Source organism: Pseudomonas rustica (assembly GCF_049959085.1).
In the GTDB taxonomy this organism is placed as follows: domain Bacteria; phylum Pseudomonadota; class Gammaproteobacteria; order Pseudomonadales; family Pseudomonadaceae; genus Aquipseudomonas; species Aquipseudomonas rustica.
Genome location: NZ_CP188200.1, coordinates 3580753 through 3638423 on the forward strand (window position 1 = coordinate 3580753; position 57671 = coordinate 3638423).

At 58.8% G+C, this 57671-nt stretch carries 49 protein-coding genes and 1 tRNA gene (2 of these 50 only partly in view); 24 read left to right on the forward strand and 26 right to left on the reverse strand.

Translation table 11 applies throughout. The features are described 5' to 3' along the window. Positions 1-758, reverse strand: the start of a protein-coding gene (gene rlmKL / locus ACP3TY_RS16160; protein WP_159815720.1) for a bifunctional 23S rRNA (guanine(2069)-N(7))-methyltransferase RlmK/23S rRNA (guanine(2445)-N(2))-methyltransferase RlmL. The gene continues 1513 nt to the left of window position 1, outside the view; 758 of the gene's 2271 nt are visible here — the first part of the coding sequence; it begins with the start codon at positions 756-758; the stop codon falls past the left edge of the window. Positions 759-1290: 532 nt separating this feature from the next. Here rlmKL and rmf point away from each other — a divergent pair. Further along, the gene (rmf, locus tag ACP3TY_RS16165; RefSeq protein ID WP_003223300.1) at positions 1291-1506 is read left to right on the forward strand and encodes a ribosome modulation factor; all 216 of its coding nucleotides are present in this window, start codon (positions 1291-1293) and stop codon (positions 1504-1506) included. 264 nt (positions 1507-1770) lie between these two features. Here the strand turns inward: rmf and ACP3TY_RS16170 are convergent, their stop codons facing one another. Beyond that, complete coding sequence (locus ACP3TY_RS16170) at positions 1771-2793, reverse strand: quinone-dependent dihydroorotate dehydrogenase (protein ID WP_212550392.1); 1023 nt, start codon at positions 2791-2793, stop codon at positions 1771-1773. A 223-nt stretch (positions 2794-3016) separates the two neighbouring features. Between ACP3TY_RS16170 and ACP3TY_RS16175 the strand changes: the two genes are divergently transcribed. The 8 genes from ACP3TY_RS16175 (at position 3017) to cobA (ending at position 14688) form a co-directional block, all read left to right on the forward strand. Then, entirely contained in the window at positions 3017-4228 is a 1212-nt protein-coding gene (locus ACP3TY_RS16175; RefSeq protein ID WP_426617984.1) for a CmpA/NrtA family ABC transporter substrate-binding protein, read from the forward strand. A 14-nt stretch (positions 4229-4242) separates the two neighbouring features. Then, positions 4243-4818 (forward strand): ANTAR domain-containing response regulator, encoded by a 576-nt coding sequence (locus ACP3TY_RS16180; protein WP_007916390.1) that lies wholly within the window; start codon positions 4243-4245, stop codon positions 4816-4818. A gap of 306 nt (positions 4819-5124) precedes the next feature. Further along, on the forward strand, positions 5125-6336 hold the full coding sequence (locus ACP3TY_RS16185; protein ID WP_053118728.1) for a nitrate/nitrite transporter: 1212 nt from the start codon (positions 5125-5127) through the stop codon (positions 6334-6336). Between the two features lie 7 nt (positions 6337-6343). Beyond that, positions 6344-8014 carry a protein kinase domain-containing protein gene (locus ACP3TY_RS16190; protein ID WP_426617985.1) on the forward strand — a complete coding sequence of 557 codons (1671 nt, stop codon included), beginning with the start codon at positions 6344-6346 and terminating at the stop codon, positions 8012-8014. A 422-nt stretch (positions 8015-8436) separates the two neighbouring features. Continuing rightward, a complete protein-coding gene (nirB, locus tag ACP3TY_RS16195; RefSeq protein ID WP_426617986.1) occupies positions 8437-10890 on the forward strand; it encodes a nitrite reductase large subunit NirB in 2454 nt (817 codons plus the stop codon). After that, on the forward strand, positions 10887-11204 hold the full coding sequence (gene nirD, locus ACP3TY_RS16200) for a nitrite reductase small subunit NirD (protein WP_053118721.1): 318 nt from the start codon (positions 10887-10889) through the stop codon (positions 11202-11204). Before nirB ends, nirD begins: the two co-directional genes overlap by 4 nt. Next, positions 11204-13918 carry a molybdopterin-dependent oxidoreductase gene (locus tag ACP3TY_RS16205; protein WP_426617987.1) on the forward strand — a complete coding sequence of 905 codons (2715 nt, stop codon included), beginning with the start codon at positions 11204-11206 and terminating at the stop codon, positions 13916-13918. Before nirD ends, ACP3TY_RS16205 begins: the two co-directional genes overlap by 1 nt. Before the next feature lie 14 nt (positions 13919-13932). Continuing rightward, positions 13933-14688 (forward strand): uroporphyrinogen-III C-methyltransferase, encoded by a 756-nt coding sequence (cobA, locus tag ACP3TY_RS16210; RefSeq protein ID WP_426617988.1) that lies wholly within the window; start codon positions 13933-13935, stop codon positions 14686-14688. A gap of 96 nt (positions 14689-14784) precedes the next feature. On the opposite strand, the gene ACP3TY_RS16215 is transcribed toward cobA, so the two are convergent. From ACP3TY_RS16215 to ppsA, 8 genes are all read right to left on the reverse strand, one after another. Beyond that, positions 14785-15819, reverse strand: coding sequence for an OmpA family protein (locus ACP3TY_RS16215; protein WP_212544334.1), 1035 nt, complete (start codon positions 15817-15819; stop codon positions 14785-14787). Positions 15820-15926: 107 nt separating this feature from the next. Next, positions 15927-16517, reverse strand: a complete 591-nt coding sequence (gene sigX, locus ACP3TY_RS16220; RefSeq protein ID WP_053118714.1) for an RNA polymerase sigma factor SigX — start codon at positions 16515-16517, stop codon at positions 15927-15929. Between the two features lie 90 nt (positions 16518-16607). After that, complete coding sequence (locus ACP3TY_RS16225; protein WP_007916401.1) at positions 16608-17432, reverse strand: mechanosensitive ion channel family protein; 825 nt, start codon at positions 17430-17432, stop codon at positions 16608-16610. Positions 17433-17434: 2 nt separating this feature from the next. Then, positions 17435-17683, reverse strand: coding sequence for a hypothetical protein (locus ACP3TY_RS16230; RefSeq protein WP_053118712.1), 249 nt, complete (start codon positions 17681-17683; stop codon positions 17435-17437). 63 nt (positions 17684-17746) lie between these two features. Beyond that, the gene (locus ACP3TY_RS16235) at positions 17747-18742 is read right to left on the reverse strand and encodes a zinc transporter ZntB (protein ID WP_053118710.1); all 996 of its coding nucleotides are present in this window, start codon (positions 18740-18742) and stop codon (positions 17747-17749) included. A 21-nt stretch (positions 18743-18763) separates the two neighbouring features. Next, positions 18764-19255 (reverse strand): ribonuclease E activity regulator RraA, encoded by a 492-nt coding sequence (rraA, locus tag ACP3TY_RS16240; protein ID WP_053118708.1) that lies wholly within the window; start codon positions 19253-19255, stop codon positions 18764-18766. A 226-nt stretch (positions 19256-19481) separates the two neighbouring features. Then, entirely contained in the window at positions 19482-20471 is a 990-nt protein-coding gene (locus ACP3TY_RS16245; RefSeq protein WP_212544333.1) for an alpha/beta fold hydrolase, read from the reverse strand. Positions 20472-20658: 187 nt separating this feature from the next. Beyond that, positions 20659-23034, reverse strand: a complete 2376-nt coding sequence (gene ppsA, locus ACP3TY_RS16250) for a phosphoenolpyruvate synthase (protein WP_159815422.1) — start codon at positions 23032-23034, stop codon at positions 20659-20661. 174 nt (positions 23035-23208) lie between these two features. Between ppsA and ppsR the strand changes: the two genes are divergently transcribed. Further along, a complete protein-coding gene (ppsR, locus tag ACP3TY_RS16255; protein WP_053118702.1) occupies positions 23209-24027 on the forward strand; it encodes a posphoenolpyruvate synthetase regulatory kinase/phosphorylase PpsR in 819 nt (272 codons plus the stop codon). Between the two features lie 94 nt (positions 24028-24121). Here the strand turns inward: ppsR and ACP3TY_RS16260 are convergent, their stop codons facing one another. Continuing rightward, entirely contained in the window at positions 24122-25537 is a 1416-nt protein-coding gene (locus tag ACP3TY_RS16260; RefSeq protein ID WP_426617989.1) for a PLP-dependent aminotransferase family protein, read from the reverse strand. A 90-nt stretch (positions 25538-25627) separates the two neighbouring features. On the opposite strand from ACP3TY_RS16260, the gene ACP3TY_RS16265 reads away from it, so the two are divergent. Then, positions 25628-26566, forward strand: coding sequence for a DMT family transporter (locus ACP3TY_RS16265; protein ID WP_426617990.1), 939 nt, complete (start codon positions 25628-25630; stop codon positions 26564-26566). A 98-nt stretch (positions 26567-26664) separates the two neighbouring features. Here ACP3TY_RS16265 and prpD read toward each other — a convergent pair whose 3' ends face one another. After that, positions 26665-28149, reverse strand: a complete 1485-nt coding sequence (gene prpD / locus ACP3TY_RS16270) for a 2-methylcitrate dehydratase (protein WP_426617991.1) — start codon at positions 28147-28149, stop codon at positions 26665-26667. A gap of 431 nt (positions 28150-28580) precedes the next feature. Here prpD and ACP3TY_RS16275 point away from each other — a divergent pair, with 431 nt between their 5' ends. Next, the gene (locus ACP3TY_RS16275) at positions 28581-29576 is read left to right on the forward strand and encodes an IS110 family transposase (protein WP_426617800.1); all 996 of its coding nucleotides are present in this window, start codon (positions 28581-28583) and stop codon (positions 29574-29576) included. Positions 29577-29631: 55 nt separating this feature from the next. Here ACP3TY_RS16275 and prpF read toward each other — a convergent pair whose 3' ends face one another. The 5 genes from prpF to ACP3TY_RS16300 form a co-directional block, all read right to left on the reverse strand. Continuing rightward, positions 29632-30822 carry a 2-methylaconitate cis-trans isomerase PrpF gene (prpF, locus tag ACP3TY_RS16280; protein ID WP_426617992.1) on the reverse strand — a complete coding sequence of 397 codons (1191 nt, stop codon included), beginning with the start codon at positions 30820-30822 and terminating at the stop codon, positions 29632-29634. A gap of 54 nt (positions 30823-30876) precedes the next feature. Continuing rightward, complete coding sequence (acnD, locus tag ACP3TY_RS16285; RefSeq protein WP_212550383.1) at positions 30877-33471, reverse strand: Fe/S-dependent 2-methylisocitrate dehydratase AcnD; 2595 nt, start codon at positions 33469-33471, stop codon at positions 30877-30879. Positions 33472-33646: 175 nt separating this feature from the next. After that, positions 33647-34774, reverse strand: coding sequence for a bifunctional 2-methylcitrate synthase/citrate synthase (prpC, locus tag ACP3TY_RS16290; protein WP_426617993.1), 1128 nt, complete (start codon positions 34772-34774; stop codon positions 33647-33649). A 96-nt stretch (positions 34775-34870) separates the two neighbouring features. Then, on the reverse strand, positions 34871-35761 hold the full coding sequence (prpB, locus tag ACP3TY_RS16295) for a methylisocitrate lyase (RefSeq protein ID WP_007916432.1): 891 nt from the start codon (positions 35759-35761) through the stop codon (positions 34871-34873). Next, positions 35758-36480, reverse strand: coding sequence for a GntR family transcriptional regulator (locus tag ACP3TY_RS16300; protein WP_172680069.1), 723 nt, complete (start codon positions 36478-36480; stop codon positions 35758-35760). The genes prpB and ACP3TY_RS16300 overlap by 4 nt, the downstream gene beginning before the upstream one ends. 347 nt (positions 36481-36827) lie before the next feature. Here ACP3TY_RS16300 and ACP3TY_RS16305 point away from each other — a divergent pair, with 347 nt between their 5' ends. The 4 genes from ACP3TY_RS16305 to pabB all read left to right on the forward strand — a co-directional run bounded on the left by ACP3TY_RS16305 (position 36828) and on the right by pabB (position 41504). Continuing rightward, entirely contained in the window at positions 36828-37364 is a 537-nt protein-coding gene (locus ACP3TY_RS16305) for an ATP-dependent zinc protease family protein (RefSeq protein WP_053116866.1), read from the forward strand. Between the two features lie 5 nt (positions 37365-37369). Next, positions 37370-38905: an inactive transglutaminase family protein gene (locus ACP3TY_RS16310; RefSeq protein ID WP_159815415.1), complete on the forward strand. Its 1536-nt coding sequence runs from the start codon at positions 37370-37372 to the stop codon at positions 38903-38905. Further along, complete coding sequence (locus ACP3TY_RS16315) at positions 38905-39891, forward strand: alpha-L-glutamate ligase-like protein (protein WP_053116864.1); 987 nt, start codon at positions 38905-38907, stop codon at positions 39889-39891. Before ACP3TY_RS16310 ends, ACP3TY_RS16315 begins: the two co-directional genes overlap by 1 nt. Before the next feature lie 269 nt (positions 39892-40160). Continuing rightward, positions 40161-41504 carry an aminodeoxychorismate synthase component I gene (gene pabB, locus ACP3TY_RS16320; protein ID WP_426617994.1) on the forward strand — a complete coding sequence of 448 codons (1344 nt, stop codon included), beginning with the start codon at positions 40161-40163 and terminating at the stop codon, positions 41502-41504. A 206-nt stretch (positions 41505-41710) separates the two neighbouring features. Here the strand turns inward: pabB and thrH are convergent, their stop codons facing one another. Then, complete coding sequence (gene thrH / locus ACP3TY_RS16325) at positions 41711-42328, reverse strand: bifunctional phosphoserine phosphatase/homoserine phosphotransferase ThrH (protein WP_016986256.1); 618 nt, start codon at positions 42326-42328, stop codon at positions 41711-41713. Between the two features lie 164 nt (positions 42329-42492). Here thrH and ACP3TY_RS16330 point away from each other — a divergent pair, with 164 nt between their 5' ends. From ACP3TY_RS16330 to ACP3TY_RS16340, 3 genes are all read left to right on the forward strand, one after another. Further along, positions 42493-43233, forward strand: coding sequence for a phosphoadenylyl-sulfate reductase (locus ACP3TY_RS16330; protein ID WP_129391383.1), 741 nt, complete (start codon positions 42493-42495; stop codon positions 43231-43233). A gap of 527 nt (positions 43234-43760) precedes the next feature. After that, positions 43761-45299 (forward strand): NCS1 family nucleobase:cation symporter-1, encoded by a 1539-nt coding sequence (locus ACP3TY_RS16335; RefSeq protein ID WP_400648593.1) that lies wholly within the window; start codon positions 43761-43763, stop codon positions 45297-45299. Positions 45300-45354: 55 nt separating this feature from the next. Beyond that, positions 45355-46083 carry an aspartate/glutamate racemase family protein gene (locus ACP3TY_RS16340; protein ID WP_159815281.1) on the forward strand — a complete coding sequence of 243 codons (729 nt, stop codon included), beginning with the start codon at positions 45355-45357 and terminating at the stop codon, positions 46081-46083. Between the two features lie 132 nt (positions 46084-46215). Here the strand turns inward: ACP3TY_RS16340 and ACP3TY_RS16345 are convergent, their stop codons facing one another. Beyond that, the gene (locus tag ACP3TY_RS16345) at positions 46216-47142 is read right to left on the reverse strand and encodes a LysR family transcriptional regulator (protein ID WP_426617995.1); all 927 of its coding nucleotides are present in this window, start codon (positions 47140-47142) and stop codon (positions 46216-46218) included. Positions 47143-47269: 127 nt separating this feature from the next. Here ACP3TY_RS16345 and ACP3TY_RS16350 point away from each other — a divergent pair, with 127 nt between their 5' ends. Continuing rightward, a complete protein-coding gene (locus ACP3TY_RS16350) occupies positions 47270-48016 on the forward strand; it encodes a 3-oxoacyl-ACP reductase family protein (protein ID WP_426617996.1) in 747 nt (248 codons plus the stop codon). Between the two features lie 74 nt (positions 48017-48090). On the opposite strand, the gene ACP3TY_RS16355 is transcribed toward ACP3TY_RS16350, so the two are convergent. Further along, a complete protein-coding gene (locus ACP3TY_RS16355; protein ID WP_212550377.1) occupies positions 48091-48786 on the reverse strand; it encodes an HAD-IA family hydrolase in 696 nt (231 codons plus the stop codon). A gap of 243 nt (positions 48787-49029) precedes the next feature. On the opposite strand from ACP3TY_RS16355, the gene ACP3TY_RS16360 reads away from it, so the two are divergent. Together ACP3TY_RS16360 and ACP3TY_RS16365 are read left to right on the forward strand one after the other, a co-directional pair. Then, complete coding sequence (locus ACP3TY_RS16360; protein ID WP_426617997.1) at positions 49030-53808, forward strand: RHS repeat-associated core domain-containing protein; 4779 nt, start codon at positions 49030-49032, stop codon at positions 53806-53808. Beyond that, complete coding sequence (locus ACP3TY_RS16365) at positions 53805-54239, forward strand: DUF6896 domain-containing protein (protein WP_053116855.1); 435 nt, start codon at positions 53805-53807, stop codon at positions 54237-54239. The genes ACP3TY_RS16360 and ACP3TY_RS16365 overlap by 4 nt, the downstream gene beginning before the upstream one ends. 147 nt (positions 54240-54386) lie before the next feature. Here ACP3TY_RS16365 and ACP3TY_RS16370 read toward each other — a convergent pair whose 3' ends face one another. The 4 genes from ACP3TY_RS16370 to ACP3TY_RS16385 form a co-directional block, all read right to left on the reverse strand. Continuing rightward, the gene (locus ACP3TY_RS16370; RefSeq protein ID WP_007914082.1) at positions 54387-54554 is read right to left on the reverse strand and encodes a hypothetical protein; all 168 of its coding nucleotides are present in this window, start codon (positions 54552-54554) and stop codon (positions 54387-54389) included. 127 nt (positions 54555-54681) lie between these two features. Further along, a complete protein-coding gene (locus ACP3TY_RS16375; RefSeq protein WP_053116853.1) occupies positions 54682-55101 on the reverse strand; it encodes a YMGG-like glycine zipper-containing protein in 420 nt (139 codons plus the stop codon). 136 nt (positions 55102-55237) lie between these two features. After that, complete coding sequence (locus ACP3TY_RS16380) at positions 55238-55609, reverse strand: bacteriocin (RefSeq protein ID WP_426617998.1); 372 nt, start codon at positions 55607-55609, stop codon at positions 55238-55240. 326 nt (positions 55610-55935) lie between these two features. After that, complete coding sequence (locus tag ACP3TY_RS16385) at positions 55936-56124, reverse strand: hypothetical protein (protein WP_053116851.1); 189 nt, start codon at positions 56122-56124, stop codon at positions 55936-55938. 192 nt (positions 56125-56316) lie between these two features. On the opposite strand from ACP3TY_RS16385, the gene ACP3TY_RS16390 reads away from it, so the two are divergent. After that, the gene (locus ACP3TY_RS16390) at positions 56317-56667 is read left to right on the forward strand and encodes a YceK/YidQ family lipoprotein (protein ID WP_426617999.1); all 351 of its coding nucleotides are present in this window, start codon (positions 56317-56319) and stop codon (positions 56665-56667) included. A 133-nt stretch (positions 56668-56800) separates the two neighbouring features. Here the strand turns inward: ACP3TY_RS16390 and ACP3TY_RS16395 are convergent. Then, positions 56801-56890 (reverse strand) — tRNA-Ser (locus ACP3TY_RS16395). Positions 56891-56974: 84 nt separating this feature from the next. Further along, a complete protein-coding gene (locus ACP3TY_RS16400; protein ID WP_426618000.1) occupies positions 56975-57121 on the reverse strand; it encodes a hypothetical protein in 147 nt (48 codons plus the stop codon). A gap of 64 nt (positions 57122-57185) precedes the next feature. Here ACP3TY_RS16400 and ACP3TY_RS16405 point away from each other — a divergent pair, with 64 nt between their 5' ends. Beyond that, positions 57186-57671 carry the 5' portion of a crotonase/enoyl-CoA hydratase family protein gene (locus ACP3TY_RS16405; protein WP_053116849.1) on the forward strand. It continues 204 nt past the right edge of the window, so the window shows 486 of its 690 coding nt (coding positions 1-486); it begins with the start codon at positions 57186-57188; the stop codon falls past the right edge of the window.

The following is a 57671-nucleotide window of genomic DNA, read 5'->3' on the forward strand; positions in this document are numbered from 1 at the left end:
CGTTCAGCAGCTTCTTCATGCAGTTTTTTCCACAGCGCTGGCACGTGACCGAGCCAGGCAGTGAAACCCCACTGCTCACGACGCAGGTTCGGCGCCATATCGGCGGCGATCATCCCCGCTTCGACGAGGAACGTACCGACACCGCACATCGGGTCAGCCAGCGCGCCGCCTTCGGCCGCAATGCGTGGCCAGCCGGAACGGATCAGGATCGCTGCCGCGAGGTTTTCCTTCAGCGGCGCCGCGCCCTGCTGCAAGCGATAGCCGCGCTGGTGCAGGCTGTGGCCGGAGAGGTCGAGGGAGAGAATCGCTTCGCCGCGATCCAGACGCAGGTGAATGCGCAGATCCGGATTGAGCTTGTCGATCGACGGACGGTCGCCCTGCGGCGTGCGCAGTTTGTCGACGATGGCATCTTTGACCTTCAGCGCGCCGAAGTGGGTGTTGTCGATGCCCGAGCCGTGGCCGCTGAATTCGACGGCCAGGGTGCCGTCGCTGAGCATGTGATCCTGCCACTCGACGTCGAGGACGCCGTGGTACAGATCTTCGGCGTCCTTCATCGGGAAGCGTTTGAGCACCAGCAACACGCGGTTGGCCAGACGCGACCAGAGGCACAGGCGATAAGCGGTTTCCATGGTCGCCATGCCACGCACGGCGGAGGTGTGCTCGCGCGCTTCTTCAAGGCCAAGCCCGACGGCTTCCTCGATGAGCAGGCCTTCAAGGCCTTTAGGGCAAGTGAGGAAGAGTTCGAAACTGTCGGACATGGTATTTCCAAAGCCTTTGGCTAGTGAATCGGCAACGCATTGCCGATCCGGTTTTCAATCAGGCGCTTTTCTAAAAGAACGCCCGCGTGGCACGAAGGTGTGCCGTTCCATCCCCGCTGCTCGGGTTAAAAGAGCTTAGATGCAAGGACAGATAAAAAAGTTGGAGTAACAAAAAGTCTTAAAGCGACCCTTCGTCGAATAGTACCCCAGCGCAAACGTGGGTCATTCTCACTAAAGAATTAAGCCCATCATCCAGCGCGGGGCCGATCATACCGGGGTTTGCTCAATAAACGTTCAATAAATACGCGGTTACTTATCGCTATAGCACCCTTTTCGTTACGTCCTTATGACAAAACGGTCATTCCATCGCTGTGACTCATTGGTTAGAACTGACCACAGGTTGACGTCGCAACGGCGTCAACACCTTGGCTCGCCACGCCGGCAGCGAGCCGCACCACGGCAGAGTTTTTTCTGCCAGACCTCGATTGAGGTCGACGCGACACAAACAGTCAACAAGTGAGGGCAACACCCTATGAGAAGACTTAAGCGTGATCCGTTGGAAAGAGCATTTTTGCGCGGATATCAATATGGCGTTGGTGGCAAATCCCGTGAGCTTTGCCCATTTACTCTACCGTCGGTACGTCAAGCCTGGATTAACGGCTGGCGAGAAGGACGCGGCGACAACTGGGACGGTATGACCGGCACTGCGGGAATCCACAGACTCAACGAACTTCACGCCGTCGGCTGACACAGGGCACTTACTCCGACACGACAATCTGAATTTGTAACGACTTACCATGCACGTCCTTCCCGGACGGCGGGCTACGGCCCAGGGGCTCCTTCGAGGAGCCCTTTTTTATGCCTGCAGAATCGACGGCACCCACCTTTCGATTGGCGGGCAACTACCCCTGTAGGAGCTGCCGAAGGCTGCGATCTTTTGATCTTGATCTTAAAAACAGGATCAAAAGATCGCAGCCTTCGGCAGCTCCTACATTGACCGTATCGGGTCGGGTTATTTGCGCAGGGCGGCGATTGCGTCTACGGATTCACGGATCAGCGCCGGGCCTTTATAGATGAAGCCCGAGTAAATCTGCACCAGGCTCGCACCCGCGAGAATCTTCTCCGCCGCATGCTTGCCTTCGGTAATCCCGCCAGCAGCAATAATCGGCAACCGCCCAGCCAACTCGCCCGCCAGCACTTTCACCGTATTGGTGCTCTTCTCACGCACCGGCGCGCCAGACAAACCGCCCGCCTCGTCGCCATGTTCCATGCCTTCAACGCCGACACGGCTCAGGGTGGTGTTGGTCGCGATCACCGCGTCCATCCCGGTGTCGATCAGCGCCTGCGCCACCTGCGCGGTTTCTTCGTCGGTCATGTCCGGCGCGATCTTGATCGCCAGCGGCACATGCTTGCCATGACGCAACGCCAGTTCGGCACGGCGCGTGGCCAGATCGGCGAGCAACTGCTTGAGCGAATCACCGAACTGCAAGCTGCGCAGGCCCGGGGTATTCGGCGAGCTGACGTTGACGGTCACGTAGCTGGCGTGGGCGTAGACCTTGTCCAGGCAGATCAGGTAATCATCGACCGCACGCTCAACCGGCGTGTCGAAGTTCTTGCCGATGTTGATGCCCAGCACGCCTTTGTATTTCGCCGCCGCAACGCGCGCCAGCAGGTTATCGACACCGAGGTTGTTGAAACCCATGCGATTGATGATCGCCTCGGCTTCCGGCAGACGGAAAATCCGTGGTTTCGGGTTGCCCGGCTGTGGACGCGGGGTCACGGTGCCGATTTCGACAAAACCGAAACCCAGTTGCGCGAAGCCATCGATGGCTGCGCCGTTCTTGTCCAGACCGGCCGCCAAACCCACCGGGTTGGGGAATTCCAGGCCCATGACCGTCACCGGGACTTTTGCCGGCGCTTTGCACAGCAGGCCGTTGAGGCCCAAACGTCCGCCCGCGCCGATCAGATCCAGCGACAGATCGTGGGAGGTTTCCGGGGAAAGTTTGAACAACATCTGACGGGCCAGGGTGTACATGGGCGGCTTTGACTCGGGCGGCGAAAAGAGGCGGCGATTATAGCCGGGCATCGCCCCACCGCGCGAGGCGCACGCGCAAATCGCGGCGAGTGGCATATGCCTTGCACCGCCATCGTTATCAGCTTGCAGGCCAATGGCGGCGTGCGGGCAAGGACAATGGCGTCGTCCCGGGTTTTGCCTGCGCAAAGTCCGCGGCGGCGTTTTTTTTTCGAGGTAGCGTTGGATGAATGAACCTTCGGTAGGGCCGCTGGCCTGGGTCAACGGCAGCGATGCCCCGGAAAAAACCGCGATCAACCTCGGCTTCATGGCCCTGAGCGATTGCGCCTCGGTGGTGGTCGCGGCCACGCAAGGCTTTGCTCAGCCTTACGGATTGACCCTGAACCTCAAGCGCCAGACCTCTTGGGCAGGTTTGCGCGACAAACTGGTCAGCGGCGAACTCGATGCCGCGCACAGTTTGTACGGGCTGATTTACGCGGTGCACCTGGGCATCGGCGGTGTCGCGCCGACCGACATGGCGGTGCTGATGGGCCTCAATCAAAACGGCCAGAGCCTGAATCTTTCACACGGTTTGCAGAACCTCGGCGTGACCAGTCCTGACGCGCTGGATCGCCACGTGCACCAAAGCCGCGCAAAACTCACCTTCGCCCAGACCTTCCCCACCGGCACCCACGCGATGTGGCTTTATTACTGGCTGGCGAGTCAGGGCATTCATCCGCTGCAGGATGTCGACAGCGTGGTGGTGCCGCCGCCGCAAATGGTCGCGCACTTGCAAGCCGGGCGCATCGACGGTTTTTGCGTAGGCGAACCGTGGGCCGCCAGCGCGGTGCAGCAGGATCTCGGCTTCACCCTCGCCACCAGCCAGACCATCTGGCCCGATCACCCGGAAAAAGTCCTCGGCTGCACCCGCGAATTCGTCGATCAGTACCCGAACACCGCGCGCGCGTTGGTGATGGCGATACTTGAAGCCAGCCGTTTCATCGAAGAGAGCCCAGAAAACCGCCGCAGCACCGCGCAATTGCTTAGCGCGCCGGAATACCTCGACGCGCCAGTTGCGTGCATCGAACCGCGTTTTCTCGGTGATTACGCCGATGGCCTCGGCAACCGCTGGCAGGATCCGCATGCGCTGCGTTTCCACGGCCATGGCGAGGTGAATTTGCCGTACTTGTCCGACGGTATGTGGTTCATGACCCAGTTCCGTCGTTGGGGTTTGCTGCGCGAGGATCCGGATTACCTCGCCGTCGCCCGTCAGGTTCAGCAGCTCGATCTGTATCGCGACGCTGCCACCGCAGTCGGCGTCGCCGCGTGGGGCACCGACATGCGCAGCAGCCAGTTGATCGACGGCAAAATCTGGGACGGCAGCGACCCGGCCGCTTATGCGCGCAGCTTCAAACTGCACGCCATGAGCGACGACTCAGCCCTTCTCGCCCGCCGCTGACAGGAGACGCGAACATGTTGCGCATTCTGCTGATCAACGACACCGCGAAAAAAGTCGGACGTCTGAAAGCGGCGCTGACCGAAGCCGGTTTTGAAGTCATCGACGAATCAGGCCTGACCATCGACCTGCCCGCGCGCGTCGAAACGGTGCGCCCGGACGTGATCCTGATCGATACCGAGTCACCGAGCCGCGATGTCATGGAACAAGTGGTGCTGGTCAGCCGCGACCAGCCTCGGCCGATCGTGATGTTTACCGACGAACATGACCCGGGGGTGATGCGTCAGGCGATCAAATCCGGGGTCAGTGCCTACATCGTCGAAGGCATTCACGCCCAGCGGTTGCAGCCGATTCTCGATGTGGCGATGGCGCGTTTCGAGAGTGATCAGGCGTTGCGCGCGCAGTTGCAGGCACGGGATCAGCAATTGGCTGAGCGCAAGCGGATTGAACTGGCCAAGGGCTTGTTGATGAAGATGAAGGACTGCAATGAGGAAGAGGCGTACACGCTGATGCGGCGCCAGGCGATGAGCCGGCAGCAGAAGCTGATTCAAGTGGCCGAACAAATCATAGCCATGAGTGAGTTGCTCGGCTGAATCAAGATCAAAGGATCGCAGCCTTCGGCAGCTTCTACAGGAGACTGCATTCCCCCGTAGGAGCTGCCGAAGGCTGCGATCGTTTGATCCTTGGCACAAATCTCGCTATGTAAAACTCAAAGGTAACCAACGGCGGTTGCCCCACCCACGACAAAGACGTCGCTCACCCGTTCGCCCCACCCGGCGCAGCAGGTAGCGGCGTTTTTGCGTTTTGGCCCCACAGACCGGGGCCGGTGGTGCGGCCGTGCGGCGCCCCACCTGCTGTTGCATGACTCCTTTCGAGACTCTTTTCAGCTGAGGTGCGCGATGAATTCAAGCTTCTGGAAATCCGGCCACACCCCGACATTGTTCGCGGCCTTCCTCTATTTCGACCTGAGTTTCATGGTCTGGTATCTGCTCGGCCCTTTGGCGGTGCAGATCGCCGCCGACCTGCACCTGACTACACAACAACGCGGCCTCGTCGTCGCCACGCCAATCCTCGCCGGTGCGGTACTGCGCTTCATCATGGGCATGCTCGCCGATCGACTGTCGCCGAAAACCGCCGGGCTGATTGGCCAGGTCATCGTCATCTGCGCACTGTTCGGGGCCTGGAAAATCGGCATTCACAGTTACGAACAAGCGCTGATCCTCGGCCTGTTTCTCGGTATGGCCGGCGCTTCGTTTGCCGTTGCCCTGCCGCTGGCCTCGCAATGGTATCCGCCGCAACATCAGGGCAAAGCCATGGGCATCGCTGGCGCGGGCAACTCCGGCACCGTGTTCGCCGCGCTGCTCGCCCCGGTGCTCGCCGCCGCTTACGGCTGGAGCAATGTTTTCGGCTTCGCCTTGATTCCGCTGATCCTGACGCTGGTGCTGTTCGCCTGGCTGGCGAAAAACGCGCCGGAACGGCCAAAAGCCAAAGCCATGACCGACTACTTCAAAGCCCTCGGCGACCGCGACAGTTGGTGGTTCATGTTCTTCTACAGCGTCACCTTCGGCGGCTTTATCGGCTTGGCCAGCGCCCTGCCCGGCTATTTCAACGATCAATACGGTTTGAGCCCGGTGACCGCTGGTTACTACACCGCCGCTTGCGTGTTCGGCGGCAGTTTGATGCGCCCATTGGGTGGCGCCCTGGCTGACCGTTTCGGCGGCATCCGCACTCTGTTGGCGATGTACACCGTCGCTGCGATCTGCATCGCTGCCGTCGGCTTCAACCTGCCAAGTTCCTACGCGGCGCTGGCCCTTTTCGTCTGCACCATGCTCGGTTTGGGGGCAGGCAACGGTGCGGTTTTCCAACTGGTGCCGCAGCGTTTTCGTCTGGAAATCGGCGTGATGACCGGGCTGATCGGCATGGCCGGCGGCATTGGTGGTTTCGCCTTGGCGGCGGGCATGGGTGCGATCAAGCAGAGCACCGGCAGCTACCAACTGGCGCTGTGGTTGTTCGCCAGCCTTGGCGTGTTGGCGTGGTTTGGCCTGCACGGCGTCAAGCGTCGCTGGAGAACCACTTGGGGTTCGGCAGCGGTGACGGCGGCGCGGGTTTGAAGCGTCGATGGCCCTGCAACTGAGTTTCGCCGAAGCCAGCGCCACCGGGCCGCGCACGGAGAATCAGGACGCTGTGCGCCTGGTCACGCCGGCCCCGGCGCTGGCGGCGAGCAAGGGTTACCTGTTCGCCATCGCCGACGGCGTCAGCCAATGCGCCGATGGCGGCCTCGCCGCGCGCTCGACCTTGCAGGCCTTGGCGCTCGACTATTACGCCACCCCGGAAACCTGGAGCGTGGCGCAGGCCCTCGACCGCTTGCTGCTCGCACAAAATCGCTGGTTGCAGGCCAATGGCGGTGGGCAGCCGTTACTCACCACTGTCAGTGCTTTGGTCATGCGCGGTCGGCGCTTTACCCTCGCCCATGTAGGAGATTGCCGGGTATACCGCTGGCACGCCGACGCGTTGCAGCGCATCAGCGAGGATCACGTCTGGGAGCAGCCGGGCATGCAGCATGTGCTCAAGCGTGCGCTCGGGCTGGATCAACATTTGGTGCTGGATTTTCTCGACGGTGAATTGCGTGACGGCGAAAGCTTTTTACTGCTCAGTGATGGCGTCTGGTCAACCCTGGGCGATACCGCGATTGCGGCGATCCTGCGTGATCAGCCGGATCTGCACCGCGCGGCGCAAACATTGGTCAACGCCGCGCATCTGGCCGGCAGTCAGGACAACGCCAGCGCTTTGCTGGTGCGGGTCGATGCGGTTGGCGAGGCGAGTTTTGGCGATGCACTGATGCATTTGCAGCAATGGCCACTGCCGCCGCCGCTGAAACCTGGCCAGTTGTTTGAAGGCTGGCAGGTGCAAGGCATCGTCGCGCAGAGCCAGCAATCGTTGCTGTATCGCGCGCTTGATAGCCAAGGTCAAACGTGGCTGTTGAAAACCCTGCCCACACGTTCCGCTGATGATTCCTGTGCCGGGCAAGCGCTGTTGTCCGAGGAATGGTTTCTGAAACGTGTGGCCGGACGGCATTTTCCTGAAGTCCATGCGTGCAATCAGCGTCAGCATTTGTACTACGTAATGCGGGAATATTCCGGCAAGACGCTGGCGCAGGTTTTTCAAAAAAACGGGGCGTTACCGTTGGCGCAGTGGCAAGACATTGCCGAACGCCTGCTGCGTGCAGTCGGGCTGCTGCATCGGCGGCAGATTCTGCATCGGGACATCAAACCGGAGAATCTGCATTGGGGGGATGACGGTGAACTGCGGCTGCTGGATTTTGGCCTGGCGTATTGCCCGGGACTGTCCGAAGACGCACCGTCGACGTTGCCGGGGACGCCGAGTTATATCGCCCCGGAAGGCTTTCGCGGTGATCCGCCGAGTGCGCAGCAGGACTTGTACGCGGTGGGCGTGACCTTGTATTTCCTGCTTACGGGGCATTTTCCTTATGGCGAGATCGAAGCGTTTCAGCGGCCGCGTTTTGGACTGGCGGTGAGTGCCGGTCGTTATCGACCGGATCTGCCGGAATGGCTGGCGCAGAGTCTGGAGCGCGGCGTAGCGGCTGATCCGCAGCAACGCTTTGAAACAGCGGAAGAATGGTTATTGGTGATGGAACAGGGCGAGCGACGCAGTTTGAGCGTGCGGCCTCGGCCGTTGCTGGAGCGCGAGCCGTTGAAGGTCTGGCGGACGATGGCGTTGCTGGCATTGCTCGGGAATCTGGTGTTGCTGGTGGTGTTATTTCATGGCTGACAGCGCGTCGCGCCATTCGCGAGCAGGCTCGCTCCCATAAGGGATTTCTGAACGACAAAGATCCACTGTGGGAGCGAGCCTGCTCGCGAAGGCGCCCGCCCGATCACTACAAATCCATCTACCTGAGCGCCCCACGAACGAGCAACCCGCCTCGATTCAGTGCAGAAAATCACCCTCAAAACCCGCGCCCCCCAATAAACCCGCCCCCACCGCCACTTGGCACAACCACTGCATTACCCCATCCAACACACACATAAAGCCCAACCTTCAACGACGAAGGCTGCGCTTCCCGAGAGAACGGGACCAGGACAAAGGCGTCCTCGCTAGGCAACTAGCGGGACGCCTTTTTTTGTTTGCGCAAAATTTCTCGAGCACGGCCTGACTGCCCACAAGAGGCCAGCCGCAGCTCCCCGGAGAACCTGATGAAAAAACTCAAACTGGTGATGATCGGCAATGGCATGGCCGGGGTTCGTACCCTCGAAGAGCTGCTCAAACTGAGCAACGAGCTGTACGACATCACCGTCTTCGGCGCCGAACCGCACACCAACTACAACCGCATCCTCCTCTCGCCGGTGCTGGCCGGTGAGCAGACCTTCGAAGAGATCGTCCTCAACGACCTCGACTGGTACCTGGAAAACCACATCAAGTTGCTGCTCAACCGCAAAGTGGTGGAGATCGACCGAGTCAAACGTCGAGTGATCGCCGACGACGGCACCGAAGCGGAATATGATCGCCTGCTGATCGCCACCGGTTCGACGCCGTTCATTTTGCCGATCCCGGGCAACACCCTGCACGGCGTGATCGGTTACCGCGACATCGCCGATACCCAGGCGATGATCAACACGGCAAAAACCCACAAGCACGCGGTCGTCATCGGTGGCGGTTTACTCGGTCTCGAAGCCGCCAACGGCCTGATGCTGCGCGGCATGCACGTCACCGTGGTGCACATCGGTGAGTGGCTGCTTGAACGGCAACTGGACAAAACCAGTGGCCAGTTGCTGCAAAGCGCCCTCGAATCCCGTGGCCTGCATTTCCGTCTGTGCGAACAAACCCAAGCCCTGCACGACGCCGGCAACGGTCGGGTCGGCTCGGTGCAATTCAAAAACGGCGACATTATCCCCGCCGATCTGGTGGTGATGGCTGCAGGCATTCGTCCCAACACCGAACTCGCGGAAAAGGCCGGCATCCCGTGCAATCGCGGGATCCTGGTCAACGACACCCTGCAAACCTACGACCCGCGCATCTACGCGATCGGCGAGTGCGCCAGCCATCGCGGCATCGCTTACGGCCTGGTTGCACCGCTGTTCGAACAGGCCAAGGTCTGCGCCAACCACCTCGCACAACTGGGGTTCGCCCGTTATCAGGGCTCGGTGACTTCGACCAAATTGAAAGTCACCGGCATCGACCTGTTTTCCGCCGGCGACTTCATGGGCGGCGAAGGCACCGAGACCATCACCCTCTCCGACCCGATCGGCGGCGTGTACAAAAAACTGGTGATCAAGGATGACGTGCTGGTCGGCGCGTGTCTGTACGGCGATACGGCAGATGGCGGTTGGTATTTCCGACAGATTCGTGAGAATCACGCCATCGGCGAGATCCGCGATCACCTGATGTTTGGCGAAAATGCGTTAGGCGACGTAGGACATCAGGGCCAGGACAAAGCCATGGTCATGGCTGACACCGCCGAAGTCTGCGGCTGCAACGGTGTGTGCAAAGGCACCATCGTCAAAGCGATCCAGGAACACGGCCTGTTCAGCGTCGATGAAGTGAAGAAACACACCAAGGCGGCAAGCTCCTGCGGCTCCTGTGCCGGGCTGGTCGAGCAGATCCTGATCAACACCGTCGGCGGCGCGGCCGACGTCAAACCGAAAAGCGAAAAAGCCATCTGCGGTTGCAGCGACCTTAACCACGGACAGATTCGTCAAGCTATTCGCGAAGAACATCTGCTGACCATCGCCGGCACCATGAGCTACCTCAACTGGCGCACGCCGAACGGCTGCGCCACCTGCCGCCCTGCCCTCAACTATTACCTGATTTCCACCTGGCCCGGCGAAGCCAAGGACGACCCACAATCGCGCCTGATCAACGAACGTGCGCACGCCAACATTCAGAAGGACGGCACCTATTCGGTGGTGCCACGGATGTGGGGCGGCGTGACCAATCCTTCGGAATTGCGGCGGATAGCCGACGTCGCCGACAAATACAACGTGCCGATGGTCAAGGTCACCGGCGGGCAGCGCATCGATTTACTCGGCATCAAAAAGCAGGATTTGCCCGGCGTCTGGAAGGATCTCGACATGCCGTCCGGCCATGCCTACGGCAAATCCATTCGCACGGTGAAGACCTGCGTCGGCAGTGAGTTCTGCCGTTTCGGCACACAGAATTCGACGCAACTGGGCATTGAGCTTGAGCATGACCTGTTCAACATGTGGTCGCCGCACAAAGTGAAACTGGCTGTCTCCGGATGCCCACGCAACTGCTCGGAAGCGGGGATCAAGGACGTAGGAATTATCGGCGTGGATTCCGGCTGGGAGATGTACATCGGTGGCAACGGCGGGATCAAAACCGAGGTCGCCGAATTCTTCGTCAAGCTGAAAACCGCCGAAGAAGTCCGCGAATACAACGGTGCCTTCCTGCAGTTGTATCGCGAAGAAGCCTTCTACCTCGAACGCACCGTGCACTACCTGCAACGGGTCGGCATGGAGCACATCAAGAAAGCCGTGCTGGAAGACCCGGAGCGCCGCAAAGCCTTGAACGAGCGCCTGCAATTTTCCCTGTCGTTCGAGCAGGATCCGTGGAAAGAACGTCTGGCAGAGCCGCAATTGAAGAAAGAATTCGACGTGATCCCGGTGAAAAATCTGGAGGTGCCAGCATGAACTGGCTCGATATCTGTGCCCTTGAAGAAATCAACGCCCTCGGTTCGCGGATCATTGCCGGGCCGAAAGGTGACATCGCGATTTTTCGCACAAGCGACGACGAAGTTTTCGCCCTCGACGACCGCTGCCCGCACAAGGGCGGACCGCTCTCGCAAGGCCTGATCTACGGCAAACGCGTCGCCTGCCCGCTGCACAACTGGCAGATCGACCTTGAATCCGGCGAAGCTCAAGCGCCAGACATCGGCTGCGCGCACCATCACCCGGCGCGGGTCGAAAACGGTCGCGTGCAGTTGGCTCTGCGGGACGCCATCTGATGAGCCCCCAGACGACCGCCTCGACCTGCTGTTATTGCGGGGTCGGCTGCGGCGTGCTGATCGAGCATGACGGCGAGCGCATCCTCGGCGTCAGCGGCGATCCGGCGCATCCGGCCAACTTCGGCAAACTGTGCAGCAAAGGCTCGACGCTGCACCTTACCGGCGACCTCGCGGCCCGTGCCCTGTATCCAGAATTACGCCTGGGCAAAGGTCTGGCGCGTAGCCGCACCGATTGGGACACGGCGCTGGAACACGCCGCCAATGTCTTCGCCGAGACCATCGCCGAACACGGCCCGGACAGTGTGGCGTTCTACATCTCCGGGCAATTGCTCACCGAGGATTACTACGCCTTCAACAAACTGGCGCGGGCCTTGGTCGGCACCAACAACATCGACAGCAATTCGCGGCTGTGCATGTCTTCAGCAGTGGTCGGCTACAAGCGCAGCCTCGGCGCCGATGCGCCGCCGTGCAGTTATGAGGATCTGGAGCTTAGCGATTGCGTGATGATCGTCGGCAGTAACATGGCCTACGCCCATCCGGTACTTTTCCGTCGACTGGAAGAGGCGAAATCCCTGCGTCCACAGATGAAAGTCATCGTCATCGATCCACGGCGCACCGACACCTGCGACCTCGCGGATCTGCACCTGGCGATTCTGCCGGGCACCGATGTCGCTCTATTCCATGGGATTTTGCACCTGTTGTTGTGGGAAGACTGGATCGACCGCGACTTCATCAAGGCACACACCGATGGCCTGGCCGAACTGAAAAGTCTGGTGCGCGATTACACCCCGCAAATGGTTTCGCAGCTGTGCGGGATCAGTGTCGAGCAATTGCAGCAATGTGCGGAATGGGTCGGCACGTCGCCGAGTTTTCTGTCGTTATGGTGCATGGGTTTGAACCAGTCCACCGCCGGCAGCGCGAAGAACAGCGCACTGATCAATCTGCACCTGGCCACCGGACAAATCGGCCGTCCGGGTGCAGGGCCTTTCTCTCTAACCGGTCAGCCGAATGCCATGGGCGGACGGGAAACCGGCAGCCTGTCCAATCTGTTGCCGGGCCATCGTGATGCCGCCAACCCTGAACACCGCACCGAAGTGGCAGCTTACTGGGGCGTGGATCAATTGCCCGACAGCACCGGCCTCAGCGCCATCGAACTGTTCGAGCAGGTAGGCAACGGCAAGATCAAAGCGCTGTGGATCGCTTGTACCAACCCTGCGCAATCCATGCCCGATCAAAGCTCGGTGCGTGCAGCGCTTGAAGCCTGCCCATTTGTGGTGTTGCAAGAAGCTTTTCGCACCACCGAGACGGCGACTTTCGCCGACCTGCTGTTGCCGGCCGCCAGTTGGGGCGAGAAGGAAGGTTCGGTTACCAACTCCGAACGGCGCATTTCCCACGTACGCAAAGCCATTCTCCCACCCGGTGAAGCACGACCGGACTGGGCGATTACGGTGGATTTCGCACAACGTCTGGAGAAACGTCTGCGCCCACAAGCATCGAGCCTGTTTGCCTTCACACAGCCTGCGCAGTTGTTCGATGAGTTCAAAGGGCTGACCCGCGGCCGCGATCTGGATTTATCCGGAATCAGCCATGCCTTGATCGACCAGATCGGCCCGCAACAATGGCCCTTCCCCGTCGGCGCGCAGCAAGGCACGGCGCGTCTGTACGTCGACGGTGTTTTTCCTACGGCAAATGGTCGAGCGCAGTTCATCGCCGACCCGTATCGCGCCGCCAAGGAACAACGTGATGCACGCTTCCCCCTGACGCTGCTCACCGGGCGCTTGCGTGATCAATGGCACGGCATGAGCCGCACCGGCACGGCAGCGCAGTTGTTCGGTCATGTCAGCGAAGCAGTGTTGAGCCTGCACCCCGACGAGATGCGTCGGCATCGCTTGCAGCCGGGTGATCTGGTCAATCTGAAAAGTCGGCGTGGCGCGTTGATCGTCGCGGTCGGTAGCGATGACAGTGTGCGTCCGGGCCAGGCCTTTCTGCCGATGCACTGGGGCGATCGTTTTCTCAAGGGCGGCGTCAACAGCCTGACCTTGCCGGCGTTCGATCCTTTGTCGAAACAACCGGAACTGAAACACAGCGGCGTGCGCCTGGAAGCGGTGAATCTGCCGTGGCAACTGTTCGCACTCATCGAAGGCAATGTTCAACAGCATTTCGAGACGCTACGACCACTCTGTGAGGCGTTTTCCTACGTGAGTCTCAGCCTTGTCGGACGTGAACGATCGGCGTTGCTGATACGCGCTGCCAGCAGCGAAGCACCGGATCCACAGTTGCTGGGTGAAATCGACCGCTGCCTGTCGCTGATCGATGGCCCGGTGCTGGCCTATGACGACCCTCGCCGCGCGATTGGCAAACGCGTGCGTATCGAGAACGGCCGGATCACCGCAATTCGTCTGGCCGGCGAAACCCTCGCACAGCATTGGCTGCAAGGCCTGTGGCTGGAGGGCCGCGCCGACGAGCAACTGCGTCGCTGGCTGCTGGCGCCGATGAGTGCGCCACCGGGTAATGCCGGAGCACCAATGATGACGGCGAAAACGGTGTGTAACTGCAAAAACGTCAGCCTCGACGCCGTGTGCACCGGCATCCGCCAAGGTCTCGATCTGCAAGGTTTGAAAAATCAACTGGGGTGCGGCACGCAATGCGGTTCCTGCGTCCCGGAAATAAAACGCCTGCTGGCTGCCAATGTGCAGCCGGTCGCGGTCATCTGATGAGGAAAGATTCCATGAATGCAAAAGTCTGGCTGGTGGGCGCTGGCCCCGGCGATCCTGAATTGCTGACCCTCAAAGCCGTGCGCGCGTTACGCGAAGCCGATGTGGTGCTGATCGATGATCTGGTCAATGACGCGGTGCTGGAACACTGCCCGGACGCGCGGATTATCGCCGTGGGGAAACGCGGCGGCTGCCGTTCGACGCCGCAGGCCTTTATCCATCGCTTGATGCTGCGCTATGCCCGCCACGGCAAATGCGTGGTGCGACTCAAGGGCGGCGATCCGTGCATTTTCGGCCGTGGTGGCGAAGAAGCGCAGTGGCTCCGTGAGCGTGGTGTTGAGGTGGAATTGGTTAACGGCATCACCGCCGGGCTGGCGGGCGCAACGCAGTGCGACATCCCGCTGACCCTGCGCGGTGTCGCGCGCGGGGTGACGCTGGTGACGGCGCATACGCAGGATGACAGCCAGTTGAACTGGCAGGCGCTGGCGCAGGGCGGCACGACGCTGGTGGTGTACATGGGCGTGGCCAAGCTCGACGAGATTCGTGATCAGCTATTGGCCGGAGGAATGGCAGCGGATACGCCGGTGGCGATGATCGAAAACGCTTCACTGCCTCATCAACGTGAATGCCGGAGTGTTCTGACGGCAATGAGCGAAGCGGCCTACAGATTTCAATTGAAGAGCCCTGCGATACTGGTCATCGGCGCAGTGGCTGGGTACGCGGAGGATCAAATGATCGCAGTACGCGAACCGCACGCGGTCTCAATGTAGGAGCTGCCGAAGGCTGCGATCTTGAAAACCTGAAACTCAAATCGCAGACAAAGAAAAGCCCGGCCTAAGCCGGGCTTTCCTCAGAGCGGCAGCTAATTACTTAGCTTGAGCTTCAACCTGCGCTTCTACGCGACGGTTTACAGCGCGGCCAGCTTCAGTTTTGTTGTCAGCAACTGGGCGGGATTCGCCGTAGCCAACAGACTGAACGCGGGACGATTCAACACCGTACTGGTTGGTCAGAACTTGCTTAACGGCGTTTGCACGACGCTCGGACAGTTTCTGGTTGTAAGCGTCAGGACCGACGGAGTCAGTGTGACCTTCAACAGTAGTGGTGGTGGATGGGTACTGCTTCATGAAGTCAGCCAGGTTCTTGATGTCGCCGTAGCTGTTGGTTTTAACAACAGATTTGTCGAAATCGAACTTAACGTCCAGCTCAACACGAACAACTTCAGCAACTGCTGGGCAGCCGTCAGCGTCAACAGTTACGTTGGCTGGGGTGTCCGGGCACTTGTCAACGTTGTCGCAAACGCCATCGTTGTCGCTGTCGGAGCAAACTTCAGCTGGTGCTGGAACTGGAGCAGCAGCAGGCTTGGAGCCGCCACCGAAGTTCACACCGATACCGACGCTTGGAGCCCACTCGGTGTCGCCTTTGTCGATGTTGTACTGAGCTTCAACGCCAGCACGGGCGTAGAAGTTGTCAGTGAAGTACAGCTTGGCGCCGCCACCAACGTTAGCGAAGGTCGAACGGTCACGGCTGTTCGAACCGTTCTGGTCGATGCTCTGGTCGGAGAAACCGGCCGAGACGTATGGACGCAGCATGTCGCCTGGGTTGTTGAAGTGGTACAGAGCGTCCAGAGCGGTGTTAGCGCCTTTAACGTTCTTGCCGTCGTCGGAACGCACGTTGTGCACTTCGTCGTAGCCCAGACGCAGTTCAACGTCGTCGGTCAGAAAGTAACCGATCGAACCGCCGAACAGGTTGCCGTTGTTCTTGAAGTTACGAGCGCTGTCGAATTGTTCTTTCTTAGCGAAGCCTTCGATTTCAACTGCGCCTTGGCCTTGTGCCAGAGCGCCGAACGAAGTGGCAGCAATAAGAGAACCAATGGCCAAGCCCAAGGTGTTTTTCAGTTTCATCCGTTAAATCCCCATCTGGTGATTGTGAAGCAGTCCCGCAAACCGGGGGACAACTCGGCGGCAAGTCTATCAGAACTTGCCTACACGTAAGAGATATTTGCGCTGAACTAAGTTTCAGCAATGCCTGCAAATTTCTCACGCAATTTATCTAGAGCACGTTTGTAACGCATTTTTGTCGCACTCAAACCCATGTGCATTATGTCTGCGATCTCCTGAAATTCCAGTTCTGCGACAAATCGTAGCACCAGAATTTCACGGTCAATCGGGTTCACATACACCAGCCAGCGATCGAGTCCGCCCTTCTCCTCGGGTTTTGGCATCTTTTCTTCAGACGCTTCTTCCAGGGGGTCAAGACTCAAAGCATCCATCAAGCGACGCTTTCGCCGTTCCTTCCGATACTGCGTGATGCATTCGTTGTAAGTGATGCTGTATAGCCATGTCTTGAACTTCGATTTCCCCTCGAAGTTCTTCAGGCCATACAGCACCTTCAGCATCACTTCCTGACAGACATCGTCTGCGTCGCGATCGTTCCCAAGATATCTCGCACAGACGTTAAATAATGTTCGCTGGTAACGCCGCATCAGTTCTTCATAAGCGCGCGTCACGTGAAAAAGCTCGGTGTGCGAGCGCGCGACCAACTCCTCATCAGAGAGCTCGCGGGGGTCGTAGCGCGTGGATAGCGTTTGGGCTTTATTCAAAACAAGTCGTGCCGACAGTCAGGTCAATGTCCGCCGCAGCCAGCATCAGCTGGCATTTAGCGGCGGCATACATTAGCAGGGTTTGCCGGATTAGCGGCTACTCACATGCTGTTCCAGCAGGATCCGATTGGAAAGAGAGACTAGCTCACCCTCATCGGTCAGCAATGTGGTTTTAACCGTGCCGATCTCTTCGATCTGCCCTTCGACCTCGCCAACACGCACTTGTTGCCCAACCTGATACAACTCACGCACATAGATTCCCGCAAGAATCTGACCGGCAATTTCCCGGCTTCCCAAACCCATGGCCAGCGCAACCGCCAGACCAACGGTAATCAACACAATGACAATCACATGGTTCAGCAGGTCGGTCTTGACCTCAAGCTGACTGATCGCCACCGAGATGCTGATAATGATCACCAGCCCCTGCGCAATCCGCCCCAGCCCCGAAGCGTAGTCGAGGCCTACGCCTTCTGCCGCCCCGCGCACCAGGCCATTGGCCAATTGTGCGAGCAAAACACCGACCAGCAACACCAGCGCGGCACCGAATACCTTTGGCAAATACAGCGCCAGCATGTCCAGCGTAGCTGAAACTCGCTCAAGTCCAAGGGATTCTGCTGCAGAAACCAAAAATATCAGCAGAACGAACCAGTAAACGATTTTTCCGATCAGGGTCGAGATCGGTACTTGCAGGCCGGCACGCGACATCAACTTGGTCAGACCGGTACCGCCCATCAGGCGATCGAGGCCGAGTTTGGCCAGCAGTTTGGACAACAAGGTGTCGAGCAGTTTGGCCACGACGAAACCCAACAGCAGCACCACCAGTGCGCCGAACAGGTTCGGAATGAAGTTAGCGACTTTGGTCCACAACGCAGTCATTGCAGTGACGAGGCTCTGAGTCCAGAGATCAAGTTCCATATTCAATCAGCCTTATCAGCAGTGCGAGCGGTAGGTTTACGAAGACGGGAAACCGGCGAGACATGTGCCGATCCATTATTCAGGGCGATCATCAGCGCGGGCAGCCAGCGGCCCAGCAGGCTGAAAAGATCACCGGCACCGACCTGGCGGTTGGCGGTTTTGAGTACGCGGCCCAAGCACGCATCGTCGTCACGACCGGACGGTGAGGCGTTGAGCATGTCGCGCAAAGACTGTTCAAACGGATCGTGCATACGCACCTCTCGTGATGTCTGTGAAAGACGCGGGCAGATTTGGTCGGGTCACATTTTGCATGGTCACACCCAGCGCAATCGGCGGAACAACCACCACTGACCGAAGGCCAGGGCGAGCACCGTCAAACAGGCAATCAGGAATCCATAAGGGCTGCTGGAGAACGGAATTCCGCCGACATTGATACCCAGCAGACCGGTGATAAAACTCATCGGCAAAAAGATGCAGGTGATGATGCCGAAGCGGTACATCGTGCGATTCATGCGCTCGCTCAAACGCCGGTCTTCAGCCTCCAGCACCAGCCCCACGCGCTCCCGGGTCAATTCGAGCTCTTCGAGATATCGCGTCAGGCTGTTGTTCAATTCGTTCCAGTAGTCGGCATCATCTTCGACAAACCACGGCAGTTTTATCCGCGTGAGCTGTCCGAAAATATCCCGCTGCGGTGCAAGAAAACGCTTCAGTCCGGCAGCCCTGCGCCGGATGTGCAAAATCGCTCCGTGCTCGGGGGTATACCGTTCGTCGGCATCCATTTTTTCTTCTTCCTCATCGGCGATTTCCGAGAGGCAAGTGACCAGATCCTGCACCTTGTTGGTGAGGAATTGCGCCAGATAAAGGATGAGTTCAGAAGCGGTTTTCGGGCCTTTGCCGTCCGCCAATTGCGCCAGCAACTCATCCGTTGCACGCAGTGGACGCAAACGCAGAGAAATGACGCGCTGAGCTGAGGCAAAAATCCGCACCGAAACCATGTCTTCCGGCTCGGCACCCGGATTGAGGTTGACCCCGCGCAAGAACAGCAGCAGCTCGGAATCCGGCAGTGGCAACAAACGCGGCCGGGTGTTTTCTTCCAGCAGCAGGTCGCAGGTGAATTCGTTGAGACCGCTGGATTTGCGCAACCAGGTCTGGGTTTGCGGATGGCTGCGATCCCAATGCAGCCACAGACTTTCATGCGCCTGCAGCTGCAAATCGTCGAGCTCAGTCCGGGCTATCGAACGCGCGCCGCCTTTACCGTCCAGCACGAGGGCATGCACCAGCCCCCATTGCGCGTTTTCTTCCTCGAACATCCGCATCCCTTTGTCGAAGCCTTATTCAGGCATTTGCAGCGGGCTCGGCGAAATGATCACGCCGTTGTTGTCCGCATAAATGTAGTGGCCCGGGTGGAACGTCACACCGGCGAAAGTCACCGGGACGTTGAGGTCGCCGAGGCCACGTTTTTCGGTTTTCATCGGGTGGCTGGCCAGCGCCTGCACGCCCAGATCGGTCTGCGCAATGACGTCGACGTCACGGATGCAACCGTAAATCACCAGCCCTTCCCAACCGTTCTTCGCGGCTTTCTCGGCGATCATGTCGCCCAGCAGCGCACGGCGTAGCGAACCGCCGCCATCCACGACCAATACTTTACCGTTGCCCTTGAGTTCGGCTTGTTCCTTGACCAGCGAGTTGTCTTCGAAACATTTGATGGTCACAATTTCGCCGCCGAACGAATCACGGCCACCGAAATTGCTGAACATCGGCTCCAGCACCTGCACCAGCTCCGGATAGGCGTCGCACAGGTCAGGCGTAAGGTAATGGTTCATCGAAAAACTCCTGTAAAAAGGAAGACGATCAAGGATGACGCACGCTATAGAGACGAGTTCCGGCGGCCGCTGTTTACCTTAGTCCATGCCATGGTCGCTGACTGAACCTGAACATACGCTGAAACGTAATAGCTAAACAGCCGCTAAAAATGACCAGAACCGCACAATGCGTCATATCTTAGCCGCAAGCCGATCCGAACGAAATGCCCTTTTCAGAGCCTCTGATTCAGACCGCAGCGGCCAGATCCGCCTTCTCGCCGAGCAACGGCGTCTGTTGATCCTTCAACCAACGCGCCACCAGCGGCCACACTTCAGCTTGCGCGGCTTTGCTCACCAACATTTCGACATGGCCGAAATTGTCGTTGAAACCCTGCTCGCGCCCGAGATTGATGAATTGTTTGTGCTCGGAGCCGAGCTGCTCGAACAGCTTGCGACACGCCCACGCCGGATCCTGATGGTCACCAGCGGCTGTCACCGCGAGCACCGGCACCTGAACCTCGGCCAATCCTGCCCACCAATCCTTGTCCTTGTCGCCAAAGCGGCCGAACAAGCCGTACCAGCGCATGCTCTCGATGGCCAGACCGATCGGCTCGTCTTCCGGGCCGCGCTTGAGGCGTGAGCCGGACAACTGCGCGAAACGCTTGAGAATAAAGCGCCCGCTCCACTCCACCGGCGGGATTTTCAGCGGCCAATACGTGCGACTGACCTGCGTGCCGAAAAATGCCGCAGAGGCAACTGCCGGCTCGCCGAGGTATTCACCCCCGAGCGCAGCGGCCAAGGTGATGCCGCCGAGTGAATGGCCGATCCAGTGCGGAACCTGACCGCTCTGCTCACGCACGAACGCGGCAATCGCCGGCAGATCGTATTTGGCATAGTCGGAAACGCGATTGCGCCGGTATTCCTCATTGCGCTGCGACAGACCGTGGCCGCGCATCTCCGGAATCCACACATCGAAACCCAGCCGCGTCAGATACGCGCCAAGCCCGAGGCCTTTTGGCGAAAACCAGAAGCGCCGATTGGAAAAGCTGCCGTGCAACAGAATCACCGGCACGCCACGGGGCGCCGTGTCGTCGGCCATGCCCAAACGGGTGACGGCGATCTCCACGGACCAGTCCGGGCTGTTGCCGGGTTTCAAACGATAAACGTCTTCGCTCAGATCGCCGCGCCGCTCGGCGCTGATCAGGGCGACAGGAAATAGGTTGCTGCTGCTTTGCATAATGCTCTTGCACAAAAAAGGGCGGCATCTACAGGAGCCCGCCCTACTTCAATCTCAAAGCCCTGCCCTTTGTAGGAGTGAGCCTGCTCGCGAAAGCGGTGTATCCGTCGACATCGTTGTTGAATGTCAGTCCGTCTTCGCGAGCAAGCTCGGCTCCTACAAGGGGAGCGGGCCGCTTACATACTCATTAAGCCTGCGCTTGACCTTCGGCCAGGAAGAACCAGGTTTCCAGCACGGAGTCCGGGTTCAGCGACACGCTTTCGATGCCCTGCTCCATCAGCCATTTGGCCAGATCCGGGTGGTCGGACGGGCCCTGACCGCAGATACCGATGTACTTGCCGGCCTTGTTGCACGCGGCAATCGCATTGGCCAGCAGCTTCTTGACCGCCGGATTACGCTCGTCAAACAGGTGCGCGATGATGCCTGAGTCGCGATCCAGACCCAGCGTCAGCTGAGTGAGGTCGTTGGAGCCGATCGAGAAGCCGTCGAAGAATTCGAGGAATTCTTCAGCGAGGATCGCGTTGGATGGCAGTTCACACATCATGATGATGCGCAGACCGTTTTCACCGCGCTTCAAGCCGTTTTCAGCCAGCAGATCGACGACCTGGCTCGCTTCACCGAGGGTACGGACGAACGGCACCATGATTTCGACGTTGGTCAGGCCCATCTCGTTGCGCACACGTTTCAGCGCACGGCACTCGAGTTCGAAGCAATCGCGGAACGATTCGCTGATGTAACGCGACGCGCCACGGAAGCCCAGCATCGGGTTTTCTTCTTCCGGCTCGTAGAGCTTGCCGCCGATCAGGTTGGCGTATTCGTTGGACTTGAAGTCCGACAGGCGCACGATGACTTTTTTCGGCGTGAACGCTGCAGCGAGGGTGCTGATGCCTTCGACCAGTTTGTCGACGTAGAAGCCAACCGGATCGTCGTAACCGGCGATGCGCTTGTCGACGCTGTCTTTGATTTCCTGCGGCAGACCGTCGTAGTTCAACAGCGCTTTCGGGTGCACACCGATCATGCGGTTGATGATGAACTCCAGACGGGCCAGGCCCACACCGGCGTTCGGCAGCTGCGCGAAGTCGAAGGCGCGATCCGGGTTGCCGACGTTCATCATGATTTTGAACGGCAGCTCCGGCATGGCATCCACGGAGTTCTTCTTGATGTCGAAGCCCAGTTCGCCTTCGAAGATGTAACCGGTGTCGCCTTCGGCGCACGAAACGGTCACGCCCTGGCCATCCTTCAGCAGTTGGGTGGCGTTGCCGCAACCAACCACTGCCGGAATGCCCAGCTCACGGGCGATGATCGCCGCGTGGCAAGTACGGCCGCCACGGTTGGTGACGATGGCGCTGGCGCGCTTCATTACCGGTTCCCAGTCCGGGTCGGTCATGTCGGAAACCAGCACGTCGCCCGGCTGGACTTTGTCCATTTCGGAAACGTCTTTGATGATGCGCACTTTACCGGCGCCGATGCGCTGGCCAATCGCACGACCTTCCACCAGCACGGTGCCGGTTTCTTTCAACAGGTAACGTTCCATGACGTTGGCCTGAGTACGACTTTTCACGGTTTCCGGACGGGCCTGCACGATGTACAGCTTGCCGTCGTCACCGTCCTTGGCCCACTCAATGTCCATCGGGCACTGGTAGTGCTTTTCGATGATCATCGCTTGCTTCGCCAGTTCGCTGACTTCAGCGTCGGACAGGCAGAAACGTGCGCGGTCAGCCTTGTCGACGTCGATGGTCTTGACCGAACGACCGGCCTTGGCCTCGTCGCCGTAGATCATCTTGATCGCTTTGCTGCCCAGGTTGCGGCGCAGGATCGCCGGACGACCGGCCTCCAGCGTGCCCTTGTGTACGTAGAATTCGTCCGGGTTCACCGCGCCTTGTACGACGGTTTCGCCCAGGCCGTAGGCGCCGGTGATGAACACGACGTCACGGAAACCGGATTCGGTGTCGAGGGTGAACATCACGCCGGCAGTACCGGTTTCCGAACGCACCATGCGCTGCACGCCAGCCGACAGGGCGACCAGTTTGTGGTCGAAGCCCTGGTGCACGCGGTAGGAAATCGCACGGTCGTTGAACAGCGACGCGAACACCTCTTTGGCGGCGCGGATAACGTTTTCCACACCACGGATGTTCAGGAAGGTTTCCTGCTGACCGGCGAACGAAGCGTCCGGCAAGTCTTCGGCGGTGGCGGAAGAACGCACGGCCACGGCCACATCAGGGTTGCCAGCCGACAGCGCGGCGAACGCGGTGCGGATTTCGGCATTCAGTTTTTCAGGGAATTCGGCTTCCATGATCCATTGACGGATCTGGGCGCCGGTTTTGGCCAGGGCGTTGACGTCGTCGACGTCGAGCGCGTCGAGGGCCGCGTGGATCTGGTCGTTGAGGCCGCTCAGTTCGAGGAAATCACGATAGGCCTGAGCCGTCGTGGCGAAGCCGCCGGGGACCGAAACACCGGCGCCTGCCAGGTTACTGATCATCTCGCCCAGGGATGCGTTCTTGCCCCCCACATGCTCAACATCGTGTTTGCCGAGCTTATCGAGGGAAACTACGTACTCTACCAAGGTGATCTCTCCACTAACTGTGTTGGAAAAGCTCAGAAACCGGCTGCTCGGGGGAGCGTTGGCCGGTTGTATGGCCTGGACCTGGAAAATAAGTGAGAATGCTGGCCACTGGCGGCCAACAAATCGCGCCTATCATATCCAGAAATGCTCATTAGCTTAAGGCCCAAGGTGCAAATGAAACGATCTGCTTTCTTTATCTCCGATGGCACCGGCATCACAGCCGAAACCCTGGGTCAAAGCCTTCTGGCGCAGTTCGAAAACATTACCTTCAGCAAATTCACGCGACCGTACATCGACAGCGTTGAAAAAGCGCGGGCCATGGTACAACAAATCAACAAAGCCGCTGACACCGACGGCTTTCGCCCGATCATCTTTGACACCATCGTCAATCAGGACATTCGTGAGATTCTCGCGACGTCCAATGGTTTCATGATCGATATTTTCTCGACCTTCCTCGCCCCGCTTGAGCAGGAACTGACCGAGCATTCTTCCTACACCGTCGGTAAGTCGCATTCGATTGGCCACAACTCCAATTACATGGAGCGTATCGAGGCGGTGAACTTCGCCCTCGACAACGACGACGGTGCGCGCACGCACTATTACGACAAAGCCGACCTGATACTAGTGGGCGTGTCGCGCTGCGGTAAGACACCGACGTGTCTGTACATGGCCATGCAGTTCGGCATCCGCGCGGCCAATTACCCGCTGACCGAAGACGACATGGAGCGCTTGACCCTGCCCGCCGCCCTGCGTGCGCACCAGCACAAGCTTTTCGGCCTGACCATCGACCCGGATCGCCTCACCGCGATCCGCAACGAGCGCAAGCCCAACAGCCGCTATTCGAGCTATGCGCAGTGCGAATTTGAAGTGCGCGAAGTGGAGAACCTGTTCCGCCGCGAGAACATTCCGCACATCAATTCGACGCATTTTTCGGTGGAAGAGATTTCGGCGAAGATTCTGGTGGAGAAAGGCGTGGAGCGGCGGTTCAAGTAACCCGACACATCACCTGTAGGAGCTGCCGCAGGCTGCGATCTTTTGATCTTGTTTTTAAACATCAACGTCAAAAGATCGCAGCCTGCGGCAGCTCCTACAGTGGGATGTATTGTGTGAGAGATTGGGCAAGAGCCTCAAACCCACTGAGCAACAACCGATCATCCCCCACCGAATTACACACACTCACCCGAATACACTGCGGCACCGCCGCATGCCCGACCGCAAACGCCTCTGCGGTCGCCACCAGATAATTATTCTCCTTCAACTCCGCCGCAATCTGCGACGCCCGCCAGCCTTCCGGCACCTCGACCCAAAAATGCGGACTGTGGCTGTGCGTCTTGTAATTCAAGCCCTCCAGCGCCCCGACCACCAACGCCTTACGCCGGCCAATCTCGTCAATCTGCTCATCCAGCAAGCGCTCGGCCAAGCCGTTTTCGATCCACAGACTCGCCACCTCCATCGCCAGCGGATTGGCCATCCAGCATGTACCGCGAATGGCTGAACTCAAACGGCCGATCAACGCTTGCGGCGCATGCAGATAACCCACGCGCAATCCCGCCGAAACAGCCTTGCTCAAACTGCCGATCAACACCGAACGCTCCGGCGCGAAATAACTCAGCGGTAAAGGACGTTGGCGATCCAGCACGGCGTGGGCTTCGTCTTCGAGGATCAGCAGATTGTGCTGACGGCAGACATCGGCAATCGCCTCGCGCCGTGGGACGGACATCACCGCCGCTGTAGGATTCTGGATGGTCGGCGTGCAATACAGCGCCGAAACGCGATGCTGACGGCAGATTTCCTCCAGCGCTGACGGTAAAAGCCCTTCGTCATCCATCGCCGCGCCGATCAGCTTTATCCCGAGCTGGCGAGCGACACTGAGCAATCCGGGGTAGGACAAATGCTCGGTCACCACCGTGTCGCCGGCCTTGAGCAAACCCATCAACGCACACAACAAACCGTGCTGGCCGCCGTTGACGCACAACACCTGATCGGCGTGCGGCACAAACGCGTCGTGCTGCAACCATACCGCCCCGGCCTGCCGATGCCGCGCCATGCCGCCTTCTGCGCTGTATCCAGTCAATTGCTGCAACACTCGCGGATCATTGGCCAATGCTTGCAGACTCTGGCTCATAAACGCCGCTTCCTGCCCCGGAATCGGCTGATTGCGACTCATGTCGAAACAGGCGGGCGGCTCATCGCTGACATTGCGAAAGCCTTTGTCCTGCGGCCGTTCCATCCCTCTCTGACGCACGTAAGTGCCATCGCCTACACGGGCGACGACCAATCCCACACGCTCCAGCTCACCGTAGGCGCGGCTGATCGTACCGATGGTGACGCCGAGGCTATCAGCCAACAATCGGTGCGGCGGTAATTTGCAGCCAGCGTCGATCACGCCTTCAGCAATAGCCTTTTCCACTGCATCGGCGAGGCGCTGGTACTTCACGCCGACGCCATGAGTGAGGCCATCACGGAGGATTGACACCATGGCAATACTTACTTTGACAGTCATTCGCGCCCCGAATAGCGTGCTGAAAACAGATTCAATCAGGGATAGACCTTTTCTGTGACCAGGTCAATTCAGCCGCTCGGAGCACACCGCATGTCGACCGCCGTCAGCACACCGATAAGCATCAGCAAACCCTGGCTTGCCGGGTTAATTACCAGCACGTTGTTTCTGATCGTCTGCCTGAGTTGGGGCACGACGTGGCTGGGGATCAAGATTGCTGTAGAAAGTGTGCCGCCACTGACCGCGGCCGGGCTGCGCTTTCTCATCGCATTTCCACTGTTTTTGAGCTTTGCGTTGTTGCGTAGAGAACCGCTGCTGTTCCCTCGGCAGAGCCGCTGGTTTTTTGTGTTCGTCACGCTGTCGTATTTCAGCCTGCCCTACTACCTGCTCAACTACGGCGAAATGCATGTCTCGTCGGGCCTGACAGCGTTGCTGTTCAGCTGCATGCCGGTATTTATCCTGCTGTTTTCCGCGCTGTTTCTGCGCGAGAAAATCTACCCGTCGCAGATGCTCGGCATCGCCATCGGTTTTGGCAGTCTGTTCATGATTATTCGCAGTCAAGGTTTGCATCTGGATCAGGCGGAATGGCTGGGTGTGCTGGCAATTCTCTGCGCCGCCGTGATGCATGCGCTGTGCTACGTGGTGACGAAAAAACACGGCAGCGCGATCAGCGTGATCACCTACAACACGCTGCCGATCGGCATTGCCGGGGCGATGTTATTTATTGTCGGATTGAGCGTCGAAACACCTGTGTTCGAGAACATCACGGCACGCTCGTGGGGCGCGCTGTTCTACCTCGGGCTGGTGGCATCGGTGGGCGGGTTTATCGTTTATTTTCTTCTGCTGAAACGCCTGAGCCCGATCATCCTGTCGTTCGTGTTTATCATTTTCCCGGTGTTCGCCGTGATCATCGGCGCCTGGTACGAGGGGCAAACCCTGTCCCGGGAGCTGATGATCTACTCGGCGATTTTGTTGAGCGGTTTTGCCATCACCAAATTGCCCATCGAAAAATGGCGTAAACCTTCCCTGTAGGAGCTGCCGCAGGCTGCGATCTTTTGATCTTGTTTTTAAACATCAACGTCAAAAGATCGCAGCCTGCGGCAGCTCCTACAGGGAGCGTGTTTGTACCTTCAGATCACGAACAGGTCGACGAAGCGATTTACCGGGGTGGACTCGAGTCGGGTTTGATCCTTGCACAGTGCGAAGATCTCGCCGCTGCGCTGACCGGTAAAACGCGTGGCCAGATTGGCTTTGAATTTGTCTTCGAGCAACGGAATGCCCTCGGCGCGGCGGCGACGATGCCCGATCGGGTATTCCACGACGACGTTTTCGCTGCTGCTGCCATCCTTGAAAAACACCTGCACGGCGTTGGCAATCGAGCGCTTGTCAGGCTCCAGGTATTCGCGGGTGAAACGCGGGTCTTCGATGATGACCATTTTCTCGCGCAGCACATCGATGATCGGGTGCGCCTTGTGGAAATCGTCTTCGTATTGCTCGGCGACCAGATTGCCGAAGGCCAGCGGCACGGCGGTCATGTACTGGATGCAGTGGTCACGGTCAGCGGCATTGGCCAGCGGCCCGACTTTGGAAATGATGCGGATCGCCGATTCGTGAGTGGTGATGACGATGCGGTCAATTTCGTGCAGACGATTGCGCACTTGCGGGTGCAAGGTCACCGCCGCTTCGCAGGCCGTTTGCGCATGGAATTCGGCGGGGAAGCTGATCTTGAACAGGACGTTTTCCATCACGTAACTGCCGAACGCGCGCGAGAAACTGAAGGCGCGTTTGTCTTCGGGTTTCAGCGCCAGATCGTTGTTGCTGTGGCTGAACAGCACGTCATAAAAGCCCCACTGTTTTGCCGTCAGCACGCCGGGAATGCCCATCTCGCCGCGCATGGCGATGTCGGCCAGGCGCACGCCACGACTCGACGCATCCCCCGCCGCCCAGGATTTTCGCGAGCCGGCGTTGGGGGCATGACGATAAGTGCGCAGCGCTTGGCCGTCGGCGAATGCATGGGACAACGCCGACAACAGTTGTTCGCGATTGGCGCCCATCAGTTTGGCGGTGACGGCGGTGGAGGCGACTTTCACCAGAATGACGTGATCAAGTCCTACGCGGTTGAAGGAGTTTTCCAGGGCGATCACGCCTTGAATCTCGTGGGCCATGATCATCGCTTCGAGCACATCGCGGATCGTCAGCGGCGCTTCAGCGTTGGCCACGCGTTTTTGCGAGAGATGATCGGCCACCGCGAGAATCGCGCCGAGGTTGTCGGATGGATGGCCCCACTCGGCGGCGAGCCAGGTGTCGTTGTAGTCGAGCCAGCGAACGATGCAACCGATGTCCCACGCGGCTTTGACCGGGTCGAGACGATAGGAAGTGCCGGGGACGCGCGCGCCAAACGGCACAACGGTGCCTTCGACGATCGGGCCGAGGTGTTTGGTGCATTCGGGAAAACGCAGTGCGAGCAGGCCGCAGCCTAACGTGTCCATCAGGCAGTTGCGGGCGGTGTCGAGGGCTTCGGTGGATTCGGCTTTGAAGGTGAGGACGTAGTCGGCGATGTCCTGCAGGACACGGTCGTAGTCGGGGCGGTTGTTCAGGTCGACGTTGGCGCTCATGTTCGATTCACTCTTGAAGTGGTTCGTTGATGGGACCTCGGTTCAGGGCTAACAATTTCTTATTGTTGAAATGCAATCCCTGTAGGAGCTGCCGAAGGCTGCGATCTTTTGATCTTGACCTTCAAAAACAAGATCAAAAGATCGCAGCCTTCGGCAGCTCCTTGTATGTTGCCCTCACACCAGTCAATTGAGATCTAGGCTCACTGGTGCGGACATACGAAGATGTTTTTCTGGGGGAGACCGATCGCTCCTAAAGGCAGGACTTGCTCCTGACCTTGTCTGTAGAGAGGTCCCCCCGCCTCATTGCCCACCACGAAGAGTATCGAGAAGCCGACGAGTCGGACTTCGCATTACAAGGTTGCAGTGGCATGAAGTTCGAGGTCAGGGGAACCAGGAAGCATTTTTAACCCAGTTCACTCGGAGTTGAAAGCATGAGCATGCATGTCGGTTTGGATGTGGGGTCTCGCACGACCGCCATGGGTTGGCGTAACGACGGTCGTTTTGCAGGCGCCTGCAACATCGACCAAACACCCGCAGGGCGTAAGGCGGCGATCAACAAGTTGCTCGAACTCAAGCCTTTATCCGTGGTGATGGAAGCCACCGGCATCTATTACCTGGATTTGGCCATGGAGCTCGCTGCGGCGGGTTTGCCCGTTTCGGTTATCAATCCGAAGAGCTTTCATAACTTCGCCAAGCTGATGCTGAAAAACAGCAAAACCGATGCAATCGATGCCCAATTGCTAGCTGAATACGGCGAGCGCATGAGCCCAAGATTGTGGACTCCACCTACAGCCATACAGCTGGAGTTGCGGGCTATCGGAAGGCATATCAATCGTCTGACATGTCATCGCACCCGAGCCAAGAACGAGCTGCATGCGCTGAAGGCTACTCAAACAACCCTGACGATGTTGATTGAAGACGAAGAAGAAGCCATTGAGGCCTTCGACAAGCGAATCGAGCGTTTCAGGCTCGCAGGCCGGGCACTGATCGACAATTGCCCGACGTTAAGCGCCCAGTTCGGGCACATGATCGCAGCGCCGGGGATGGGCGAAATTTCAGTATTTGCGGCACTGGCTGAATTGACGACCTTGCCGGTGACGCTTAAATCCGCGCAGGTCAGCCGACATGCAGGACTCGATGTGCGGCTTACGCAATCAGGTACCAGCATCGATAAACCTGGGCGGATAAGTAAGGGCGGAAACGCCTACCTACGCTCAGCGATGTATATGCCAGCGCTGACCGCCATTCGTTGCGACAGCAACGTGAAAGCCTTTTACGAAGCGCTGATCGGGCGAGGAAAGAGAAAGATGCAGGCGATCGTCGCCGTCATGCGCAAATACCTGACCGGTCTGTGGGCTTGCATGCAAGCCGGAGAAGATTTCGATACGGCCAAGCTTTTTAGCGCAAAAGACCTCGCAAAAGCTTGACCGTAAACAGAGTATCTACAGAGTGAAGCAATCCAGGGTGGCGTCCGGTGTTGGGTCAGAAGGAATCGCCCGGGACGCGGACGTAACCTTCCATCAGCACCCGAGCACTGCGGCTCATGATGGCTTTTTTGACGATCCACTCGCCGTTTTCCAGACTGGCTTCAGCACCAACCCGCAACGTCCCGGACGGATGCCCGAAGCGCACGGCATTGCGTTCAACGCCGCCCGCCGCAAGGTTCACCAAGGTGCCGGAAATGGCCGCCGCCGTACCAATCGCCACCGCCGCCGTGCCCATCATCGCGTGGTGCAACTTGCCCATCGACAACGCGCGCACCAGCAAATCGACATCACCAGCGCCAATCGCCTTACCACTGGACGCCACGTAATCCGCAGGCTTGGCGACAAACGCGACTTTCGGCGTGTGTTGCCGTTTCGCCGCTTCATCCAGATTGGTAATCAGCCCCATGCGCAACGCGCCATACGCACGAATAGTCTCGAACATTTGCAGCGCTTTCGGATCGCTATTGATCGCGCCTTGTAGCTCGGTGCCGGTGTAACCGATGTCTTCGGCGTTGACGAAAATCGTCGGGATGCCGGCGTTGATCATCGTCGCTTTAAACGTGCCGACACCCGGCACTTCCAGCTCATCGATCAGGTTGCCGGTGGGGAACATCGAGCCACCACCGCCCTCTTCTTCCGCCGCCGGATCCATGAATTCGACTTGCACTTCGGCGGCCGGAAAGGTCACGCCGTCGAGTTCGAAATCACCGGTTTCCTGCACTTCGCCGTTGGTGATCGGCACGTGGGCAATAATGGTTTTGCCGATGTTGGCCTGCCACACGCGCACCACTGCAACACCGTTGTGCGGAATGCGGCTGGCCTCGACCAAGCCATTGCTGATGGCGAACGAACCGACCGCTGCCGAGAGGTTGCCGCAGTTGCCGCTCCAGTCGACGAATGGCTTGTCGATGGAGACCTGACCGAACAGGTAATCGACGTCGTGATCAGCCTTGAGGCTTTTCGACAGGATCACGGTTTTGCTGGTGCTTGAAGTGGCGCCGCCCATGCCGTCGATTTGCTTGTCGTACGGGTCGGGGCTGCCGATCACGCGCAGCAGCAGAGCGTCGCGAACCGGCCCGGGAATCTGCGCCGCTTCGGGCAAATCCTTGAGGCTGAAAAACACGCCTTTGCTGGTGCCGCCGCGCATGTAGGTGGCGGGGATCTTTATTTGTGGTGCGTGAGCCATGGTGCTCCTTATCCACAGGCGTGAGACCGAGATCTCACGCCTGCATCAGTAGATTTAAACGGCAACCGCCGACTCTTCAAGGAAGTCCTGAGCGAAACGTTGCAACACGCCGCCGGCCTCGTAGATCGACACTTCTTCAGCGGTATCCAGACGGCAAGTCACCGGCACATCAACACGCTCGCCGTTCTTGCGATGGATCACCAGCGTCAGATCCGCGCGCGGCTTGCGCTCGCCGATCACGTCGTAGGTTTCGCTGCCGTCGATGGCCAGGGTGTGACGGTCGGTGCCTGCTTTGAACTCCAGCGGCAGCACGCCCATGCCCACCAGGTTAGTGCGGTGAATGCGTTCGAAACCTTCAGCGGCAATCGCCTCGACACCGGCCAGACGCACGCCTTTCGCCGCCCAGTCGCGGGACGATCCCTGACCGTAATCGGCGCCGGCAATGATGATCAGTGGCTGTTTGCGCTCCATGTAAGTTTCGATGGCTTCCCACATGCGCATGACCTTGCCTTCCGGCTCGACCCGCGCCAGCGAACCCTGTTTGACCTTGCCGTTTTCCACGACCATTTCATTAAACAGTTTCGGGTTGGCGAAAGTCGCGCGCTGTGCGGTCAAGTGGTCGCCACGGTGCGTTGCGTAGGAGTTGAAGTCCTCTTCCGGCAGGCCCATTTTCGCCAGGTATTCGCCAGCGGCGCTGTCGAGCATGATCGCGTTCGAAGGCGACAGGTGATCGGTGGTGATGTTGTCGGGCAGCACCGCCAGCGGGCGCATGCCCTTCAGCGGACGCGCGCCGGCCAGCGCGCCTTCCCAGTACGGCGGACGGCGAATGTAGGTACTCATCTCGCGCCAGTCGTACAGCGGCGTGACTTTCGGGCCGGTGTCTTCGTGGACGGCGAACATCGGAATGTAGACCTGACGGAATTGCTCAGGCTTAACCGAAGACTTCACCACGGCGTCGATTTCTTCGTCGCTTGGCCAGATGTCTTTCAGGCGGATTTCCTTGCCGTCGACCACGCCCAACACATCTTTTTCGATGTCGAAACGGATGGTGCCGGCGATGGCGTAAGCCACCACCAGCGGCGGCGAAGCGAGGAACGCTTGCTTGGCGTACGGGTGGATGCGGCCGTCGAAGTTGCGGTTGCCCGAGAGCACCGCAGTCGCATACAGATCGCGGTCGATGATCTCTTGCTGGATCACCGGATCGAGCGCACCGGACATGCCATTGCAAGTGGTGCAGGCGAAGGCGACGACGCCGAAACCGAGCTGCTCCAGTTCAGTGGTCAGTCCCGCTTCGTCGAGATACAGCGCAACGGTTTTCGAACCCGGCGCCAGCGAGGATTTCACCCACGGCTTGCGGGTCAGGCCGAGCTTGTTGGCGTTGCGCGCGATCAGGCCGGCGGCGATGACGTTGCGCGGGTTGCTGGTGTTGGTGCAACTGGTGATGGCGGCGATGATCACCGCGCCGTCAGGCATTTGCCCGGGGACGTCTTCCCACTGACCGGAGATGCCTTTGGCTGCCAGATCCGAGGTCGCGACGCGAGCATGCGGGTTGCTCGGGCCGGCCATGTTGCGCACCACCGAGGACAAATCGAAAGTCAGACCGCGCTCGTATTGCGCGCCTTTCAGGTTGTCCGCCCAAAGGCCGGTGAGCTTGGCGTATTGCTCGACGAGCTGCACTTGCTGGTCTTCACGACCGGTGAGTTTCAGGTAATCGATGGTCTGCTGATCGATGTAGAACATCGCTGCGGTGGCGCCGTATTCCGGGGCCATGTTGGAGATGGTTGCGCGGTCGCCGAGGGTCAGCGCAGCGGCGCCTTCGCCGAAGAACTCCAACCATGCGCCAACGACCTTCTGTTTACGGAGGTATTCGGTCAGCGCCAGCACCATGTCGGTGGCGGTGATGCCCGGTTGCAGCTTGCCGGTCAGTTCAACACCGACGCTTTCCGGCAGGCGCATCCACGACGCGCGTCCGAGCATCACGCTCTCGGCTTCGAGGCCGCCAACACCGATGGCGATCACGCCCAAGGCATCAACGTGCGGCGTGTGGCTGTCGGTGCCAACGCAAGTGTCGGGGAACGCCACGCCTTCACGCACCTGGATCACCGGAGACATTTTCTCCAGGTTGATCTGGTGCATGATGCCGTTGCCCGGCGGGATCACGTCGACGTTCTTGAAGGCCTTTTTCGTCCAGTTGATGAAGTGGAAGCGGTCTTCGTTGCGCCGGTCTTCGATGGCGCGGTTTTTCTCGAACGCCTGAGCGTCGAAACCACCGGCTTCGACAGCCAGCGAATGGTCAACGATCAGTTGCGTCGGCACTACCGGGTTGACTTGCGCCGGGTCGCCACCCTGCAACGCGATCGCGTCGCGCAGACCAGCGAGGTCGACCAGCGCGGTCTGGCCGAGAATGTCGTGGCAGACCACACGCGCCGGAAACCACGGGAAATCGAGGTCGCGTTTGCGTTCGATCAGTTGCTTGAGGGAATCGGTGAGCGTGGCCGGGTCGCAGCGACGCACGAGGTTTTCCGCCAGCACGCGGGAGGTGTACGGCAGGGTGTCGTAACTGCCGGGCTGAATCGCTTCGACCGCCGCGCGGGCGTCGAAATAATCCAGAGGGCTGCCGGGCAGGGTTTTGCGGAATTCTGTGTTCATCGGGTCAGGACTCGGGTCACGGTAATTTCAAAGGGTGATGCCTTCTCGCCGATCCCCCCTGTAGGAGCTGCCGAAGGCTGCGATCTTTTGATCTTTGTTTTCAAGATAAAGATCAACAGATCGCAGCCTTCGGCAGCTCCTACAGGGTTTGCGCTCAGGAGTTGGCACTCACCATTCAGCGACGTTCGATTGGCACGAACTTGCGCTGTTCGACGCCGATGTACTCGGCGCTTGGGCGGATGATGCGGTTGTTGGCGCGCTGTTCGAACACGTGCGCGGCCCAGCCGGTCAGGCGCGAGCAGACGAAGATCGGCGTGAACAGCTTGGTTGGAATACCCATGAAGTGGTACGCCGAGGCATGGTAGAAATCGGCGTTCGGGAAGAGTTTTTTCTGTTCCCACATGGTCTTGTCGATGGCTTCGGAAACCGGGAACAACACTTTGTCACCGACTTCATCAGCCAGCTGTTTCGCCCAGCCTTTGATCACTTCGTTGCGCGGGTCGCTGTCCTTATAGATCGCGTGGCCGAAGCCCATGATCTTGTCTTTGCGCTCGAGCATGCCGAGGGTGCCTTTGATCGCGTCTTCCGGCGACGAGAAGCGCTCGATCATTTCCATCGCCGCCTCGTTGGCGCCGCCATGCAACGGACCGCGCAGCGAACCGATGGCTGCAGTGACGCAGGAATACAGATCGGACAGCGTCGAGGCGCAAACGCGGGCGGTGAAGGTCGAGGCGTTGAATTCGTGCTCGGCGTAAAGGATCAGCGACACGTTCATGACTTTGACGTGCAGTTCGCTCGGCTTCTTGTCGTGCAGCAGGTGCAGGAAGTGGCCGCCGATGGTTGGCTCATCGCTGACGCAGTTGATGCGCTTGCCGTCGTGGCTGAAGCGATACCAGTAGCACATGATCGCCGGGAATGCGGCGAGCAAACGGTCGGTTTTGTCGCGCTGCTCGGAGAAATCTTTCTCCGGTTCGATGTTGCCAAGGAACGAGCAGCCGGTGCGCATCACGTCCATCGGGTGGGCGTCGGCGGGGATGCGTTCGAGGACTTCTTTCAGCGCTTGCGGCAGGTCGCGCAGCTTGCTCAGCTTGCCTTGGTATTCGTCGAGTTGCGCCTGGGTTGGCAGCTCGCCGTAGAGCAGCAGGTAGGCGACTTCTTCAAATTGCGCATCGGCTGCCAGTTCGCGCACGTCGTAGCCGCGATAGGTCAGCCCGGCACCGGCCTGGCCCACGGTGGACAGTGCGGTTTGCCCGGCAACCTGGCCACGGAGCCCGGCGCCACTGAGTACTTTTGCTTCGGCCATTTCTATCTCCAATCTTGAATTTGTTAGGGAGTGTGGCGAAAAGATCGCAGCCTCGTTGCACTGTAGGAGCTGCCGCAGGCTGCGATCTTTTGATCTTCATTTTTTCGCAGCAAACAACGCATCGAGCTTCTGCTCGAACGTGTGGTAATCAATACGATCGTAAAGCTCCATGCGAGTCTGCATGGTGTCGATGACATTCTGCTGCGTGCCGTCGCGGCGGATCGCGGTGTAGACGTTTTCCGCAGCCTTGTTCATCGCGCGGAACGCCGACAGCGGATACAGCACCAGCGACACGTCGGCGCCGGCCAGTTGCTCGGTGGTGTACAGCGGCGTCGAGCCGAACTCGGTGATGTTGGCCAGGATCGGCGCTTTCACGCGGTTGGCGAACAGTTTGTACATCTCCAGCTCGGTGATGGCTTCCGGAAAGATCATGTCAGCGCCAGCCTCGATGCACGCGGCAGCGCGATCCAGTGCCGATTCCAGACCTTCCACCGCCAGCGCATCGGTACGCGCCATGATCACAAAGCTGTCATCGGTGCGCGCATCGACGGCGGCTTTGATGCGGTCGACCATTTCCTGCTGGCTGACGATCTCTTTATTAGGACGGTGGCCACAGCGCTTGGCGCCCACCTGATCCTCGATATGAATCGCCGCCGCGCCGAACTTGATCATCGACTTCACCGTGCGCGCCACGTTGAACGCCGACGAGCCGAAACCGGTGTCGACATCGACCAGCAGCGGCAGATCGCAAACGTCGGTGATGCGGCGCACGTCGGTGAGCACGTCATCCAGACCGGTGATGCCCAGATCCGGCACGCCGAGCGAGCCTGCGGCCACCCCGCCACCGGACAGGTAGATCGCCTTGAAACCGGCGCGCTTGGCCAGCAGCGCGTGGTTGGCGTTGATCGCGCCGACCACTTGCAATGGATGCTCGCTGGCGACCGCATCGCGGAAACGCTGGCCTGGAGTGCTGTGCTTGGAACTCATGACTCACCTCGTTCAGTGGCTGTCTTATTGTGGGCGCCGTCCTGGTAATGACGGGCGATGTTGCGTTTCGAGGCGCCGATGTGGCGGCGCATCAACAATTCCGCGAGCTCGCCGTCACGGTCGGCGATGGCATCGAGAATCCGGTGGTGTTCGGCAAAGGCCTGGCGTGGGCGGTTCGGCGTGGTGGAAAACTGGATGCGGTACATGCGCACCAGTTGATACAGCTCGCCGCAGAGCATTTGGGTCAGCGTGCGGTTGCCGCTGCCCTGAATGATCCGGTAGTGAAAGTCGAAATCGCCTTCTTGCTGGTAGTAGCCGACGCCGGCCTGAAACGCGGCGTCGCGCTCGTGGGTTTCCAGCACCCGGCGCAGTTCGTCGATTTCTTCGACGCTCATGCGTTCGGCCGCTAGACGGCAGGCCATGCCTTCGAGGGATTCGCGGATTTCGTAGAGTTCGATCAGCTCGGCATGATTGAGCGAAACCACGCGCGCGCCGACATGCGGGACGCGTACCAGCAACCGCTGGCCTTCGAGACGGTGAATCGCCTCACGTAACGGTCCACGGCTGATGCCGTAAGTGCGCGCCAGTTCCGGCTCGGAGATTTTGCTGCCCGGGGCGATCTCGCCTTTGACGATGGCCGCCTGAATACGCCGGAAGACGTTTTCCGAGAGCGTCTCGGAATCGTCACCGTTGATGACGGGGGGATCGAGTTGATCCAGCATGATTGTCGACACCTTTAAATCCAATGCGGCAAAAACTAGCTAATTCAGCCGAATCAGTCAAAGGATAAATGGGTATTGTCGACAATCGTCTAATAACCTTAAAAGATCGCAGCCTTTGGCAGCTCCTACAGGGATCAGTGTAGGAGCTGCCGCAGGCTGCGATCTTTGGATCTTGTATAGACCGCCCCCAGCGCTGGCGCCATAAAACCACCGTGCTAGAATGCCGCCCGCATTTGCTGGCCATTTGTACGGCTTGTCATAAAAAGCTGCCAGGCACACGCAGGCGCTTGCGCAAGTCTTGCCAGGCACCTGAACCGACCACGGAACGCTGCGCACCAGGATTTATGAGACTCAAGCCTTTTCCCACATTCTTTGCCCTGTTTTGCCTGCCCGGCCTCGCCGCCGCGGGGGAAAAAACCGTGTACGGCCTCAACGAATACGCTTCGCTTGACGGCATCAATCTCGAAGTCGCGGCCAAACTCGACACCGGCGCGAAAACCGCCTCGCTAAGTGCCCGCGACATCAAACGCTTTAAACGCAACGGTGAGTCCTGGGTACGTTTCTACCTGGCGATCGACGCCGCGCATTCGCACCCGATCGAACGGCCACTGGCCCGCGTCAGCAAAATCAAACGCCGCGCTGGCGACTACGACCCGGAAGAAGGCAAGAAGTACACCGCCCGTCCGGTAATCGAGCTGGATATCTGCATGGGCACGGCGATGCGCAGCATCGAAGTGAACCTGACCGACCGAAGTGCGTTCCAATACCCGCTTTTGATCGGCTCCGAAGCGTTGAAACGCTTCGACGCGCTGGTCGACCCCAGTCTTAAATACGCTGCCGGCAAACCCGCCTGCACCATCGCCGCTCATACCGCCGAGTAATTTCCATGCGTTCTCTAACCTTCCACCTGAAAATCCTGATCACCATTTTGGTGTTACTGGGCGTTTCGGTTACGGCCTATCAGATTTTCGTACTCGGCATCCCGGTGACCGAAGATGCGACCGACGACCTGTGGAACATCGACGCCAAAGTCGAGTTCGTCGCCAGCACCAAGGATCCGGTAAAGATCCAGATGTTCGTACCGCCGCTGAGCCGCGATTACGTCAGCCTGAATGAGAGTTTTATTTCCAATAACTACGGCGTCGCGGTGAATCGAGTCGACGGCAACCGCAAGGTCACCTGGTCGGCACGTCGCGCCAAGGGCAACCAGACCCTTTATTACCGTCTGGTGCTGACCAAGCGTTACACCGCGGAAAAATCCAAGGTCAAAGGCCCGACTTTCCGCGACAGCATCGCCATCGAAGGCCCGGAAAAAATCGCTGCCGAGGCCCTGCTCGCACCGATCCGCCAACACTCCGCCGACGTCGAGACCTTCATCGGCGAAGCGATCAAACGCGTCAACAACCTCAACGATGACAACGTGAAACTGCTGCTGGCCGGCGATCCGTCGACTGCGCACAAAGCCAAAATCGTCGAATTGCTGCTGTCCATCGCCCACGTACCGGTGGAAAAAGTCCACACCATCCGCCTCGTCGCTGATCAACCGCAAATGCCCGAACTGTGGCTGCGCAGCTTCAACGGCAACGACTGGCTGTATTTCAACCCGGAAACCGGCGAGCAAGGCCTGCCGACCGACCGCCTGCTGTGGTGGACCGGCGATGAAAACCTGATCACCGTCGACGGCGGCAAAAAAGCCAACGTGACTTTCAGCCTGAACAACAGCGAGATGAACGCAATTCGTCTGGCCAAGCTGACCGACGAAAACACCGACGCCAACTTCCTCGAATACTCGCTGTACGGCTTGCCGCTGCAAACTCAGCAAACGTTCATGATCATGGTGATGATCCCGATCGGCGTGCTGGTGATCCTGATCCTGCGCAACCTGATCGGCCTGCAAACCCTCGGCACATTCACCCCGGTACTGATCGCCCTCGCCTTCCGCGAGACGCAACTGGGCTTCGGCATTCTGCTGTTTACCGTGATCACGGCGCTGGGCCTGTCATTACGTTCCTATCTGGAACACCTGAAGCTGCAAATGCTGCCGCGACTCTCGGTGGTGCTGACGTTTGTCGTGGTGTTGATCGCGGCGATCAGTCTGTTCAGCCATAAACTCGGCCTGGAGCGCGGCTTGTCCGTGGCGCTGTTCCCGATGGTGATTCTGACCATGACCATCGAACGCCTGTCGATCACCTGGGAAGAACGCGGCGCCAGCCATGCGATGAAAGTCGCCATTGGCACGCTGTTCGCGGCGTCCCTGGCGCACCTGATCATGACCGTGCCGGAGCTGGTGTACTTCGTGTTCACCTTCCCGGCGATCCTGCTGATTCTGGTCGGCTTCATGCTGGCGATGGGTCGTTATCGCGGCTACCGCCTGACCGAACTGGTGCGTTTCAAGGCTTTCCTGAAGAAGGCTGACGCCTGATGTTCGGTTTCTGGAAGACCTGGAAGGCGCTGGAAGCGCGCGGCATCATGGGCATCAATCGGCGTAACGCCGACTACGTGCTCAAGTACAACAAGCGCAGCCTGTACCCGATCGTCGATGACAAGATCATCACCAAGGAACGTGCGATCGAGGCCGGCATTCACGTGCCGGAATTGTATGGCGTGATTTCCACCGAGAAGGAAATCGACAAGCTCGGCGAGATCATCGGCGGGCGCAGCGACTTCGTGATCAAACCGGCGCAGGGCGCCGGCGGTGACGGCATCATCGTCGTCGCCGACCGTTTCGAAGGCCGTTATCGCACGGTGTCGGGCAAGATCGTTGACCACGAAGAGCTTGAGCACCACATCTCGAGCATTCTTACTGGCCTGTATTCGCTGGGTGGCCACCGCGACCGTGCGCTGATCGAATACCGCGTGACCCCGGATCAGATCTTCAAAAGCATCAGTTATGAAGGCGTGCCGGACATCCGCATCATTGTGCTGATGGGTTATCCGGTGATGGCGATGTTGCGTTTGCCGACCCGGCAATCCGGCGGTAAGGCCAACCTGCACCAGGGCGCGATTGGCGTCGGTGTCGATCTGGCGACGGGTCTGACCCTGCGCGGCACCTGGCTGAACAACATCATCACCAAACACCCCGACACCACCAACGCGGTGGACGGCGTGCAACTGCCCTACTGGGACGGTTTCATGAAACTCGCGGCGGGCTGTTATGAGCTGTGTGGGTTGGGGTATATCGGCGTGGATATGGTGCTGGATCAGGAGAAAGGCCCGCTGATTCTGGAGCTGAATGCGCGGCCGGGGTTGAATATTCAGATTGCTAACGACTGTGGGCTGACGTTGCGCACGCACGCGGTTGAGGCACGGCTGGAAGAGCTGAAGGCGCGTGGGGTGGTCGAGACGGCTGAAGAGCGGGTAGCGTTTACTCAGGAAATGTTTGGGCATATTCCCGCCGTCGAAGGCTGATCTCCCCCGATGATCGTTCCCACGCTCTGCGTGGGAATGCATCCCGTGACGCTCCGCGTCACAGTGGACGCAGAGCGTCCATGGCGGCGTTACCACGCAGAGCGTGGGAACGATCAGTAAAACCCCGATCTGCTCCCTTTCCCCTCGCCCCCTTGGGGGCGGTCCGACGTTTCGGGAGGGCTGGGGTGAGGGGGTGGCTTTTGACTTTGATCTGGCATCGGAGAGGACTACAATCCCCACCCCGCCTCAACGGCCGATCTGCCCCGCCCATGTTGACCTGTTCCGTACACCCGCTGCCCTACCGTGCCAATCCCGCCGACTATTTCGCGGCCATCCGCAACGCGCCCGGCGCCGTGCTGCTCGACAGTGGCCGGCCGAGTGCCGACCGTGGCCGTTACGACCTGCTCAGCGCCTGGCCGCTGGAACAATTGGCGGTGTTGCCGGACGAGAGCGGCAGTCATTTCCTCCAGCGGTTGCGCGACAATTTGCAGCACTTGGGCGAGGCGGATTTACCGTTGGGTTTCGAGTTGCCATTCGCCGGCGGCTTGATCGGTCACCTCAGCTACGACTTCGGCCGGCATCTGGAAAACCTGCCAAGCCAGGCCCGCGATGATCTGCAATTGCCTGACGCACATTTCGGCCTGTACAACTGGGCGCTGATCAGCGATCACCAGACGTCAACCAGCCAATTGGTCTTTCACCCGTCCGTGATCGACAGCGAGAAACAGCGGCTGATTTTGTTGTTCACGCAGCCGGTCGTTAGTGCTTTAACCCCGTTCAAGCTCAACGACCCGATGGCCGCCGACCTCTCGGCCGACGATTACCGTCAGGCCTTCGAACGCATTCAACATTACATCCAGGCCGGCGATTGCTATCAGGTCAACTTCGCTCAACGCTTCCGCGCTGAGTGCCAAGGCGATCCGTGGCTGGCCTATTGCGCATTGCGCGAAGCCTGCCCGACGCCGTTCTCCGGTTTCCAGAGCCTGCCTGACGGTGGCGCGGTGTTAAGCCTGTCGCCGGAGCGCTTCGTCAAAGTCAGCCAGCGCCAAGTGGAAACCCGCCCAATCAAAGGCACCCGCCCCCGAGGCCTGACCCCAGCCGAAGATGCCGCCAACGCCGCCGAACTGCTGGCCAGCCCCAAGGATCGCGCGGAAAACCTGATGATCGTTGACCTGCTGCGCAACGACCTCGGCCGCACTTGCCGCATTGGTTCGGTGCGGGTACCGGAGTTATTCAGTCTCGAAAGCTATCCGAACGTGCATCACTTGGTCAGCAGCGTCACCGGCGAACTGGCGGATGATCGCGATGCACTGGATTTGATCGCCGGCAGCTTCCCCGGCGGCTCAATCACCGGCGCACCGAAGATTCGTGCAATGCAGATCATTGATGAGCTGGAGCCGACCCGGCGCGGGTTGTATTGCGGTTCGTTGCTGTACCTGGACGTGCGCGGCGAGATGGACAGCTCCATCGCGATTCGCAGTCTGTTGGTCAAGGATGGGCAGGTGTGCTGCTGGGGCGGTGGCGGGATTGTTGCCGATTCGGACTGGCAGGCTGAGTATCAGGAGTCGATCACCAAAGTCAGAATCCTCCTCGAAACCCTGCAAAACCTCTGAGTAATGATCGTTCCCACGCTCCGCGTGGGAATGCATCCCGGGACGCTCGGCGTCCCATCCAAAGCCGAACGCGGAGCGTCCGTTGAGGCATTCCCACGCAGAGCGTGGGAACGATCATCAACCCTGTAGGAGCTGCCGAAGGCTGCGATCTTTTGATCTTTAAAAGCAAAGATCGCAGCCTTCGGCAGCTCCTACAGGGGTATTCATTACAAACTCAAATCCCGGTTGGAGGCCTTAAGGAATTCCTGCTTCAACTCAGCAAAGGTATGCACCGCCGGAAACTGCGGAAACTCGCGAATCACATTCTCCGGCGCATGAAACAGAATCCCCGCATCCGCCTCGCCCAGCATCGTCGTATCGTTATACGAATCCCCCGCCGCAATCACCCGGTAGTACAGGCTCTTGAACGCCAGCACCGACTGACGCTTCGGATCTTTCTGGCGCAACTGATAGCTGGTCACCCGCCCGGTTTCGTCAGTGATCAGACGATGGCACAGCAACGTCGGGAACCCCAGTTGGCGCATCAGCGGCTGCGAGAACTCATAAAACGTATCCGACAGAATCACCACCTGAAAGCGCTCGCGCAGCCAGTTGACGAACTCCACCGCGCCGTCCAGCGGCTTCAGCGTGGCGATCACTTCCTGAATGTCGGAGAGCTTCAAGCCGTGTTCGTCGAGGATGCGCAGACGCTGCTTCATCAGCACGTCGTAATCGGGAATGTCCCGGGTGGTGGCCTTGAGGGAATCGATTCCGGTTTTTTCGGCGAAAGCGATCCAGATTTCCGGCACCAACACCCCTTCAAGATCCAGGCAAGCAATTTCCACAAGACACTCCCGTTTGTATTGATTATTTGAGTCGAGCGAGGCCGAACTCTAGCGACTCAAATCCACTCGCGCAACGCACAGCGCGCCCCGAGCCGCGCAGCTTTTTGTTACCATCGGCCCCATATAGAGCGCCCAGCGCCACCGACCTGTAGGAAGCCGCCCTGATGAGTGCAACGTTCGACGTCGTGGAACTCGCCACGACCTATGCCAACAAATCCGCGCAAGACATTCTCAAGCTCGCCTTTGCCGAGTTCGGCGATGACCTGTGGATATCTTTCAGCGGCGCCGAGGATGTGGTGCTGGTGGACATGGCCTGGAAGCTCAACAAGAACGTCAAGGTGTTCAGCCTCGACACCGGCCGCCTGCACCCGGAGACCTACCGCTTCATCGATCAAGTGCGCGAGCACTACAAGATCGACATCGAACTGGTGTCGCCGGACTACACGAAACTGGAACCGTTCGTGAAGGAAAAAGGCCTGTTCAGTTTCTACAAGGACGGCCACGGCGAATGCTGTGGGATCCGCAAAATCGAACCGCTGCGGCGCAAACTATCCGGCGTCAAAGCCTGGGCCACCGGCCAGCGCCGCGACCAGAGCCCTGGCACGCGCAGTGCCGTGGCAGCGATGGAAATCGACACGGCGTTCTCCACGCCGGAACGCACCCTGTACAAGTTCAACCCGCTGGCGCAGATGACCAGCGAAGAGATCTGGGGTTACATCCGCATGCTCGAGCTGCCGTACAACAGCCTGCATGAACGCGGTTTCATCAGCATCGGCTGCGAACCGTGCACCCGCCCTGTCCTGCCAAATCAGCACGAGCGCGAAGGACGCTGGTGGTGGGAAGAAGCGACGCAGAAAGAATGCGGGCTGCATGCGGGGAATATCATCAGTAAGTCCAACAGCTAAAAGATCGCAGCCTGCGGCAGCTCCTACAGGTGACCGCATTCCCATGTAGGAGCTGCCGCAGGCTGCGATCTTTTGATCTTGAAAAAATGTGTACACACGAATGTCACCATCGGTGCCATTTGTGTGTGCACTTTTTTGTTTCCGCGCCCTGAAAGGTTACATCCCCTCCGAAATCCCCACGCTTTTGCTCCCCGCCCAAATCCCCCACCGAAAATAAATACCTGTTCAATCGGTCAATTTTTAATCACCACATTTCAGTCACTTAGCGCTCCTCGATAACTTTTCGAAATGAGCAACGCCGTCCATAGATCAGTAACTGGCACAAATCTGGCTTTAGTGCATACATGTTTTGTATACAAAACTGCAAAACATAAACACACTTTCGATCCGCAAGCCTGAAGCGCCCTATCCCGTACAGGCTGCAGATGCCCCGTAACCAGTGATGTTTCACTGCCACGACGAAGATTTGTCGAGCCTGACGGCTTAAGCACAGTCATCGCGGCGCTGAACATCAGGAGCCTGCCGGAATGCGTACAAGTCTCTCCAATAACATCGCGCTGAATCTGCCCGCCTCTGCCCTCGATCAACCGTCGTCCTATGACGGTCTGGCCGAACCGTTACAACTGAGCCCCCGCCTGCACAACAGCGACCTCGCGCCAACCAAGGCCGAAGGTCGACGCTGGGGCAAATACAGCATCTTCGCCCTGTGGACGAACGACGTGCACAACATCGCCAACTATTCCTTCGCCATCGGCTTATACGCGTTGGGCCTGGGTGGCTGGCAGATTTTGTTGTCGCTGGGGATCGGCGCGGCGCTGGTGTACTTCTTCATGAACCTGTCCGGTTACATGGGGCAAAAAACCGGGGTGCCGTTTCCGGTGATCAGCCGGATCAGTTTCGGCATTCACGGTGCACAAATTCCTGCATTGATCCGGGCGGTTATCGCCATCGCCTGGTTCGGCATTCAGACGTATCTGGCGTCAGTAGTCCTACGAGTGCTGCTCACGGCAGTGCATCCCGGTTTCGCCGAATACGACCACAACTCGATTCTCGGGCTGTCGACGCTGGGTTGGGCATCGTTCGTGGCGATCTGGTTCGTGCAACTGGCGATTCTCGCCTACGGCATGGAAATGGTGCGTCGTTACGAGGCGTTCGCCGGGCCGGTGATTCTGCTGACCGTTGCCGCGCTTGCCGCATGGATGTACTTCCAGGCCAACGCGACCATCGCCTGGTCGACCCGCGATCCGCTGACCGGTGGCGAGATGTGGCGCAACATCTTTGCTGGCGGCGCATTGTGGCTGGCGATCTACGGCACGTTGATCCTCAATTTCTGTGACTTCGCCCGCTCTTCGCCATGCCGCAAGACCATCAAGGTAGGAAACTTCTGGGGTTTGCCGGTGAATATTCTGGTGTTCGCTGCGATTACCGTCCTGCTCTGTGGCGCGCAATTTCAGATCAATGGCCGAATCATCGAAAGCCCGACCGAAATCATCGCCTCAATTCCCAACACGTTCTTTCTGGTGCTCGGTTGCCTGGCGTTCCTGATCGTCACCGTGGCGGTGAACATCATGGCCAACTTCGTCGCCCCGGCTTTCGTGCTCAGTAACCTGGCGCCGAAATACCTGACCTTCCGCCGCGCCGGGCTGATCAGCGCAACCATCGCCGTGCTGATCCTGCCGTGGAATCTCTACAACAGCCCGCTGGTGATCGTGTATTTCCTGTCCGGCCTCGGCGCCCTGCTCGGCCCGTTGTACGGGGTGATCATGGTCGACTACTGGCTGATCCGCAAAGGCCGGATCAACGTGCCGCAGCTCTACAGCGAAGACCCGAACGGCGCTTATTACTACAGCCGTGGCATCAACCTGCGCGCCGTTGCCGCGTTCATTCCAGCGGCGCTGATCGCCATCGTGCTGGCGCTGGTGCCGGGCTTCCATAGTGTCTCGCCGTTCTCCTGGCTGATCGGTGCCGGCATCGCCGGAATGCTCTACCTGATCATCGCCAAACGCGAAGCGCACTACGCCGACGTCAGCGGCGAGTCCATCGCGGTCGACAACGTCTGCCATTAATTTCCCTCGCGGCCCGGATGTCGGGCCGCAGAACTGCCCGCTATAAGGATTTCCCATGCGTATTCTCGTGGTCAACGTCAACACCACCGAGTCCATCACCCAAGCCATCGCCCGCTCGGCGCAGGCCGTCGCGTCACCGGGTACCGAGATCGTTGGCTTGACGCCGTTTTTCGGCGCCGACTCGATTGAAGGCAACTTCGAAAGCTACCTCGCCGCGATTGCCGTGATGGATCGGGTGATGGCCTACGACCAACCGTTCGACGCGGTGATTCAGGCCGGTTACGGCGAACATGGTCGCGAAGGTTTGCAGGAATTGCTCAACGTGCCGGTGGTGGACATCACCGATGCGGCGGCGAGTACGGCAATGTTTCTCGGCCACGCGTACTCGGTGGTGACGACGCTGGATCGCACCGTGCCGCTGATCGAGGATCGGCTGAAATTGTCGGGGCTGTGGGATCGTTGCGCTTCGGTGCGAGCCAGTGGTTTGGCGGTTCTGGAACTGGAACACGAGCCGCAGCGTGCGCTGGAAGCGATCGTGCATCAGGCCGAACTGGCGGTGACGCAGGATAAGGCCGAGGTCATTTGCCTGGGTTGCGGCGGCATGGCCGGGCTGGATGAGCAGATTCGTCGTCGTACCGGCGTGCCGGTGGTGGATGGCGTGACGGCGGCAGTGACGATTGCGGAATCGCTGGTGCGGTTGGGGTTGTCGACGTCGAAGGTGCGGACTTATGCGACGCCGCGGCCGAAGAACATTATTGGCTGGCCGGGGCGGTTTGCCCGGTAGACCGCGTTATCGTTCATCGCGAGCAGGCTCGGCTCCTACAGGTTTTGTGTCGAATCACCATTTTGCATTCAACACAAAACCTGTAGGAGCCAAGCTTGCTCGCGAACGGGACAACTCGGTTTAAAGCCTTACTCAAATAGCACTAAACCGCCGCGCCAACCCCCGCTCCGCAAACTGCTCAATCAAAAAATCCACAAACGCCCGGGTTTTCCCCGGCAACAACTTATGCTCGGCGTAGTAGACCGAAATATTGCCATCATCGACAAACCACTCCGGCAACACCCGCTGCAACCTCCCCGACTCCAGATACCCCACCGCAAATGGCATGCTCACCAACGCAATCCCCAACCCTTGCGCCGCCGTTGCGCACGCGGCTTCGGAATCGCTCAGGGTCATGCGCGCCTTGAGCATCAACGGCCGACAGTTCTGCGGATCGCGCCCGGTCAACTGCCAGGAACGCACGCGCCCGGTTTGCGGCGAACGGATCAGAATCCCGTCGTGATGGCTGAGATCGTCCGGCTCGGTGATCTCGGGATTGGCCTGTAGATAATCGGCAGACGCCACCAAAATCCGGTGCGCCGGGCTCAACTTACGTGCGATCACCCCCTGCGGCAGATCGAAGCCGCCACCAATGGCCGCATCAAACCCCTGCCCGATCAGATCGACCTGGCGATTATCGAAATGCCAGTCCGGACTGATCGCTGGATATCGCTGCAAAAACTCACCGAGCATCGGCACGATGTGCAAACAACCAAACGCGGCGCCCATGCTGACTTTCAGCGTTCCCGCCGGCAGCCCTTCGACACTGGACAGATTGGCCACGGCATTCTGAATGGTGGTCAGGCTGCCGCTGACCTGATTCAAAAACAGCTGCCCGGCCTCGGTCAGCGTCAGGCTGCGTGTACTACGCTGGAACAGCCGCACACCGAGCCGCACCTCAAGTTTGGCAACACTTTTGCCAACGGCCGCCGGGGTCAGACTCAAGCGCCGTGCAGCCTCGGCAAAGCTGCCGACCTCGGCACTGCGCACGAAGCATTCGATGCTGCTAAAGGTTTCCATGATCGCCACTATAAACTTCTGGTTTACACAGACTATAGCAATCATGGTCTACACAGTTGTCGATACCAAGTCGATACTCGCCACCAATACCAAGGCATTCCCGCCTTGAACACTCTGGAGATCGAACATGACCACTCAACACCTCAGCGGTAAAGTCGCTCTGATTCAAGGCGGTTCCCGCGGTATCGGCGCTGCCATCGTCAAACGTCTGGCCGCTGAAGGCGCTGCAGTAGCCTTCACTTACGTCAGCTCCATCGCCAAAGCCGAAGAGTTGCAAAACAGCATCACCGCCAACGGTGGCAAAGCCTTGGCGATCAAGGCCGACAGCGCCGACGCCGCCGCCATCCGCCACGCCGTTAGCGCCACCGTCGAAGCGTTTGGACGCGTCGATATTCTAGTCAACAACGCCGGAGTGCTGGCGGTCGCACCGCTGGAAGACTTCAAACTGGAAGACTTCGACCAGACCGTGGCGATCAACATTCGCAGCGTGTTCATCGCTTCGCAAGAAGCCGCCAAACACATGGGCGAAGGGGCGCGCATCATCAACATCGGCAGCACCAACGCCGACCGCATGCCCTTCGCCGGCGGCGGTGTGTATGCGATGAGCAAGTCGGCACTGGTCGGTTTGACCAAAGGCCTGGCCCGCGACCTTGGCCCGCGCGGCATCACCGTCAACAACGTGCAACCTGGCCCGGTCGACACCGACATGAACCCGGCGCACGGCGACTTCGCCGAAAGCCTGATCCCGCTGATGGCCGTCGGCCGCTACGGTAAAGCCGAAGAAATCGCCAGCTTCGTCGCCTACCTGGCAGGCCCGGAAGCCGGTTACATCACCGGTGCCAGCCTGACCATCGACGGTGGTTTTGGCGCCTGATATTTCCAAGTCGCCGTAACGAAAAACGCCGCCGCTCTTTTCACAGAGCGGCGGCGTTTTTTTGTCTCAAGCGTTTACGCCCATTCCAGCGCCGGTAAACCGCAGGCACTCGGGGTGAAGGCTTTCAACGTACGAAGAATCCCGTCCGCGTGTGCGTATTTTTCATCAGCCATGGCGGCGTCCGGAATCGCAATCGCGGTCATGCCGGCGGCTTTCGCTGCGGTCACGCCAAACGGCGAATCCTCGAACACCAGACAATCCTCAGGCGCGACGCCCAGACGTCGCGCTGCGGTGAGGAAGATATCCGGCGCCGGTTTCGCCGCACCGACTTCCGGATCGTCGGCGGTAACAATGAAGTCGAACAGCGCAAACCAGTCTTGATGCAGCGTGGTTTTCTGACCAAACGACTGACGCGACGAACTGGTGCCCACCGCGATCGGAATGTTGTGCGCCTTGAGGTGCCGAATCAGCTCCTCGGCGCCCGGCATCGCCTGCGCTTTCGGGAAACGCTCACGCATCAACGGCTCGCGGATCTCCAAGAACTCTTCGGCGGTGATCGGCAGATCCAGCGCCTGCACCACGTAATTGGCCAGATCGTTGGCACCGCGACCGATGATGTTCTGTTTGACGCTCCAGTCGAAGGTGCGCCCGTAGCGCTGGGCAATCAGCGACGTGACCTCGGTGTAAATGCCTTCGGTGTCGAGCAGCAAACCGTCCATATCGAAAATCACGGCCTTGATCGGGCCGAACGCCTTCAGCGGTGCATTCATCATCGGATCCGTTTTCAAAGACATCCCAGGCGGCATCGCGCCGCTGCTCGGATCTGATTAAAGGGTTCAGCAGCATAACGAGCGCGACAGACATTGAGCAACGGGCAATGTCTGTTGCGCCGATGAACTACTCGCGAATATTTAGCGAAACGTCCTACAGGCATCACCTACTTGGCCGACTTCTTTCCTTACTGATCCCCCGCAAAGTCCGTGCTCCTCCTTGATGTGCGCGAGCGACTGCGAATGTTTCAACCCGATCGGCTACTGGCCCTGAACAACAGCATTGGCCTGCTGATAGTTGCCGCACTGAACCCGGATCACCCGGATTTCGAAACCCTGATCGGCGAATTTCGCCTGTGCCTCAATAATTACGAAGCCTGGGCCGAACAGTACTGGACGGGCACAGCGCTGGATGTCGAGCAGGTGTTCAGCGTCGGTAATGACGTACGCCTCAGCGCCCCGATCAAATCCCGCAAACCGATCAGCTCATCCGTAGTCATGTGCCCCGCCAGCGGATCTTTGACCTTGGTGCACATGTTCGAAGCCGCCCGCTTCGTACCGATCGGCAACACCCCGGTGACGCTCGAACCGGTGATTGGCGACGTCGGCGGTGTCCTGACCTTCGGCGAAGCGCTGCGCCATACGATCGGCCCGAGCGGGATATTGCAGGTGACCGATTGCGATCGGGGCCAGCGTTATCGCATCACCTTCTTTCCCGATGTTTCCACTGCGCATGTTCGTGAGTTGTATGACTCCTACGAAAGCATTCTCGACGACCTCGAACGCTGGTTGCGTGCCGAGTGGACAGGTTTTCAACCGTTGTGGGCGGAGTTTTCCAACGCCGGATTTTCTGACCGTTACCGGCAGTTGCAACAGGCGGATTGGCGCGGTTTCGAGAAAGCGCTGAACGGTGTCTGGGACGACATCAAGCAACTGTTCGCCCTCCTCGCCGATCTGCAGGCCAACAGCGAAAAGCTCCTGGAATACCTCAGCGCCGCCGAGCTTGAAGCCCTGCTGCAAACCTCCAGCGACGCGATTGCCAATGCGTTGCTGATGCTCAGCGATGAGCCGCTGATGTTCATTCATCTGGCCGCGTTCACCAGTTGGCTGAAGATGCTGCCGCCGCAGTACCTGGCCGAAGTCGTGGCTGAGGTGCGCGTCGAACTGTTGATCAGTTTCCTGCTGATGCGCGTGTCGGGTGGCGTCGGCGTGCCGCTGCGCTTGAGCAGCAAAGTGCTGGCGAAGATCAAATCGCCACGGGCGCGGGAATGGCTGGCGGCCTCGGCGTTGCGCCTGGCTGAACTGACCTCTGCGCCGGAGCTGACCCAGCATGCGGGCGCGCTGAGACCGTTGATGCTGAGTGCGCGTGATGTGCCGTTGAAGCCGACGCCGTCGATTCTGCTGAACATTCGGCAGGCAGATGAAGTGGTGTTGACGGTGCCAAACCCGGCGCCGATTGCGCGGGACAAGGCACATGGCAATACGCGTATGGAGCGTCATGAGCCTCACGATGACGCTTCGGATCAGGCGAAAAATCCTAATGGGGACAGCGCTGATTGTGTACCGCGTACCTGCACCAACGGCTGTCCGGTGTCGATGGTCACGGGCGAGGAACTGCTGACGCTGACCGATGGCGTGCTTGATGGCGTGTTGCCGTTTGAGTTCACCCGGTTGTATCGCACCAGTGCGGTGGAAATCGATGTCGGCCTGGGGTTTGGCTGGAGCCATTCGCTGGCGCATCGGCTGGAATTTGATGGCGACTCGGTTGTTTGGGTCGATCACGAGAATAGGCGCACACGGTTTCCGCTGCCGAATGTTGAGCGGCCTTCTATTCACAACAGTTTGTCGCGGGCAGCAATTTTTCTCGGGAATGAACCGGAGGAATTGATCCTAGCGCTGGCTGGGGAAACGGCGCGGTTTTACCACTTTCGGGCCGGGCGTCTGACGTCGATCAGCGATGCCTATGGCAATCGACTGACGGTACATCGCGATCGGTCTGACAGGGTTCAGCGACTGGATAACGGTGCAGGTCGCTCCTTATTGCTGCGTTACGACCGCGCGCAACTCATCGCGGTCGATTACCAAAGTTTGCAAAACGCTGAATGGGCGACGGAGCAAATCCTTGTTCGCTATTGCCACGACGCGCGTCAGCGCTTGTTGGCGGCGACCAATGCATTAGATGAAAGCGAGCGCTACGACTACGACGATGCGCACGTCATCCTGCAGCGACAGCTGACCGGTGGTGCGAGTTTTTTCTGGGAGTGGGAAAGAGCCGGCAAGGCTGCGCGTTGCGTGCGGCACTGGGCGTCGTTTTCGCAGATGGACACGCGTTATGTCTGGGATGACGACGGCAGTGTCGCGGTGCAGTACGTCGATGGCACCGAAGAGGTTTATGTCCACGATGACCGTGCGCGACTGGTGCGTAAGGTTGAGGCGGATGGTGGCGAGCAGCTCAAGGCCTACGACGATCAGGGACGGTTGATCGCAGAACAGGATGCTTTGGGTTCTGTCACCGAGTACCGCTATGACGATGTCGGACGACTGATCGCGCTGATTCCGGCAGCGGATGCGCCAACGTCCTACGAGTATCGCAATGGTTTCCTGCATCGGCGTTCGCGTGGCGATGCGGTGTGGATTTATCGGCGCAATGCCGAGGGCGACATCACCGAGGCTGTCGATCCTGACGGGCAGGTGACTCATTACTACTACAGCGTTCGCGGCCAACTGGTTTCGATCCGTTATCCGGACACCAGCCGTCATCTGCTGGCCTGGAATGATCTTGGCCAACTGGTTGAAGAAACGTTGCCTGAGGGTGGCGTACGGCGTTTTTCCTACGATGCTTTGGGACGGCGGACGACCACGGTTGATCAACATGGCGCCGTTACGCGACAGCAGTGGGACGCCGTTGGCCGACTGGTTCAGACGACTTTTCCTACGGGTGCCACGTGTGCATACAGCTATGGCGCGTACGGGCAAGTCACCGCCGAGCGTGATGAGCTGGGGCATATCACCCGGTATGAATACGACGATGACCTGCATTTGGTTTCCCGCCGCATTAACCACGACGGCACGCGGATTCAATATCGCTACGACCACGCGCAACTGTTGCTCACGGAGATCGAAAACGAGTCGGGTGAGAAATATCGGCTGGACTACACGCCCACCGGATTAATCCGAGAGGAAACCGGTTTCGACGGTCGGCGCACGGCTTATGTCTATGACCTCAACGGTCACCTGCTGGAAAAGACCGAGTTCGGTGATGACGACTCTCGGCTAGTCACCGCTTATGAGCGCGATGGCGGTGGGCGTCTGCTGGTGAAAACCCTGCCGGATGGGGTGAAGGTCAGTTATCAGTACGACCCGTTAGGGCGCCTGACTAGCGTCGATGATGGCCAGAACCATCCGCTGGCCTTCGAATACGACCGCCAGGATCGGCTGATCACCGAGCATCAGGGCTGGGGCACTCTGCGCTATGCCTACGACGCCTGCGGTCAGCTCAAAAGCATGCGTTTGCCGGACAACAGCAAACTCGACTATCAACACGCCAAGGGTGGCGCCCTCGCCGGCATCGACCTCAACGGCGCCCCACTCACCCGCCACGTCTACCAGTCCGGTCGCGAACAACGACGCGAGCAAGGCCTGCTCCTCAGCGAATACTCCTACGACGAACAGGGCCGACTGCTCGCCCATGCCGTGGGCCATAAACGCGATTCGATGTATCGCCGCGATTATGCCTACAGCGCCAACGGCAACCTGTCGTACATCGCCGACACCCGCCACGGCCAACGCACCTACGGCTACGACACCCTCGACCGCTTGATCCGCGTCCGCCACTCCCGCGACGAACTCCCGGAAACCTACGCCCACGATCCCGCTGGCAACCTGCTCATGCAGGATCGCCCCGGCCCGAGCCAAATCAAAGGCAACCGCCTGTTGATGCAGGGTGACCGCCATTACGACTACGACGCCTTCGGCAACCTGATCCGCGAACGTCGCGGCACAGCGCACAAACTTGTCACCGAATACCGCTACGACTGCCAGCACCGCCTGATCGGCCTGACTCGCCCTGACGGTAACGCCGCGTCTTACCGCTACGACGCCTTCGGCAGACGCATCAGCAAAACCGTCGACGGCGCCACCACCGAATTCTTCTGGCAAGGCGACAACCTAGTCGCTGAAAGCAGCGATACCGAATACCGCAGCTACGTCTACGAACCCGGCACCTTCCGCCCGCTCGCGCTGCTCGACGGCAAAGGCCCGAAAAAGGCCTGCCCGTTTTACTACCAGAACGACCACCTCGGCACGCCGCTGGAGCTGACCGATTACAGCGGGGAAATCGTTTGGTCGGCGCAGTACGACGCCTACGGGAAAGTCGCGGCGGTGACGTTGGCGGGTGATGAGTACCTGGATCAGCCGCTGCGGTTTCAGGGGCAGTATTTCGATGCGGAAAGTGGGCTGCACTACAACCGGCATCGGTTTTACGACCCGAGGTTGGGGCGGTATCTGACGCCGGATCCGGTGAAGCTGGGGGGCGGGTTGAATCAGTACCAGTACACGCCGAATCCGATTGGGTGGGTGGATCCGTTGGGGTTGAACTCCAATTGTCCGCCGCCTAATAGGCCTGGGTGTGAGGTGCCGGGGGGGATTGGTGAGGCTAAGGTAGGCGAAGGCGACCCGCAATTACCAAGTTTGATCCATGGTGTTGACCCAAAACCATTGAAGCGTACACATGCAATCTCGGGAAAAGGATCAACTAAACGGGTCGAAGATTTAGGAAAAAAAATGCGAGCTGATGGATACGACAGTAGCTTTCCCATAGACGTAGCGGAATATCAAGGCACCCTTTATATTCTGGATGGACACCACCGTGCAGCAGCTGCAAGACAAACAGCAACGCCGATAACTATGCAATTGATCACCAACATCAGAGAACACAAGGGCACCCTTAACACTATCGAAGAAGTAATCGAATCTGCTGAAAATGTAGGGCACGACCGACTGGAGCATCACAGAAGAAGATGAAAAATACCGACACGTCGCTTGAAGAGCTAATTACCGACTTTCTTTCGAAAGTAGACTACGGCACGGAGCTATTACGTAAAAAATTTGGCACCCGCAATATTTTAAGACTTTGGCGGAGCAAACAAATCGAACGCTGTGGAGAAATAACAAATGGAGTTGAATACGAGCTCCACGGTATCGGATGCGCTATTCACTTCCCTTCGGAATCAGTGGATTTCGATTACGGATCAAATGATAGAATCGACGGCTTCGATGTGTGGCGGCTATACATTTACGCTAGTGATAGACCATTGAAATATAAAAAATACTGTGACCAAAAAATAGTTGAGAACGAATTTAACGAATACATCGCACTTGGTCGAATAGAGAAGATGTCAGCCTCGGACAATCTTTACATCCTCAGTAAATCTGAATCAACTGAGCACAGGTAAAAATCTGTTCGTCAACGTCCATTCATCCTTCTACAAGCCTTAGCTGCTATCAACCTTATGGTCGTTAACTAGTTTCCAGAACCAAAGGGCCTAAAATCCTAGGCCCTATAGAGCTCAACGCAATATCAGGTTCGACTCGCAGAACAGTCACTGCTCATCCTCATCCTCTTCATACTCCATATCCGCCTCATCCGAATCATTCAGCGGCACCGTCGCATCATCCATCAGCGATCCCGGATCCTCATTCCCCGGATCATTGATAAACGGCAGCCCACTAGAGCCTTTCTCTTCCTTGCCTTCAGTTTCAGGAGTCATGGCAAACCTCATCATTTCCGGGGAGTGTAGACGTTCGAAAAGTCCTGCAGCCAATCGTTCCAGCGTCTGACCGGCAAATACGAAAAACCCGGCAAAACGCCGGGTTTCCGTTAAACCATTACATCAATCAATGATGGCGGTTCTTGTGTTTGTTCTTGTGCTTGTGACCCCCACCGGAGTGAGATCCGCCGTCGTCACCCAGGTTGTTACCGACCGCACCACCCGCGGCGCCGCCCAATCCTGCGCCAACAGCCGAACCGGTTGATCCGCCGACGCTATTACCAATCACCGAACCACCCGCCGCTCCGAGGCCACCGCCGATGGCAGCTTCAGTACGATTGTTTTTATTCGCCCCAACCGCACCGCCGGCCGCGCCGCCGACACCTGCGCCGACCGCTGCGCCAGTGCTGCCGCCGAGTTGTCCACCGACCACGTTGCCCAGCACGCCACCGAGCCCACCGCCCACGGCGGCTGAACCATCGCCGGCGGCCATTGCGCCTTGCGCCACGAGCAATCCGAAAAACAGTGCAGATAATGACAATCGCATATGTACCTCACAGTTCCCGAATCGGGACAGTTCACCCCAGCGGGGGCCTATGTGAGATTGGAGAGGTTTGCGGGAAAATCGTTCAGCCATGAAAAAGCCCGGCATCGAGCCGGGCTTTGTCTGCAAGTGATCAATCTCAGTGACGCTTGTGGCCTTTGGCCAAGTTGCTGCCGACGGCACCGCCCGCCGCGCCGCTCAGACCAGCACCGATGGTGGCGCCATTTCGGCCGCCCAGGCTGTTACCGATCACCGAACCGCCCGCCGCGCCAACACCGCCGCCAATGGCCGCTTTCGTCCGGCTGCCTTTGCGTGCAGCCACTGCGCTACCGGCCGCGCCCGCTACACCTGCACCAATTGCTGCACCGGTGCTGCCGCCCATTTTCTGACCGACAACGTTACCCAGCGCGCCACCCAGACCGCCGCCCAATGCAGCGGTGCCATCGCCGGCAGCCATTGCTCCTTGAGCGAACAGAAGGCCGAGAACCAGAGCGGGCAGTGTTAAACGCATGACGAAAACCTCAAAGACAGAGAAACAAAAAGGGGCGCGATTGAATGCCGTCACAGCGGCAAAGTCCAGATAAAAGCGGACGCATCCGCGCAATGGGCGCCGATTGGACAGTGATTCTGGAAAAGGTTTTATGACGGGCAAAAAAAAGCCCGCTGGGGAGACGGGCTGGAGACTTGCTTTCTAACGGATGGCTTCACCCTACTTAAGCGAACGTGAAAAGTTTGTGAAAGAAACACAGATCCTGACGCCCATCTGTAGGTCTAGTCCGAAATAAAATCTCAGAGCATAAAAAACCCCGTTCTTAGACGGGGTTGGTTGGCGGAGAATCATTTTCGGGCGCGTGCCGTGACCTTGGGTAAAAACTTCGCTTTCGGCCCTTTCGGCACCGTGGACTTGATCTTGCCGGTGTGAACCGGATCCTCGCCGAAACCAGACTGATACTCGGTCTGGCCACAACGAACGCAGTTGTTAAACGGAAACTCGGCGCCATCGTCTTCGATATACGGTTCTGTCATACCTTCGCCCCTGCGATGCGGATCGACACCGGCAAAACTTTTTTGCCTGAAAAAATATCGACCTCCAAGGCTTTTGAGACTAGCCGGTCATTACTGGACTTGCGGTTCAGATCGGCCAATGCCCGACGAATGGCCCATACTAATCAAACACGCTAATCTGGCACCCTCGTCTCATTGCCAGGGATTGCGAGCATGACAATAAAAACCATCGCCTTGCTGCTTTCAGCGCTAGCCATTACTGGCTGCGGCACGATCAGCAGTGTCGTGCAGGAAGACGCCGTCGCCGGAAATGATCTAAAAAAACGCCAAACCTACTGTGATTCGATTTCGCGAATTTACAGCGGCGTCGGTTACGACTTCTGCATCCTGCACGCACCCGATCTGCCGATAAAATCCTGGAAGGGTCGCCCTTCAGCCCCGCTGGTTTTGATAGATCTGGCAGTCTCCGGTGTGACAGATACGTTGGTATTGCCATACACCGTGTATCAACAGGTTAAACACGGCAATATCGAAATCTACCAGGCACAAACGTCCGATCAGTGATCAGCGCAATCTGACGGCGGTGCCAGTCGGCCTACTGATCTCGACATCCAATCAGCTGTCCAATAAATTCCAGACGCCAGAAACCACAAAACCCCTGACTTCTTTCGAAATCAGGGGTTTTGTGTACTGAATGTGGCGGTGAAGGAGAGATTCGAACTCTCGATACAGTTTCCTGTATACACACTTTCCAGGCGTGCTCCTTAAGCCACTCGGACACTTCACCGTATCTCTTCAAACATGTTCTGTCTGTCGAGGCGCGCTAATGTAGTCGAAAGCTTTTCCGATGGCAAACTTTTTTTTAAGATTTTCATGCGCTTAAGAGAAAAAGCCGTTTGCCCTGCCGACGGCCCATGGCAAACCGGCCAATCTTCGGTGGGCGCAGCCCTTCTATATAGAAGCAGAATGGCGTGCGGCGCTGGATCAGCCGGGATTCGGTGACCGGCGGGTCAGTCACGGCGCTTTACCTGGCCTGCGGTGGTGGGTAACGTCTGCTCATCTTTCTTACAAGGAATCGCGTCATGAGTGAGTTGATTGCCTACCACCTCGAAGACGGCATCGCGACCCTGACCTTGAGCAACGGCAAGGTCAATGCCATTTCCCCGGACGTGATTGCGGCGTTTAACGCGGCGCTGGATCAGGCGGTGACTGATCGTGCCATCGTGATCATTACCGGTCAGCCGGGGATTCTGTCGGGCGGCTACGATCTGAAAGTGATGACCGCCGGCCCTAAAGAAGCCGTGGCCCTGGTGACCGCTGGTTCCACCCTCGCCCGTCGTCTGCTTTCTCACCCGTTCCCAGTGATCGTCGCTTGCCCGGGTCACGCCGTGGCCAAGGGTGCGTTTCTGCTGTTGTCGGCCGACTACCGCATCGGTGTCGACGGCCCGTTCAGCATTGGTCTGAACGAAGTGCAGATCGGCATGACCATGCACCACGCCGGTATCGAGCTGGCGCGTGATCGTCTGCGTCGTTCGGCATTCCACCGGTCGGTGATCAATGGCGAGATG

Bases quoted from the DNA above. Each gene is read 5' to 3' on its own strand.
- rmf (WP_003223300.1), top strand. From the start codon at position 1,291: ATGAGAAGACTTAAGCGTGATCCGTTGGAAAGAGCATTTTTGCGCGGA.
- ACP3TY_RS16170 (WP_212550392.1), bottom strand. From the start codon at position 2,793: ATGTACACCCTGGCCCGTCAGATGTTGTTCAAACTTTCCCCGGAAACC.
- ACP3TY_RS16175 (WP_426617984.1), top strand. From the start codon at position 3,017: ATGAATGAACCTTCGGTAGGGCCGCTGGCCTGGGTCAACGGCAGCGAT.
- ACP3TY_RS16180 (WP_007916390.1), top strand. From the start codon at position 4,243: ATGTTGCGCATTCTGCTGATCAACGACACCGCGAAAAAAGTCGGACGT.
- ACP3TY_RS16185 (WP_053118728.1), top strand. From the start codon at position 5,125: ATGAATTCAAGCTTCTGGAAATCCGGCCACACCCCGACATTGTTCGCG.
- ACP3TY_RS16190 (WP_426617985.1), top strand. From the start codon at position 6,344: ATGGCCCTGCAACTGAGTTTCGCCGAAGCCAGCGCCACCGGGCCGCGC.
- nirB (WP_426617986.1), top strand. From the start codon at position 8,437: ATGAAAAAACTCAAACTGGTGATGATCGGCAATGGCATGGCCGGGGTT.
- nirD (WP_053118721.1), top strand. From the start codon at position 10,887: ATGAACTGGCTCGATATCTGTGCCCTTGAAGAAATCAACGCCCTCGGT.
- ACP3TY_RS16205 (WP_426617987.1), top strand. From the start codon at position 11,204: ATGAGCCCCCAGACGACCGCCTCGACCTGCTGTTATTGCGGGGTCGGC.
- cobA (WP_426617988.1), top strand. From the start codon at position 13,933: ATGAATGCAAAAGTCTGGCTGGTGGGCGCTGGCCCCGGCGATCCTGAA.
- ACP3TY_RS16215 (WP_212544334.1), bottom strand. From the start codon at position 15,819: ATGAAACTGAAAAACACCTTGGGCTTGGCCATTGGTTCTCTTATTGCT.
- ACP3TY_RS16225 (WP_007916401.1), bottom strand. From the start codon at position 17,432: ATGGAACTTGATCTCTGGACTCAGAGCCTCGTCACTGCAATGACTGCG.
- ACP3TY_RS16230 (WP_053118712.1), bottom strand. From the start codon at position 17,683: ATGCACGATCCGTTTGAACAGTCTTTGCGCGACATGCTCAACGCCTCA.
- ACP3TY_RS16235 (WP_053118710.1), bottom strand. From the start codon at position 18,742: ATGTTCGAGGAAGAAAACGCGCAATGGGGGCTGGTGCATGCCCTCGTG.
- rraA (WP_053118708.1), bottom strand. From the start codon at position 19,255: ATGAACCATTACCTTACGCCTGACCTGTGCGACGCCTATCCGGAGCTG.
- ACP3TY_RS16245 (WP_212544333.1), bottom strand. From the start codon at position 20,471: ATGCAAAGCAGCAGCAACCTATTTCCTGTCGCCCTGATCAGCGCCGAG.
- ppsR (WP_053118702.1), top strand. From the start codon at position 23,209: ATGAAACGATCTGCTTTCTTTATCTCCGATGGCACCGGCATCACAGCC.
- ACP3TY_RS16260 (WP_426617989.1), bottom strand. From the start codon at position 25,537: ATGACTGTCAAAGTAAGTATTGCCATGGTGTCAATCCTCCGTGATGGC.
- ACP3TY_RS16265 (WP_426617990.1), top strand. From the start codon at position 25,628: ATGTCGACCGCCGTCAGCACACCGATAAGCATCAGCAAACCCTGGCTT.
- prpD (WP_426617991.1), bottom strand. From the start codon at position 28,149: ATGAGCGCCAACGTCGACCTGAACAACCGCCCCGACTACGACCGTGTC.
- ACP3TY_RS16275 (WP_426617800.1), top strand. From the start codon at position 28,581: ATGAGCATGCATGTCGGTTTGGATGTGGGGTCTCGCACGACCGCCATG.
- prpF (WP_426617992.1), bottom strand. From the start codon at position 30,822: ATGGCTCACGCACCACAAATAAAGATCCCCGCCACCTACATGCGCGGC.
- acnD (WP_212550383.1), bottom strand. From the start codon at position 33,471: ATGAACACAGAATTCCGCAAAACCCTGCCCGGCAGCCCTCTGGATTAT.
- prpC (WP_426617993.1), bottom strand. From the start codon at position 34,774: ATGGCCGAAGCAAAAGTACTCAGTGGCGCCGGGCTCCGTGGCCAGGTT.
- prpB (WP_007916432.1), bottom strand. From the start codon at position 35,761: ATGAGTTCCAAGCACAGCACTCCAGGCCAGCGTTTCCGCGATGCGGTC.
- ACP3TY_RS16305 (WP_053116866.1), top strand. From the start codon at position 36,828: ATGAGACTCAAGCCTTTTCCCACATTCTTTGCCCTGTTTTGCCTGCCC.
- ACP3TY_RS16310 (WP_159815415.1), top strand. From the start codon at position 37,370: ATGCGTTCTCTAACCTTCCACCTGAAAATCCTGATCACCATTTTGGTG.
- ACP3TY_RS16315 (WP_053116864.1), top strand. From the start codon at position 38,905: ATGTTCGGTTTCTGGAAGACCTGGAAGGCGCTGGAAGCGCGCGGCATC.
- pabB (WP_426617994.1), top strand. From the start codon at position 40,161: ATGTTGACCTGTTCCGTACACCCGCTGCCCTACCGTGCCAATCCCGCC.
- ACP3TY_RS16330 (WP_129391383.1), top strand. From the start codon at position 42,493: ATGAGTGCAACGTTCGACGTCGTGGAACTCGCCACGACCTATGCCAAC.
- ACP3TY_RS16335 (WP_400648593.1), top strand. From the start codon at position 43,761: ATGCGTACAAGTCTCTCCAATAACATCGCGCTGAATCTGCCCGCCTCT.
- ACP3TY_RS16340 (WP_159815281.1), top strand. From the start codon at position 45,355: ATGCGTATTCTCGTGGTCAACGTCAACACCACCGAGTCCATCACCCAA.
- ACP3TY_RS16345 (WP_426617995.1), bottom strand. From the start codon at position 47,142: ATGGAAACCTTTAGCAGCATCGAATGCTTCGTGCGCAGTGCCGAGGTC.
- ACP3TY_RS16350 (WP_426617996.1), top strand. From the start codon at position 47,270: ATGACCACTCAACACCTCAGCGGTAAAGTCGCTCTGATTCAAGGCGGT.
- ACP3TY_RS16355 (WP_212550377.1), bottom strand. From the start codon at position 48,786: ATGAATGCACCGCTGAAGGCGTTCGGCCCGATCAAGGCCGTGATTTTC.
- ACP3TY_RS16360 (WP_426617997.1), top strand. From the start codon at position 49,030: ATGTTTCAACCCGATCGGCTACTGGCCCTGAACAACAGCATTGGCCTG.
- ACP3TY_RS16365 (WP_053116855.1), top strand. From the start codon at position 53,805: ATGAAAAATACCGACACGTCGCTTGAAGAGCTAATTACCGACTTTCTT.
- ACP3TY_RS16370 (WP_007914082.1), bottom strand. From the start codon at position 54,554: ATGACTCCTGAAACTGAAGGCAAGGAAGAGAAAGGCTCTAGTGGGCTG.
- ACP3TY_RS16375 (WP_053116853.1), bottom strand. From the start codon at position 55,101: ATGCGATTGTCATTATCTGCACTGTTTTTCGGATTGCTCGTGGCGCAA.
- ACP3TY_RS16380 (WP_426617998.1), bottom strand. From the start codon at position 55,609: ATGCGTTTAACACTGCCCGCTCTGGTTCTCGGCCTTCTGTTCGCTCAA.
- ACP3TY_RS16385 (WP_053116851.1), bottom strand. From the start codon at position 56,124: ATGACAGAACCGTATATCGAAGACGATGGCGCCGAGTTTCCGTTTAAC.
- ACP3TY_RS16390 (WP_426617999.1), top strand. From the start codon at position 56,317: ATGACAATAAAAACCATCGCCTTGCTGCTTTCAGCGCTAGCCATTACT.